Source organism: Blastococcus sp. SYSU DS1021, assembly GCF_054050995.1.
The window spans coordinates 56134-110158 of the sequence record NZ_JBJHAL010000015.1; the positions used below are offsets into that span (position 1 = coordinate 56134).

Annotated in this window: 62 protein-coding genes (1 of these 62 cut by a window edge); 25 read left to right on the plus strand and 37 right to left on the minus strand. The window is 75.0% G+C overall.

Annotation, left to right across the window (positions count from 1 at the left end; genetic code table 11):
- Positions 1 to 883, plus strand: the 3' portion of a protein-coding gene (locus ACI8AP_RS12725; RefSeq protein WP_456589712.1) for an MFS transporter. The gene continues 347 nt to the left of window position 1, outside the view; only the last 883 of its 1230 coding nucleotides appear in the window; the start codon falls outside the window, past its left edge; it ends in the stop codon at positions 881 to 883.
- A 257-nt stretch (positions 884 to 1140) separates the two neighbouring features.
- Here ACI8AP_RS12725 and ACI8AP_RS12730 read toward each other — a convergent pair whose 3' ends face one another.
- Positions 1141 to 1974: an ABC transporter permease gene (locus ACI8AP_RS12730; protein WP_456589713.1), complete on the minus strand. Its 834-nt coding sequence runs from the start codon at positions 1972 to 1974 to the stop codon at positions 1141 to 1143.
- Positions 1971 to 2960, minus strand: coding sequence for an ATP-binding cassette domain-containing protein (locus ACI8AP_RS12735; RefSeq protein ID WP_456589714.1), 990 nt, complete (start codon positions 2958 to 2960; stop codon positions 1971 to 1973). The genes ACI8AP_RS12730 and ACI8AP_RS12735 overlap by 4 nt, the downstream gene beginning before the upstream one ends.
- A gap of 235 nt (positions 2961 to 3195) precedes the next feature.
- On the opposite strand from ACI8AP_RS12735, the gene ACI8AP_RS12740 reads away from it, so the two are divergent.
- Together ACI8AP_RS12740 and ACI8AP_RS12745 are read left to right on the plus strand one after the other, a co-directional pair.
- Entirely contained in the window at positions 3196 to 4335 is a 1140-nt protein-coding gene (locus ACI8AP_RS12740) for a globin domain-containing protein (RefSeq protein ID WP_456589715.1), read from the plus strand.
- Positions 4332 to 5105 carry a DivIVA domain-containing protein gene (locus ACI8AP_RS12745; protein ID WP_456589716.1) on the plus strand — a complete coding sequence of 258 codons (774 nt, stop codon included), beginning with the start codon at positions 4332 to 4334 and terminating at the stop codon, positions 5103 to 5105. Before ACI8AP_RS12740 ends, ACI8AP_RS12745 begins: the two co-directional genes overlap by 4 nt.
- Before the next feature lie 40 nt (positions 5106 to 5145).
- Here the strand turns inward: ACI8AP_RS12745 and ACI8AP_RS12750 are convergent, their stop codons facing one another.
- Positions 5146 to 6039, minus strand: a complete 894-nt coding sequence (locus tag ACI8AP_RS12750) for an ATP-grasp fold amidoligase family protein (RefSeq protein WP_456589717.1) — start codon at positions 6037 to 6039, stop codon at positions 5146 to 5148.
- Positions 6040 to 6245: 206 nt separating this feature from the next.
- On the opposite strand from ACI8AP_RS12750, the gene ACI8AP_RS12755 reads away from it, so the two are divergent.
- On the plus strand, positions 6246 to 7331 hold the full coding sequence (locus tag ACI8AP_RS12755; protein ID WP_456589718.1) for a glycosyltransferase family protein: 1086 nt from the start codon (positions 6246 to 6248) through the stop codon (positions 7329 to 7331).
- Here the strand turns inward: ACI8AP_RS12755 and ACI8AP_RS12760 are convergent.
- Positions 7328 to 7891 carry a sugar O-acetyltransferase gene (locus ACI8AP_RS12760; protein WP_456589719.1) on the minus strand — a complete coding sequence of 188 codons (564 nt, stop codon included), beginning with the start codon at positions 7889 to 7891 and terminating at the stop codon, positions 7328 to 7330. The two genes, ACI8AP_RS12755 and ACI8AP_RS12760, sit on opposite strands and share 4 nt — an antisense overlap.
- 66 nt (positions 7892 to 7957) lie before the next feature.
- Between ACI8AP_RS12760 and ACI8AP_RS12765 the strand changes: the two genes are divergently transcribed.
- The 6 genes from ACI8AP_RS12765 to ACI8AP_RS12790 all read left to right on the plus strand — a co-directional run bounded on the left by ACI8AP_RS12765 (position 7958) and on the right by ACI8AP_RS12790 (position 13333).
- On the plus strand, positions 7958 to 8572 hold the full coding sequence (locus ACI8AP_RS12765; RefSeq protein WP_456589720.1) for a DUF4178 domain-containing protein: 615 nt from the start codon (positions 7958 to 7960) through the stop codon (positions 8570 to 8572).
- Positions 8569 to 9078: a DUF2617 family protein gene (locus ACI8AP_RS12770; RefSeq protein ID WP_456589721.1), complete on the plus strand. Its 510-nt coding sequence runs from the start codon at positions 8569 to 8571 to the stop codon at positions 9076 to 9078. Before ACI8AP_RS12765 ends, ACI8AP_RS12770 begins: the two co-directional genes overlap by 4 nt.
- A 5-nt stretch (positions 9079 to 9083) precedes the next feature.
- On the plus strand, positions 9084 to 9482 hold the full coding sequence (locus ACI8AP_RS12775) for a DUF4247 domain-containing protein (RefSeq protein ID WP_456589772.1): 399 nt from the start codon (positions 9084 to 9086) through the stop codon (positions 9480 to 9482).
- 49 nt (positions 9483 to 9531) lie between these two features.
- Positions 9532 to 9996, plus strand: coding sequence for a DUF350 domain-containing protein (locus ACI8AP_RS12780; protein WP_456589722.1), 465 nt, complete (start codon positions 9532 to 9534; stop codon positions 9994 to 9996).
- A 4-nt stretch (positions 9997 to 10000) separates the two neighbouring features.
- On the plus strand, positions 10001 to 11578 hold the full coding sequence (locus tag ACI8AP_RS12785; RefSeq protein ID WP_456589723.1) for a polyamine aminopropyltransferase: 1578 nt from the start codon (positions 10001 to 10003) through the stop codon (positions 11576 to 11578).
- Positions 11579 to 11704: 126 nt separating this feature from the next.
- A complete protein-coding gene (locus ACI8AP_RS12790) occupies positions 11705 to 13333 on the plus strand; it encodes a peptide chain release factor 3 (RefSeq protein WP_456589724.1) in 1629 nt (542 codons plus the stop codon).
- A gap of 10 nt (positions 13334 to 13343) precedes the next feature.
- Here the strand turns inward: ACI8AP_RS12790 and ACI8AP_RS12795 are convergent, their stop codons facing one another.
- Positions 13344 to 14216 (minus strand): alpha/beta fold hydrolase, encoded by an 873-nt coding sequence (locus ACI8AP_RS12795; protein WP_456589725.1) that lies wholly within the window; start codon positions 14214 to 14216, stop codon positions 13344 to 13346.
- A gap of 184 nt (positions 14217 to 14400) precedes the next feature.
- Here ACI8AP_RS12795 and ACI8AP_RS12800 point away from each other — a divergent pair, with 184 nt between their 5' ends.
- From ACI8AP_RS12800 to ACI8AP_RS12810, 3 genes are all read left to right on the plus strand, one after another.
- Entirely contained in the window at positions 14401 to 14874 is a 474-nt protein-coding gene (locus ACI8AP_RS12800) for a hypothetical protein (RefSeq protein WP_456589726.1), read from the plus strand.
- A 72-nt stretch (positions 14875 to 14946) separates the two neighbouring features.
- Entirely contained in the window at positions 14947 to 15711 is a 765-nt protein-coding gene (locus ACI8AP_RS12805; protein WP_456589727.1) for an SDR family oxidoreductase, read from the plus strand.
- Positions 15712 to 15760: 49 nt separating this feature from the next.
- The gene (locus ACI8AP_RS12810; protein WP_456589728.1) at positions 15761 to 16123 is read left to right on the plus strand and encodes a DUF1330 domain-containing protein; all 363 of its coding nucleotides are present in this window, start codon (positions 15761 to 15763) and stop codon (positions 16121 to 16123) included.
- A gap of 12 nt (positions 16124 to 16135) precedes the next feature.
- On the opposite strand, the gene ACI8AP_RS12815 is transcribed toward ACI8AP_RS12810, so the two are convergent.
- The 4 genes from ACI8AP_RS12815 to ACI8AP_RS12830 are packed head-to-tail and all read right to left on the minus strand — an operon-like array spanning position 16136 to position 19690.
- The gene (locus ACI8AP_RS12815; protein WP_456589729.1) at positions 16136 to 17791 is read right to left on the minus strand and encodes a thiamine pyrophosphate-binding protein; all 1656 of its coding nucleotides are present in this window, start codon (positions 17789 to 17791) and stop codon (positions 16136 to 16138) included.
- Positions 17788 to 18564: a cyclase family protein gene (locus ACI8AP_RS12820; protein ID WP_456589730.1), complete on the minus strand. Its 777-nt coding sequence runs from the start codon at positions 18562 to 18564 to the stop codon at positions 17788 to 17790. Before ACI8AP_RS12820 ends, ACI8AP_RS12815 begins: the two co-directional genes overlap by 4 nt.
- 59 nt (positions 18565 to 18623) lie before the next feature.
- Entirely contained in the window at positions 18624 to 18806 is a 183-nt protein-coding gene (locus tag ACI8AP_RS12825; RefSeq protein ID WP_456589731.1) for a PspC domain-containing protein, read from the minus strand.
- Between the two features lie 50 nt (positions 18807 to 18856).
- Positions 18857 to 19690 (minus strand): alpha/beta fold hydrolase, encoded by an 834-nt coding sequence (locus ACI8AP_RS12830; protein WP_456589732.1) that lies wholly within the window; start codon positions 19688 to 19690, stop codon positions 18857 to 18859.
- Positions 19691 to 19794: 104 nt separating this feature from the next.
- Between ACI8AP_RS12830 and ACI8AP_RS12835 the strand changes: the two genes are divergently transcribed.
- Positions 19795 to 19989: a hypothetical protein gene (locus tag ACI8AP_RS12835; RefSeq protein WP_456589733.1), complete on the plus strand. Its 195-nt coding sequence runs from the start codon at positions 19795 to 19797 to the stop codon at positions 19987 to 19989.
- 7 nt (positions 19990 to 19996) lie between these two features.
- Here ACI8AP_RS12835 and ACI8AP_RS12840 read toward each other — a convergent pair whose 3' ends face one another.
- Positions 19997 to 21355, minus strand: coding sequence for an alpha-amylase family protein (locus tag ACI8AP_RS12840; protein ID WP_456589734.1), 1359 nt, complete (start codon positions 21353 to 21355; stop codon positions 19997 to 19999).
- Positions 21356 to 21613: 258 nt separating this feature from the next.
- On the opposite strand from ACI8AP_RS12840, the gene ACI8AP_RS12845 reads away from it, so the two are divergent.
- Positions 21614 to 21817, plus strand: a complete 204-nt coding sequence (locus ACI8AP_RS12845) for a cold-shock protein (protein WP_236826100.1) — start codon at positions 21614 to 21616, stop codon at positions 21815 to 21817.
- 557 nt (positions 21818 to 22374) lie between these two features.
- Here ACI8AP_RS12845 and ACI8AP_RS12850 read toward each other — a convergent pair.
- Both ACI8AP_RS12850 and ACI8AP_RS12855 read right to left on the minus strand, forming a co-directional pair.
- Complete coding sequence (locus ACI8AP_RS12850; protein ID WP_456589735.1) at positions 22375 to 23169, minus strand: alpha/beta hydrolase; 795 nt, start codon at positions 23167 to 23169, stop codon at positions 22375 to 22377.
- 14 nt (positions 23170 to 23183) lie between these two features.
- Positions 23184 to 23624: an NAD(P)H-dependent oxidoreductase gene (locus ACI8AP_RS12855; protein WP_456589736.1), complete on the minus strand. Its 441-nt coding sequence runs from the start codon at positions 23622 to 23624 to the stop codon at positions 23184 to 23186.
- Positions 23625 to 23690: 66 nt separating this feature from the next.
- On the opposite strand from ACI8AP_RS12855, the gene ACI8AP_RS12860 reads away from it, so the two are divergent.
- Positions 23691 to 23960, plus strand: a complete 270-nt coding sequence (locus tag ACI8AP_RS12860) for a YciI-like protein (RefSeq protein ID WP_456589737.1) — start codon at positions 23691 to 23693, stop codon at positions 23958 to 23960.
- A 9-nt stretch (positions 23961 to 23969) separates the two neighbouring features.
- Here the strand turns inward: ACI8AP_RS12860 and mug are convergent, their stop codons facing one another.
- The 3 genes from mug to ACI8AP_RS12875 are packed head-to-tail and all read right to left on the minus strand — an operon-like array spanning position 23970 to position 26267.
- A complete protein-coding gene (mug, locus tag ACI8AP_RS12865; protein WP_456589738.1) occupies positions 23970 to 24521 on the minus strand; it encodes a G/U mismatch-specific DNA glycosylase in 552 nt (183 codons plus the stop codon).
- Positions 24522 to 24555: 34 nt separating this feature from the next.
- On the minus strand, positions 24556 to 25209 hold the full coding sequence (locus ACI8AP_RS12870) for a histidine phosphatase family protein (protein ID WP_456589739.1): 654 nt from the start codon (positions 25207 to 25209) through the stop codon (positions 24556 to 24558).
- Positions 25200 to 26267, minus strand: a complete 1068-nt coding sequence (locus tag ACI8AP_RS12875; protein WP_456589740.1) for a phosphotransferase family protein — start codon at positions 26265 to 26267, stop codon at positions 25200 to 25202. The genes ACI8AP_RS12870 and ACI8AP_RS12875 overlap by 10 nt, the downstream gene beginning before the upstream one ends.
- 184 nt (positions 26268 to 26451) lie before the next feature.
- Between ACI8AP_RS12875 and ACI8AP_RS12880 the strand changes: the two genes are divergently transcribed.
- On the plus strand, positions 26452 to 26910 hold the full coding sequence (locus tag ACI8AP_RS12880; protein ID WP_456589741.1) for an STAS domain-containing protein: 459 nt from the start codon (positions 26452 to 26454) through the stop codon (positions 26908 to 26910).
- Between the two features lie 32 nt (positions 26911 to 26942).
- Here the strand turns inward: ACI8AP_RS12880 and ACI8AP_RS12885 are convergent, their stop codons facing one another.
- From ACI8AP_RS12885 to ACI8AP_RS12900, 4 genes are all read right to left on the minus strand, one after another.
- Complete coding sequence (locus tag ACI8AP_RS12885; protein ID WP_456589742.1) at positions 26943 to 27176, minus strand: hypothetical protein; 234 nt, start codon at positions 27174 to 27176, stop codon at positions 26943 to 26945.
- Between the two features lie 25 nt (positions 27177 to 27201).
- On the minus strand, positions 27202 to 28491 hold the full coding sequence (locus ACI8AP_RS12890) for a S8 family serine peptidase (protein ID WP_456589743.1): 1290 nt from the start codon (positions 28489 to 28491) through the stop codon (positions 27202 to 27204).
- 134 nt (positions 28492 to 28625) lie between these two features.
- Positions 28626 to 29021, minus strand: coding sequence for a VOC family protein (locus tag ACI8AP_RS12895; protein WP_456589773.1), 396 nt, complete (start codon positions 29019 to 29021; stop codon positions 28626 to 28628).
- 142 nt (positions 29022 to 29163) lie between these two features.
- Complete coding sequence (locus ACI8AP_RS12900) at positions 29164 to 29628, minus strand: winged helix-turn-helix transcriptional regulator (protein WP_456589744.1); 465 nt, start codon at positions 29626 to 29628, stop codon at positions 29164 to 29166.
- 152 nt (positions 29629 to 29780) lie between these two features.
- Here ACI8AP_RS12900 and ACI8AP_RS12905 point away from each other — a divergent pair, with 152 nt between their 5' ends.
- Positions 29781 to 29924, plus strand: a complete 144-nt coding sequence (locus ACI8AP_RS12905) for a hypothetical protein (RefSeq protein ID WP_456589745.1) — start codon at positions 29781 to 29783, stop codon at positions 29922 to 29924.
- 101 nt (positions 29925 to 30025) lie between these two features.
- Here ACI8AP_RS12905 and ACI8AP_RS12910 read toward each other — a convergent pair whose 3' ends face one another.
- From ACI8AP_RS12910 to ACI8AP_RS12920, 3 genes are all read right to left on the minus strand, one after another.
- Positions 30026 to 30481, minus strand: a complete 456-nt coding sequence (locus tag ACI8AP_RS12910) for a hypothetical protein (RefSeq protein WP_456589746.1) — start codon at positions 30479 to 30481, stop codon at positions 30026 to 30028.
- Positions 30482 to 30862: 381 nt separating this feature from the next.
- Positions 30863 to 31117, minus strand: coding sequence for a hypothetical protein (locus ACI8AP_RS12915; RefSeq protein ID WP_456589747.1), 255 nt, complete (start codon positions 31115 to 31117; stop codon positions 30863 to 30865).
- Positions 31087 to 31893, minus strand: coding sequence for a potassium channel family protein (locus ACI8AP_RS12920; protein ID WP_456589748.1), 807 nt, complete (start codon positions 31891 to 31893; stop codon positions 31087 to 31089). The genes ACI8AP_RS12915 and ACI8AP_RS12920 overlap by 31 nt, the downstream gene beginning before the upstream one ends.
- 314 nt (positions 31894 to 32207) lie before the next feature.
- On the opposite strand from ACI8AP_RS12920, the gene ACI8AP_RS12925 reads away from it, so the two are divergent.
- From ACI8AP_RS12925 to ACI8AP_RS12940, 4 genes are read left to right on the plus strand one after another with little or no spacing between them, the layout of a single operon-like run.
- Positions 32208 to 32885 carry a response regulator gene (locus ACI8AP_RS12925; protein WP_456589749.1) on the plus strand — a complete coding sequence of 226 codons (678 nt, stop codon included), beginning with the start codon at positions 32208 to 32210 and terminating at the stop codon, positions 32883 to 32885.
- On the plus strand, positions 32882 to 34300 hold the full coding sequence (locus ACI8AP_RS12930) for an ATP-binding protein (protein ID WP_456589750.1): 1419 nt from the start codon (positions 32882 to 32884) through the stop codon (positions 34298 to 34300). The genes ACI8AP_RS12925 and ACI8AP_RS12930 overlap by 4 nt, the downstream gene beginning before the upstream one ends.
- Positions 34297 to 34884 carry a GerMN domain-containing protein gene (locus ACI8AP_RS12935; protein WP_456589751.1) on the plus strand — a complete coding sequence of 196 codons (588 nt, stop codon included), beginning with the start codon at positions 34297 to 34299 and terminating at the stop codon, positions 34882 to 34884. The genes ACI8AP_RS12930 and ACI8AP_RS12935 overlap by 4 nt, the downstream gene beginning before the upstream one ends.
- A gap of 4 nt (positions 34885 to 34888) precedes the next feature.
- Complete coding sequence (locus tag ACI8AP_RS12940) at positions 34889 to 36265, plus strand: DUF2254 domain-containing protein (RefSeq protein ID WP_456589752.1); 1377 nt, start codon at positions 34889 to 34891, stop codon at positions 36263 to 36265.
- 75 nt (positions 36266 to 36340) lie between these two features.
- On the opposite strand, the gene ACI8AP_RS12945 is transcribed toward ACI8AP_RS12940, so the two are convergent.
- The 12 genes from ACI8AP_RS12945 to ACI8AP_RS13000 all read right to left on the minus strand — a co-directional run bounded on the left by ACI8AP_RS12945 (position 36341) and on the right by ACI8AP_RS13000 (position 47662).
- A complete protein-coding gene (locus ACI8AP_RS12945) occupies positions 36341 to 36877 on the minus strand; it encodes a DUF421 domain-containing protein (protein WP_456589753.1) in 537 nt (178 codons plus the stop codon).
- A gap of 9 nt (positions 36878 to 36886) precedes the next feature.
- Positions 36887 to 38143, minus strand: coding sequence for a cation:proton antiporter domain-containing protein (locus ACI8AP_RS12950; RefSeq protein WP_456589754.1), 1257 nt, complete (start codon positions 38141 to 38143; stop codon positions 36887 to 36889).
- Positions 38144 to 38183: 40 nt separating this feature from the next.
- Positions 38184 to 38591: a four-helix bundle copper-binding protein gene (locus tag ACI8AP_RS12955; RefSeq protein WP_456589755.1), complete on the minus strand. Its 408-nt coding sequence runs from the start codon at positions 38589 to 38591 to the stop codon at positions 38184 to 38186.
- Between the two features lie 162 nt (positions 38592 to 38753).
- Entirely contained in the window at positions 38754 to 39596 is an 843-nt protein-coding gene (locus ACI8AP_RS12960) for a formate/nitrite transporter family protein (protein WP_456589756.1), read from the minus strand.
- Between the two features lie 116 nt (positions 39597 to 39712).
- Complete coding sequence (locus ACI8AP_RS12965) at positions 39713 to 40825, minus strand: L-dopachrome tautomerase-related protein (protein WP_456589757.1); 1113 nt, start codon at positions 40823 to 40825, stop codon at positions 39713 to 39715.
- A complete protein-coding gene (locus ACI8AP_RS12970) occupies positions 40822 to 42417 on the minus strand; it encodes an alpha/beta hydrolase fold domain-containing protein (RefSeq protein ID WP_456589758.1) in 1596 nt (531 codons plus the stop codon). The genes ACI8AP_RS12965 and ACI8AP_RS12970 overlap by 4 nt, the downstream gene beginning before the upstream one ends.
- A 47-nt stretch (positions 42418 to 42464) precedes the next feature.
- Entirely contained in the window at positions 42465 to 43454 is a 990-nt protein-coding gene (locus ACI8AP_RS12975; RefSeq protein WP_456589759.1) for a ribonuclease Z, read from the minus strand.
- Positions 43455 to 43463: 9 nt separating this feature from the next.
- Positions 43464 to 43619, minus strand: a complete 156-nt coding sequence (locus tag ACI8AP_RS12980; RefSeq protein WP_456589760.1) for a hypothetical protein — start codon at positions 43617 to 43619, stop codon at positions 43464 to 43466.
- Positions 43620 to 43705: 86 nt separating this feature from the next.
- On the minus strand, positions 43706 to 44569 hold the full coding sequence (locus tag ACI8AP_RS12985) for a dioxygenase family protein (protein WP_456589761.1): 864 nt from the start codon (positions 44567 to 44569) through the stop codon (positions 43706 to 43708).
- 80 nt (positions 44570 to 44649) lie between these two features.
- Complete coding sequence (locus ACI8AP_RS12990; protein ID WP_456589762.1) at positions 44650 to 45621, minus strand: zinc-binding dehydrogenase; 972 nt, start codon at positions 45619 to 45621, stop codon at positions 44650 to 44652.
- Positions 45622 to 45632: 11 nt separating this feature from the next.
- A complete protein-coding gene (locus ACI8AP_RS12995) occupies positions 45633 to 46469 on the minus strand; it encodes a citryl-CoA lyase (protein ID WP_456589763.1) in 837 nt (278 codons plus the stop codon).
- Positions 46466 to 47662 carry a CaiB/BaiF CoA transferase family protein gene (locus ACI8AP_RS13000; protein WP_456589764.1) on the minus strand — a complete coding sequence of 399 codons (1197 nt, stop codon included), beginning with the start codon at positions 47660 to 47662 and terminating at the stop codon, positions 46466 to 46468. Before ACI8AP_RS13000 ends, ACI8AP_RS12995 begins: the two co-directional genes overlap by 4 nt.
- Positions 47663 to 47894: 232 nt before the next feature.
- Here ACI8AP_RS13000 and ACI8AP_RS13005 point away from each other — a divergent pair, with 232 nt between their 5' ends.
- The 3 genes from ACI8AP_RS13005 (at position 47895) to pdxY (ending at position 51248) form a co-directional block, all read left to right on the plus strand.
- Positions 47895 to 49409 (plus strand): amidohydrolase family protein, encoded by a 1515-nt coding sequence (locus ACI8AP_RS13005; protein WP_456589765.1) that lies wholly within the window; start codon positions 47895 to 47897, stop codon positions 49407 to 49409.
- A 118-nt stretch (positions 49410 to 49527) separates the two neighbouring features.
- The gene (locus ACI8AP_RS13010; protein ID WP_456589766.1) at positions 49528 to 50352 is read left to right on the plus strand and encodes an IclR family transcriptional regulator domain-containing protein; all 825 of its coding nucleotides are present in this window, start codon (positions 49528 to 49530) and stop codon (positions 50350 to 50352) included.
- 44 nt (positions 50353 to 50396) lie between these two features.
- Positions 50397 to 51248 carry a pyridoxal kinase PdxY gene (pdxY, locus tag ACI8AP_RS13015; protein WP_456589767.1) on the plus strand — a complete coding sequence of 284 codons (852 nt, stop codon included), beginning with the start codon at positions 50397 to 50399 and terminating at the stop codon, positions 51246 to 51248.
- Between the two features lie 36 nt (positions 51249 to 51284).
- Here pdxY and ACI8AP_RS13020 read toward each other — a convergent pair whose 3' ends face one another.
- The 3 genes from ACI8AP_RS13020 to ACI8AP_RS13030 form a co-directional block, all read right to left on the minus strand.
- On the minus strand, positions 51285 to 51461 hold the full coding sequence (locus ACI8AP_RS13020) for a hypothetical protein (protein WP_456589768.1): 177 nt from the start codon (positions 51459 to 51461) through the stop codon (positions 51285 to 51287).
- Between the two features lie 47 nt (positions 51462 to 51508).
- The gene (locus ACI8AP_RS13025) at positions 51509 to 52330 is read right to left on the minus strand and encodes a hypothetical protein (protein ID WP_456589769.1); all 822 of its coding nucleotides are present in this window, start codon (positions 52328 to 52330) and stop codon (positions 51509 to 51511) included.
- Positions 52331 to 52422: 92 nt separating this feature from the next.
- On the minus strand, positions 52423 to 53847 hold the full coding sequence (locus ACI8AP_RS13030) for an NADP-dependent succinic semialdehyde dehydrogenase (RefSeq protein WP_456589770.1): 1425 nt from the start codon (positions 53845 to 53847) through the stop codon (positions 52423 to 52425).
- Positions 53848 to 54025: the final 178 nt, after the last annotated feature.

Genomic DNA, 54025 nt, shown 5'->3' on the forward strand with positions numbered 1-54025 from the left:
CACCGTCGCGGCGCTCTCGCTGCTGCTGCGGGTGGCCCCGCCGTCGCACCGCGGGCGGGCCGCGGCCACCTGGCAGGGCGGCTTCATCCTCGGCGGCATCGCCGGGCCGGCCGCCGGCGGGCTGCTGGCGGAGCTCTCCCCCCGGCTGCCGTTCTTCCTCTACGCCGGGTTCCTGCTGGTGGCCGGTGCGGTGGGCGTCGCGCTGCTGCGCACCGCCGAGCCCGACCCGGCCGCGCCCCCGGCGGGTGACGCCGCCGGCCCCGACCTCGACGCCGGCCCGGTCCGGCTGGGCAGCGCGCTGCGCTCGCGGGTCTACCTGGCCGCGCTGCTGGCCAACTTCGGCGTCGGCTGGGTGCTGTTCGGCGTCCGCAACTCCCTGGTGCCGCTCTACGTCACCGAGGAGCTGGGCCGGACCGTGGCCTGGGCGGGGGCCGGGCTGCTCGTCGGCTCGGTCGCGCAGGCGCTCGGCCTGCTCCGATCCGGCCGACTGGTGGACGGCTGGGGACGCCGGCCTTCGCTGATCGTGGGCGCGGCGCTGGCGACGGCGGCCATGGCGGTGCTGGTCCTGCCGCCCGTCCTCTGGGCCTTCCTGCTGTCCATGGCCGTCTTCGGGCTCGCCGCCTCGCTGCTCGCCAGCGCCCCGGCGGCCCTGGTCGGCGACCTGAGCGCCGGGCGGGGCGGCCGGGTCGTCGCGGTGTTCCAGATGTCGGCGGACCTGGGTGCCATCGCCGGGCCCCTGATCGCCGGCTGGCTCACCGACGTGGCCGGATTCCAGGTGGCGTTCGGCGTGAGCACCGCGGTGCTCGCGGCCGGGCTCCTCGGTGGGCTGGCCATCCCGAGGACCGCGCCCGCCCCGGCGCCGGCGGCGACGCCGGCCGCCTGACCCCGGATCCCGACGGCGGTGAGGACGAGCCGTTGATCCACCCCGGCCGCTTCGTCGCCGAGGTTCACCGGTTGCCGGCAGGCGCCGTCCGCTCCGCGCCTCCCGGCCCGGTGATCTCAGCATGACTCGTGCCCTGCCCACTCCTGTGGGCAGGGCACGAGTGATGCAGAGGGCACCTGCCCGAGCTCCCGGGCCGGGCTCACGAGCACCGGCGTGGACGGCGGGAACCGGGCGGGGTCGTCGGCGGGCACCGGGCGTCAGCGGCTGCGGTACAGCCGGGTGGTCAGCGGGAGGAAGACCGCGGCCAGCGCGGCGGCCACCGCCAGCGAGACGCCGATCGCGACGCCGTCCGGCGTGCCGTCCATCAGCGAGCGGCACGCCGTGGCCAGCACCGAGATCGGGTTGACGTCGACGAACGCCTGCAGCGGCCCGGGCAGGGTGGCCGGGTCGACGAACACGTTGGAGAGGAACGTCAGCGGGAAGATGCTCATGAACCCGGCGTTCATCACGGCGTTCGGGCTGCGCATCAGCAGGCCGAGCACCGAGAAGGCCCACGACAGCCCGAACGAGAAGACCACCACCAGGGCCAGCGCCGCCACGGCGCCCGCCACCCCCGCGTCCGGGCGGTAACCCAGCAGCACGCCGACGACGATGATCACCGTGCCCGCCACGACGTACCGGACGCTGTCCCCGAGCAGCGAGCCCAGCAGCGGCGCGGGCCGCCAGATCGGCAGCGACCGGAAGCGGTCGACGACGCCCTTGGTCAGGTCGGTGTTGAGCGAGACGCCGGAGTAGACCGTCGTGAAGAGCACCGACATGACCAGCAGGCCGGGCAGCGTGTAGTCCAGGTAGGCGCTGGTGGAGCCCGCGATGGCGCCGCCGAAGAGGTACGTGAACATCAGCAGGAACATCACCGGCGTCACGGTCACGTCGAGCAGCTGCTCGGGGACGTGCTTGACCTTGAGCATCCCCCGCCAGCCGAACGTGAGGGCCGCCGACAGCGGTCCGGGCCGCGGGGGCCGCTCGCGGCCGGCGATCGCCCGGCGGACGGCCGCGGCGTCGGCGTCGGTGGTCGTGGTCGCCGTGCTCATGACGTCCGCTCCTCGAGGGTCGGTGCCGCTCCGGGTGGGTCCTCGGCGCCGCGGCCGGTCAGGGCGAGGAAGACCTCGTCCAGGCTGGGCTGGTCGAGGGAGAAGTGGGCGATGCCGATGCCGGTCCGCGCCAGCTCGGCCACGCCGGCGGCGGCCCGGGCGGAGTCGGGGCAGGTGGCCGACAGCGCCGCCGGGTCCGGCTCCAGGGCGACCGAGCCGAGCGCGCTCTCGAGGACCGCGGCCGCCTCGGCGCGCCGGGCCGGGTCGAGCAGCCGCACGTGCAGCGCCCCGGTGCCGACCGACGCCTTCAGCTGGGCCGGGGTCCCCTCGGCGATCACCCGCCCCCGGTCGATCACCGCGATCCCGTCGGCGAGCTGGTCGGCCTCCTCCAGGTACTGCGTGCAGAGCAGGATCGTGGTCCCCTCGGCCACGAGCGCGCGGGCGATCTCCCACACCTGGTTGCGTGACCGCGGGTCCAGCCCGGTGGTCGGCTCGTCGAGGAACATCAGCCGCGGGGTGACCACGATGCTGGCCGCGATGTCCAGCCGGCGCCGCATCCCCCCGGAGTAGTGCTTCACCAGCTTGCCCGCGGCCGCGGCGATGCCGAAGGCGTCCAGCAGCTCGTCGGCCCGCGCCCGGGCCCCGGGGCGGGACAGCCCGAGGAGCCGGCCGAGCAGCACCAGATTCTCCCGCCCGCTCAGCTCCTCGTCGACCGACGCGAGCTGCCCGGTCAGGCTCACCTGCGCGCGCACCGCGTCGGCCTCCGCGACGACGTCGTACCCGAGCACCCGGGCGCTGCCCGAGTCGGGGCGGACGAGCGTGGCCAGCATCCGGATGGTGGTCGTCTTCCCCGCCCCGTTGGGCCCCAGGACGCCGTAGATGCTCCCGGCCGGCACGGCGAGGTCCAGCCCGCCGACCGCCTGGGTCTCCCCGTAGGTCTTGACCAGCGCCGTCGCCTCCACGGCCAGCGGTGCGTGCTGCGGCATGGGTACCTCACCCTGGGTCGGTGTCGTCGTGGTGCAGACGGACTCTCCCCGGATATCTCATCGGCGGCGAACGACTTTTCCGCGGCCCCGCCGGCCGGCGGGCAGAAACCTCGCCGGTGCCCGTGTGACGCCGCGTGCACCGGGGAAGGGGACGGCGGAGCGCGCAGGCGTCGTCGCGCACCGGAGCCGATGCCGCGCCAGGTAGCCGGCCGGACCCCGCCGCGAGGAGGCACGCATGGACATCGCCGCGATGCGGGCGAGCTTCGCCAAGGCGGCGGCGACCGGCGACGAGGCACCGCTGTACTTCTACTCGCACCTGTTCCTGAGCCACCCCGAGACGCGGGCGATGTTCCCGGTGTCCATGGCCCACCAGCGCGACCGGTTCTTCCACGCGCTTGGCGAGGTGGTGTCGCACGTCGACGACCTCGACGCGCTGGTCCCGATCCTCAAGCAGCTCGGCCACGACCACCGCAAGTTCGGCACGCTGCCGGCGCACTACCCCGCGGTGATGCCCAGCCTGCTCGCGACGCTCGAGCACTTCGACGACGAGTGGGACGAGCACCGCGCCCGCACCTGGACCGAGGCCTACGAGCTCGTCGCCTCGGTGATGATCCAGGGCGCCGAGGAGTCCGGCGACCAGCCGGCCACCTGGCGGGCCGAGGTCGTGTCCCACGAGCGCCGCGCCATCGACGTGGCGGTGCTCCAGGTGCGGCCCGAGGTGCCGGTCAACTACCTGGCCGGCCAGTCGCTGTCCCTGGAGATCGACCGCCGGCCGCGGCTGTGGCGGTACTACTCCCCCGCCAACGCCCCCCGGGACGACGGCACCCTGGAGCTGCACGTGAAGGCCCGCCCCGGCGGACCGGTCAGCACCGCGCTCGTCCGCAGCACCGAGGAGGGCGACCTGCTGCGGCTGGGCCCCCCGCTGGGCGACCTCACGCTGGCCGGCGACTCCGACCGCGACCTCCTGCTCGTCGCCGGCGGCATGGGGCTGGCGCCGCTGAAGGCCCTGGTCGACCAGGTGGCCCGGCAGGGGCCCGCCCGCCGGGTGGACCTGTTCGTCGGCGCCCGCACCGAGGACCAGCTCCACGACCGCGCCGCCCTGGACGAGCTGCGGGCGGCCCACCCGTGGCTCGGCGTGACCTACGCGGTGTCCGACGACGACCTGTCGGGCCTGGAGCAGGGGGACGTCGGTGACGTCGTCCTCCGGCACGGTCCGTGGCTCAGCCGGGAGGTGTTCGTGGCCGGCCCGGCGCCCATGGTGGAGGCGACCGTCAGCGGCCTCCTGCAGCACGGCGTGCCGCGGGAACGGGTGCGCAGCGAGGTGTTCGCCCCCAGCCGACCGGGGCCCAGTGCCGAGGGGAAGGTGACCGAATGACCACCACCGAGACGTCCGGGACCGGAGGGAACGCTCGGCGGCTCACGCCCGAGCAGATCCGGGGGGCGCGGTTCGCCGCGGGCACGATGCTGCACCCGGGGTACGACCAGGGGCAGGTCGACCGCTTCCAGGAGCTGGTGGCCGCGGAGGTGAGCACCCTGGTCGGCGAGCGGGAGCGGCTGCACAGGCAGGTGGCGGAGCTGCAGCAGCGCCTGGACGGCATCACCGTGCCCGAGCCCCCCAGCGAGCAGGCGGTCCGCATCCTCGCCAGCGCCCAGCAGACGGCGGACGAGTACGTCGCCGAGGCGGAGGACTTCAGCCGGCAGATGACCGCCGAGGCCCGCGACCAGTACGAGGAGCAGCTACGGCTGGCGCGCGAGAACGCCGGCGCGATCATGCAGGCGGCGCAGGAGGCGGCCGCCCGGCTCACCGGGGGCCCCACCGGGGACGGCGGCGGCGACGCCGCCGGGCAGCGGACCGCCGCCGAGCTCGAGGAGCAGGTGGCGTTCCTCAGGGCGTTCGCCCAGGCCTGCCGGGCGCAGCTGCGGGCCTACCTGGAGGCCCTGCTCACCGACGTCGAGACCGAGTGGGGCCGCGTCGACCCGGCGCTGGCCCCGGAGGCGCTCGCCGCCGCGGAGCCGGGCCGGCGACCGGGCCCCGCGCCGCAGCGCACCGCCTTCCACTCCAACAGCGCCGGGAGCACGGCGCGGTCGGAGGAGGACGCCGAGAGCCGGACGGCGCCCGCGGGCGCCCCCGCCTCCGGCTCCTGACCCGCCACTGCCCGGCCGGCGGGCCGCCCGCGGTGCGCGGTCACGGCGCGGGCGGCGTGCCGCGGCGGCTCCTCCGGGGCGCACGGACGGCCGCTCGCGGCGGCAGGTCCCAGCAGGCGCCCAGCGCCCGGTCCACCACGGGGTGCAGCCGGTCCAGCCCGCCGCCGGGGTACGGGGTCAGCTCGCCGAACCAGAGCTCGCCGTCGACGTCGTAGAGGTCCACGCGCACGAAGTCGAACTCCCGGCCGAGCGCCTCCGCCACCGCCCGCATCGCCGGGTAGCTCGCCGGCGGCGGGTCGGCCGGTCCCAGGGTCATCCCCGGGTCGACGAACGGCAACGGCGACCACTCCGCGGTGTAGAGCCGGCGCCGATGCCCAGCGCTGAACCGGCCGGTGTCCACCTGCACCAGCCGCACCCGGCCACCGAACACCAGCAGCTTGTGGTCGGCGGGCGGGACGCCGGGGCGCCCGAGGAACTCCTCGACGAGCAGCAGGCGCCGGGCCCGGCTGTACACCCACTCCCCGCGGGTGGGGAACAGCGGCTCGTCCAGCCAGCCCGCGGTGGCCTCCCGCAGGGCAGCGACGTCGGGCCGTCCGGAGGCCAGCCGCACCCGCATGGTCCCGTGGTTGGGCTTGAGCACCCAGTGCTCGGGCAGCGGCACCCCGGCCAGGTCGGCGACGTCCGTGCCCGCCCAGAGGACGCGCGGCACCCGCACCTCCGGGCAGACGCGGGCCGCGTACGCCTTCATCGCCAGCTTGTCGCCGAGCTGCGCGATCAGCGGGCGGCGGTCGTGGACCACCCGCCAGTTCAGCTTCTCGGTGAAGGTGCGCGGCGGGCGGCGGGGGAACCGGCCGTGCGCCTCCCGGAAGAGCAGCGCCCGCTTCGCCGGCAACGGCAGCCTGCGGAACACCTCCCGGGGCAGCCTGTCCAGCACCCGACGCACCGCCCCTCGACCCGCCGCGCTCCGCCCGGCTCCCGGCTGCCCAGTCTGCCGAGCCGCCCGCGCCCCGGCGCCCTAGGGTCGGGGGTCGTGCGCACCGCAGGAGCCCCCCGCTGAACCCCGTCCCCCCAGCCGCACCGGCCACCCGGGTCGGGTTCGTCGCGAAGGACCCCTGGCACCCTGCGATCCGCCGCGAGCAGATGATCGCCCGGGAGCTGGTCCGCCGGGGCGGCGACGTCCGCTTCGTCCAGGCCCCGGCGGACGCCCACCGGGTGCGCACCGACCCGGGGAACTGGTGGCGGCACCTGCGCGCGGCGCGGTTCGCCGAGGTCTGCGACGGCGTCACCGTGACCGAGCGCTCCACGGTCCTGCCCGGCTCCCGGGGAGCCCTGTCCGAGCGGGTGGACGCCGCGCTCCTGCGCGCCTTCCTCCGCCGCTCGGGCTGGGCCGAGGACGTCACCGTCCTCATGCTGCCGTGGGACTGGCGGGCCACCCGCGGCCTCGGTGGCCGCGTGGTCTTCGACTGCACCGACGACTGGGCCCGGCTCCTCCCGCACGCCCGCAACGTCCCGGCCCAGCTGCGCCGGATCGCCGACGAGGCCGACGAGATCGTCGTGGTGAACCCGGTCCTCGCCGGGCTGTTCCCGGGGCGGCGCCCGGTCGTCGTGCCGAACGGCACCGACGAGGCGCTGCTGACCGCACCACGCTCCGCCCCCCGCGCGGAGCGGCACGCCGTCTACGTGGGCAGCGTCGCGGAGCGCTTCGACGTCGAGCTGGTCCGGGCCGTGCTCACCGCGCTGCCCGACTGGACCCTCGCCGTGCACGGCCAGCTGGTGTTCCCCGAGCGCTCGGCCCCGGCCCGCGCCCGCTTCCTCGCGCTCGAGGGCGAGTTCCCCGGGCGCTTCACCTACCGAGGGCTGACGCCCCGCGACCGGCTGCCGGCCGTGCTGGACGCCGCCCGCGTCGCCTTGGTCCCCGACGTCGCGGCGCGGGCGCTGGGGCAGTCGTCGATGAAGACCTACGACTACTCCGCCCGGGGCCTGCCCGTGGTGGCCACCGCCGGGCACCTCGAGCACTCCGGGGAGGTGCCGCCGCACACGGCGGTCGTCTCCGGCGCCGACGAGATGGTCGAGGCGCTCCGCGCGGCCGCCACGGAACCACCGGGCCGGGCCGACGAGCGCCGGGCCTGGGCGGCGGGGCGCACCTGGGCCCGCCGGACCGACGACTGGCTGACCGCGGTGACCGGCCGGCCGGCCGGCACGGTCTCCCCGCCGGTTCCGGTCTAGGGCCGCTCCGCGCCGAGCGAGCGGACGACGCGCGCGGGGTTCCCGACGGCCACCACGTCCGGTGGCAGGTCACGGGTGACCACCGAGCCCGCTCCCACGACCGTGCGCGCGCCGACTGTGACGCCCGGCAGCACGATCACGCCACCGCCGAGCCAGACGTCGTCGCCCAGGGTGATCGGCGCCCCCTGCTGCCAGCCGGCCCGGCGGAGCCCGGCGTCCACGGGGTGGCCGGCGGTCAGCAGCTGGACCCCCGGGCCGAGCTGCACGTGGTTCCCGAGGGTGATGGGCCCGACGTCGAGGAAGACCCCGCCCCAGTTGACGAAGCAGAACGCGCCGACGGAGATGCGGTAGCCGTAGTCGCAGCGGAAGTCCGAGCGGATCGTCGTGCCGCCGCCCACCGACCCCAGCAGCTCGGTGAGCAGGGTGTGCCGGGTCACGCCGTCGGACTCGGCGTTGTAGCGGGCCAGCAGAGCCGCCGCCCGCCGGCCGTCGGTGGCGAGGTCGGGGTCGTCGGGCCGGTAGGGCCGGCCCGACAGCATCCGGTCCTTCATCCCGCCCATGCCCGCCACGCTAGCCAGCCCGCCGCGATAGGTTCGACCGGTCCGTACCGAGCCTGGAGGCCCGCGATGCCCGATGTCCTGCTCGTCCTCCTGGTCGTGGTCCTCGTGGCGCTCGCCGCGCTCGCCGTGGTGGTCCTCGTGCTGCGCCGGCGGAACCTCGCCCGGGCCGCCGCACCGCGGCCCCGCGTCGACCCCCTGGCCGACGAGCCCGACGTCTACGACCCGCACGCCATCGGCGTCGGTGACGTGATCACGTACGCGGGCGTCGACCACGTGGTCCGCGGCACGATCGTCCTCGAGGAGGGCGGGATGACCTGGCGCGAGCACCTGCTCGACGGGTCGACCGGCCGCCGCTGGCTCACCGTCGAGGACGACGAGGGCGAGCTGGAGATGACGCTGTGGATGCGGCGGGAGGGCACCAACCTCACCCCCGACGGCGACGTGATCCTCGACGACCGGGTGCACCGCCAGATCGAGCGGGGCCGGGCCGCCTACACCGCCGAGGGCACCACCGGCACCCCGCCGAGCGGCACCGTCGAGTACGCCGACTACGCCACGGCGGACAAGACCGGGCTGCTGGCCTTCGAGCGCTGGGCACCCACCCAGTCCTGGGAGGTCTCCACCGGCCGAGCCGTCAGCCGCGGGGAGCTCACCGTCTACCACCGCACCCCCGGCGCATGAGCCTGCACGTGCTGGACGTGGAGCCGCGCGACGTGTCCGCGACGGCGCTCGGCCTGGTGCTCGACGGGCCCCTGGCCGAGCCGCTCGCCCGGCTCCGGCTGGACGACGGTCGGGGTGGCTCCATCACGCTGGGGGTGCTCGGCGCCTCGCACGTGGTCACCGCCGCCGTCCCCGGCTCCCGGCTGACCGAGGAGGTCTCCTGCGACGCCGTCGGCGCCGGCGGCGACCCGCTGCCCCGGAGCACCCGGTCCGGCGGCTACGCGCTCACCTCCTCGGTCACCACCGTGAGCCGGGCCGAGCTGGACGTGAGCGCGCTGCGGCTGCGCGACCGGGCCGGCGCGGACCCGGCGTGGCTCTGCGGCGCCTTCCCCGGGGCGGCCGGCGCCCTGACCGCGCTCACCGCGCGGCCCCTGGCCGGGGGCGGGTGGGCGTGGCGGACCTGGCACCTCTACCCCGCCGGCGACACCGGCGAGGTCGTCACGACACAGACCAGGTGGACGCCGTGAGAAACATGTCCCGGATGGTGGCCCTCGCGCTGGCCGCCGTCCTGCTCCTGAGCAGCTGCGGGACCGGTACCCGCATCCGCGCCTTCCTCGACGACACCTACGAGCGGACCGAGATCGTCGGCAACGCCGCGGTCTACGCCTCGCCCGATCCGGTGGGCACCACGACCGCGGCCATCACCGAGGCCGTCCCCCCGGCGGAACGGCAGGCCGACGGCGGGAACGAGTACCTGCGCTACGACGACGACATCGTGATCGTCAGCCCCGCTGCGGACGGGAGCACCGTGCGCGTCGAGGACCTCGACGAGCGGTACCGCAGCGGCTTCTTCGCCTTCCTCGGGCCGGGCTTCCGGCCGGGCTCCCCCGTCGGCACGGGCGGCAGCGGCGGCCCCGGGGACGCCAAGTGACCCCCGCCCTGCACGTCCCCACTCCCCTCGAGACCAGGAGCGACCTCACGTGAGCACGACCTACCAGGCCGTGCAGTTCGGCCACGTCGACGCCGATCTGCTGACCCAGGGCGTCGTCGGGACGCTGCTGTTCTTCGTCATCGGGGTGGGCGTGCTCGCCCTCGGGTTCCTCGCGCTGGACCTCATCACCCCGGGCAACCTGCGCACGCAGGTCTACCTCGACCACAACCCGAACGCGGCGATCCTGCTCGGCGCCAACCACCTCGCGCTGGCGATCATCGTGGTGACGGCGATCATGACCAGCGCCGACAACCTGGGCCAGGGACTGGTGGACACGGCGGTCTACGGCCTGATCGGCGTGCTGCTGCAGGCCCTGGCGCTCCGGGTGCTGGACGCGGTCATCCCCGCCGACCTGCGCTCCCTGGTGAACCAGCCGCGGATGCGCGGATCGGCCTGGGCGGTCGCCGTCAGCCTGGTCGCGATCGGCGCGGTCAACGCCGCCGCGCTGTCCTGAGGCCGTGACGGCGTCCGCACGGGGCGTGCCGGCGGCAGGGCCGGCCGCGGCGGGCGGCGGAGTGCGCTCGCGCCCCCTGCTGCTGGCGGCCGTCGCGGTCTGCGCGGCGTGCGGGCTGATCTACGAGCTGGTGCTGCTCACGCTGTCGGCGAGCCTCACCGGCGGCGGGATCACCCAGACCTCCCTGATCGTGGCCGGGTTCGTCGCGGCGCTCGGCGCGGGCGCGCTGCTGGTGAAGCCGTTCCTCGGGCACGCCGCCGCGACGTTCGTCGCCGTGGAGATCCTGCTCGGCATCGTGGGTGGGCTGAGCGCGGTGACGCTCTACGTCTCGTTCTCCTTCTACGGGACCAGCAGCGCCGTCCTGGTGACCGGCACCGCCGTGATCGGGGTCCTCGTGGGTGCCGAGGTGCCGCTGCTCATGACGCTGCTGCAGTCCGGGCGCAGCGGCATCGACGCACGCGGTTCGGGCACGCTGCTCGCCGACCTCAACGCCGCCGACTACGCCGGCGCCCTGCTCGGCGGCCTGGCCTGGCCGTTCCTGCTGCTGCCCCTGGCCGGCCAGATCCGGGGCGCGGCCCTGACCGGGGTGCTCAACCTCCTGGCGGCCGCGGTCGTGGCCGCCTTCGTCCTCCGCGGGGAGCTCACCCCCCGTGCCCGCCGTACCGCCACGGCTGCGCTGCTCGCCGCGGCCGCCGTCCTCGGGGTGCTGCTCGTCCGGGCCGGTGACATCGAGACCACCTCCCGGCAGCGGCTCTACGCCGACCCCGTGGTGGCCGCGCAGCGCTCGGACTACCAGGAGATCGTGGTCACCGAGCGCGCCGACGACGTCCGGCTGTACCTGGACGGCGACCTGCAGTTCTCCAGCCGGGACGAGCACCGCTACACCGAGGCGCTCGTCCACCCGGTGCTCGCCCGCGACCCGGAGCGGGTGCTGATCCTCGGCGGCGGAGACGGCCTCGCCGCGCGCGAGGTGCTGCGCCACCCGACCGTCCGCGAGGTCGTGCAGGTGGAGCTCGACCCCGCGGTCGTCGACCTGGCGCGGACCCGGCTGGCCGACCTCAACGCCGGCGCGCTGGACGACCCGCGGGTCGACGTCGTGCTGGACGACGCCTTCCGCTGGCTGCGCTCCCCGGCCGCCGCGGGGTTCGACGCGGTGATCGTGGACATGCCCGACCCGGACACCCCGGTGCTCGGCCGGCTCTACTCGACCGAGTTCTACGGGCTCGTCGGCGCCGCCCTGGCGCCCGGCGGGCTGGTCTCGGTGCAGGCCGGCAGCCCCTACTCGACGCCGACCGCCTTCTGGCGCACCGTCTCGACCCTCGACGCCGCCGGGCTCGCGGCCACGCCGTACCACGTGCACGTGCCGAGCTTCGGCGATTGGGGGTTCGCCCTGGCGCAGCCCGGCGCGACCCCGCCCGGGCTCGCCCTCTCCCCCGGCGCCCCGCCGCTGCGGTTCCTCGACGACGCTGTCCTGGCGGCCTCCGGCGTCTTCCCGGCCGACCGGCGCCCGCAGCACCTGGAGCCCTCCACCCTCGACCGACCGCGGATCGTCGACGACATGCGCAGCGGCTACGTCGGCTGACGCATGTAGCGTTCTTCTCCTGGGCCGCCCTTCCGGGCCGCTCGTCCGGGTCGCCTGCCCGGACCCGCTGGACGCCGCCCGAGGGCCGGCCGCCGCGGACGCAGACCGAACGAGGAGAGTGCCACCGTGGCCGCCGTCACCGACGCAGCCGAACGACACGAGGCCGGCCGGGCCGCACAGTCGGCCCTCGCCGAGGCCACCCGCCGGCGCACGTTCGCCGTGATCAGCCACCCCGACGCCGGCAAGTCCACGCTCACCGAGGCCCTCGCCCTGCACGCCCGCGTCATCGGCCAGGCCGGTGCGGTGCACGGCAAGGCCGGCCGCCGCGGCACGGTATCGGACTGGATGGACATGGAGAAGGCGCGCGGCATCTCCATCACGTCGGCGGCCCTGCAGTTCGAGTACCGCGACGCGGTGATCAACCTGCTCGACACGCCCGGGCACGCCGACTTCTCCGAGGACACCTACCGGGTGCTCACCGCCGTCGACGCCGCGGTCATGCTCGTCGACGCCGCGAAGGGTCTCGAGACCCAGACGATGAAGCTCTTCGCCGTCTGCAAGCACCGCGGCATCCCGATCGTCACCGTGGTCAACAAGTGGGACCGCCCCGGCAAGGACGCCCTCGAGCTCATGGACGAGATCGCCGAGCGGACCGGACTCAGCCCCACGCCGCTCACCTGGCCGGTCGGCATCGCCGGTGACTTCCGCGGCGTGCTCGACCGCAGGGACGGCGCCTTCCGCCGCTTCACCCGTACCGCCGGCGGCGCGACGATCGCGCCCGAGGAGCTGCTGAGCGCCGCCGACGCCGCGGCCCAGGAGGGCGACGTCTGGCAGCAGGCGCAGGAGGAGGCCGAGCTGCTCGAGGCCACCGGCGCCGAGCACGACCAGGACTCGTTCCTCTCCGGCGTCACCACGCCGGTGCTGTTCGCCTCCGCGGTCTCCAACTTCGGCGTCGGTGCGCTGCTGGACACGCTGGTCGACCTCGCCCCCGCGCCGTCGGGTCGGCCCGACGCCGAGGGCGTGGTCCGCGGCCTGGACGAGCCGTTCAGCGCCTTCGTCTTCAAGGTGCAGTCGGGCATGGACGCCGCGCACCGCGACCGGCTCGCCTACATCCGCGTCTGCAGCGGGGTGTTCGAACGCGGCATGGTCGTCACCCACGGCCGCACCGGGCGCCCGTTCACCACCAAGTACGCCCAGCACGTGTTCGGCCGGGAGCGGGAGAGCATCGAGACCGCCTACCCCGGCGACGTCGTCGGGCTGGTCAACGCCTCGGCCCTGGGCGTCGGCGACAGCCTGTACGTGGAGCGGCCCGTCACCTTCCCGCCGCTGACCACCTTCGCCCCGGAGCACTTCGCCGTCGTCCGCAGCCAGGACACCGCCAAGCACAAGCAGTTCCGCAAGGGCATCGAGCAGCTGGACTCCGAGGGCGTCGTCCAGGTGCTGCGCTCGGACCGCCGCGGCGACGGATCCCCGGTCCTGGCCGTCGTCGGGCCGATGCAGTTCGAGGTCGCCACCCACCGCATGGAGCACGAGTTCCACGCCCCCGTCGCCCTGGACCGGCTGCCCTACAGCCTGGCCATGCGAACCGACGAGGAGTCCCTTCCGCTGATCGCCTCCTCCGGCGGCGTCGAGGTGGTGCGGCGGACCAGCGGCGAGCTGCTGGCGCTGTTCCCCGACAAGTGGGCGCTGCGGATGCTGCAGCAGCGGCACCCGCGGGTGACCCTCGAGCCGCTGGTGGCCGCCCAGCTGGCCTGAGCCCGGCCGCTCACGGCCGGAGCGCGTCGTAGACCTCCTCGGCCCGGTCGAAGACGAAGAAGTGCCCCTCCCCGGGCAGCCAGTGTGCCGAGCAGCGGGGCAGCATCGCGCTGAGCACCTGACCGAGGACGACGGGGACCTGCCAGTCCTGCGTGCCGTGCCACAGGTGCACCTGCTGGCGGACGGCCGACAGCGGGAACCCCCACGGCCGGAACAGCAGGGCCCGGTCCTCGGCCAGCACCGCGCTGCCGTTGCGCAGGCCCTCGGCGAAGGTGTCGGCGAGGATGCGCCGGACGGCCGGGCGCCCGAGCACCCGCCGGTCGGCCGCGTTGAGCCGCAGCTGCAGGTAGCGCGGGATCGTCCGCGGTCGTAGCCCGACCGGGGCGAGCACCGGGCGCAGCACGGCCGCCAGCCGGGCCGGACGGTGCACGGCCGCCCGCAGCTGCCGGGGGATCCAGCGCGGCCAGGGCCATGGCACGTCCGGCGGGGGTGCGCCGCCGAGGATTCCGACGGTCGACACGCGGTCCCCCAGCGCGTGCGCGCAGGCAAGCGCGTAGGCGGCGCCGCCGGAGAGGCTGAGCACCGCGCACCGCTCGATGCCGAGGTGGTCCAGCAGCTGGGCGACGTCGTCGGGCCAGTCGGCGACCCGGCGGCCGGGGTGCGGGTCCGAGCGCCCGAAGCCGGGACGGTCGGGGACGACGAACCGGACGCCCCACCGCCGGTAGTCCTCCGGGTCCTCGACGTGCCGCTCCAGCCGGGAGCTGGGCGACCCGTGGCAGCCCAGCACCGGCCGTCCCGCGGGGTCGCCGTACTCGGCGTACGCGAGCGTGCGGCCGTCACGGAGCCGGATGCTGCTCTCCCGGAGCTGGGGTGCGCTCTGCATGCCTGCGCCCCTACCCGGGCCGGGCGGATCCCCACCGTCCGGGCCGCCTCGCGCGCCCGCGCGCGAGGCTGGACCCGCCGCACCGCCCGGCTGTCGGTGGCGCGGCGGACCCCATGGGATGTCGGTGCGCACCCCGAACCCCGTGCGGAGGTGTGGCCGTGATCTCCGCGGGTAGCCGTCACGGATGCCAACGTCGAGGGAGCCGTCGGCCGCCAGCCTGATGGGACGGGGGGTGCTCGCCGGCATCGGCGGCACCGTCGTCATGACGGCCTTCCAGGAGTTCGTCGAGATGCCGTTGACCCGGCGGGGCGAGAGCTACGCGCCGGCCGACTTCGCCCAGAAGGTGCTGCCCGTCGACCCGGAGACCGCGCAGGGGCGTCGGCGGCTGAACTGGGTCACGCACTTCTCGCTGGGAGCGATGTGGGGTGCCGCCTACGGCGTCGCCGCGCTCCGGGGAGCCCGTGGCCAGCAAGCGGTGCACGCCGTCTTCGCGGCCGTCTACCCCGGTGACGTGCTGCTCAACTCCGCCCTGGGGCTTTACCACCCCACGCGGTGGTCGAGGCGTGACCTGGTGGTGGACGTGGTGGACAAGTACGTCCAGGCGCAGGCCACCGGGGCGGTCTTCGACCGGCTGCTCGATCCCGCCGGACGGCGCTGAGCCGAGACATTCGTGCGCCCGCGTCCCAGCCGTGCTGGTGCGCCCGGGCGCCCAGCGGATCCAGGAGGCCAGGTGGCCGGCACGGAAACGGCACGACAGCGGGTGGCGATGGTCACCGGGGCGAGCAGCGGGCTGGGGCGGGCGGTGGCGCTCCGGCTGGCGAAGGACGGGTACCGCGTGGCCCTCCTCGCGCGCGACGCCGGTGACCTCTCCGCCGTCGAGCGCGACGTGGAGCGAGCGGGTGGGACGGCTCTGAGTCGTGCGGTGGACCTCGCCGACGCGGCGGAGACCCAGACCGCCGTCGACGAGGTCGTCGCGGCCTGGGGATCGGTGGACGTCCTGGTCAACGCCGCCGGCACCGACGTCCCCGGGACCGTCGAGCAGACGACGGTCGAAGAGTGGGACCGTGTCCTCGCGGTCAACCTGCGCGCCCCCTTCGTGCTGAGCAAGGCCGTCTTCCCGCACCTGCGTGCTGCCGGCGGGGGCACGATCGTGAACATCTCGTCGGTCGCAGGGCTGCGCGGGTGGGCGAACGCGGCTGCCTACTGCTCCTCGAAGTTCGCCCTGACCGGCTTGACGCAGTCGCTGGCCGCCGAGGGGCGGGAGCACGGCATCCGGGCGTGCGTGCTCTACCCCGGCGCGATGGCGACGTCCTGGGGTGCGTGGGATCCGGCGGACCGCCGCACGACCGGCCGCGAGGGCGCGGAGAAGCCGGCCACCGAAGCTCTGCCGGCCGGTCACGTCGCCGACCTCGTCGCGTGGGTGGTCAGCGCCCCGGACCACCTGGTGCTCAACCAGGTCACGGTGACGCCGCTGCACGAGCAGGGCTGGCCGTGACCGCGGCGGCCGGCCACCGGCCACCGGCCGCGCTTGCTAGCTTGCAGGCATGGCGATCGACCCCCGCGGGACGGACCTGAAGCGCTACCTGCAGGAGGACCCCGGCGGGCCCGTCGTGATGCTCAACCTGCTCCGGTTCGCCGAGGGCGGCCGCGAGCTCTACGCGCAGTACGCCGATGCGCTGAACAGCACCTTCCTCCCCCGCTACGGCGGCGAGGTGCTCTACGCCGGCGACGGCTCGACCTCGCTGGTGGCCGAGGACGGGCAGTCCTGGGACGCGGTGCTGCTGGTCCGCTACCCCTCGCGCGAGGCGTTCAGCAAGATGGTGGCCGACCCCGAGTACCAGCGGGTGACGGAGCTGCGCACCCGCGCCCTCACCGAGGCCGTGCTGCAGGCCACCACCGCCTGGTAGCCGGATCGTGCCTCAGTGGCCGCGGAACGCCTCCTCCAGCCACCACGACGGCTGCTCGCGGGTCACCTTGGCGTCGACGAGCAGCGGCGCCGTCCGGGGGCCGGCCAGCCAGGTGGCGACCCCCTCGAGGTCGGCGGTCCGCCGCACGGTGAGCGCCGCGTAGCCGTGCCCGCGGGCGATCGCGGCGAAGTCGGTCTCCGGGAAGCGGACGGTGTCCAGCGGGTGCCCGTGCGGGCCGAAGTGGTGCACCTCGGCGCCGTAGCCGGCGTCGTCGTAGACCACCACCACCATCGGCAGGCCCAGCCGGACGACGGTCTCCAGCTCGGCGGCCCCCATGAGCGCGCCGCCGTCGCCGAGCGCCGCCACCGGCAGCCGGTCGGGCCGGGCCAGCGCCGCGCCGATCGCCGTCGCCAGGCCCAGGCCGACGGACTGGAACGCCTGCGTGAAGCAGAAGCCCTGCTCGTCGGGGACGTCGAGGAACATGCTCGGGTAACCCATGAAGTTCCCGGAGTCGACGGCGACCACGCGCTCGGCGGGCAGCAGGTCGTCCAGCGCGACGGTGAGCGTGCGCGGGTCGATCCGCCCGCCGTTCCCGCCGTCGCCGTACGGCTCGTCCCGCCAGCGGCCGCGGGCGGCCAGCGCGGCGCGCACCTCCGGCGTCCGGTAGCCGACGGCGACCGGCTCCCCCAGCCGGGCCGCGGCGGCCGCGGCGGCCTCGGCGACGGCGCGCACGTCGCCGACCACGCCGAGGGCGACCGCCCGCTGGACCCCGATCGCGTCGGCGTCGAGGTCGACCTGGACGACGGTCGCGTCGTCGGCGATGAGCCGGCCGTGCCGCATCGTCCACATGTTGAGCTGGCACCCCCAGCCGATGACCAGGTCGGCGCCGGAGATCAGCTCGGCGGCCAGCGGGGTCGCGAACCCGCCGGAGACGTCCAGGTCCCACGCGTTGCCCCGGAACAGGCCCCGGGCCACCGCAGAGGTGGCCAGCAGCGCGCCGCAGCGCTCGGCGAGGGCCTCCAGCGCCGCGCGGGCACCCCGCGCGCCCCGGCCGGCCACGAACACCGGCCGCCGCGCCGCCCGCAGCGCCTCCGCCAGGCGGACCACCTCGGCGTCGGCGGGCACCGCGGGCGGCCGGTGCGGTGCCGGCGGCGCCTCGCCCTCCTCCGCCGCGAGGGACTGGACGTCCAGCGGGAGGTTGAGCACGACCGTGCGCCGCTCCAGCCGGGCGGCGTCCACCGCGGCCGCGGCGCACGCCACCGCGTCCGCCGCCGAGGTCACCCGCATCGGCGCCGCTCCGACGGCCGTGGCCAGGGCGAACTGGTCGACGAAGAAGTTCGACCGCGGCGAGGTGGCCTCGGCGGTGAGCACCACCAGCGGGGTCCGGCTCTTCGCGGCCTCGGTGATGCCGGTGAGCGCGTTGGTGAGCCCGCAGCCCTGATGCAGGCTGAGCACCGCCGGCCGGCCGGTGGTGCGGGCGTACGCGTCGGCCATCGTCGCCGCGCCGCCCTCGTGCCGGGCGGCCACGTACCGGGCCCCGGCGGCGACCATCGCGTTGGTCGCCACGAAGTTGCCCGAGCCGACGACGCCGAAGACCGTGTCGACCCCGCGCGCGACGAGCGTCTCCCCGACGGCCGCCGCGACCGTGCGCCCGGGAACCCGGGTCATCCCCGCTCGACCAGCGCCAGCACCCGCGATGGCGAGCCGGAGCCGGAGACGATCGGCAAGGGAGCCACCACGAGCAGGGCGCCGGTGGGCGGCAGCAGCGCGAGGTTCTGCAGCTGGGTGAGCCCGTACTTCCCGCTGCCCATCAGCGCCGCGTGGCAGGGGAACGGCGGGTCGAAGGAGTGCGCGGCGCCGGCGTCGGTGCCCACGGTCTCCACACCCAGCCCCAGCACCGGCGACTCCTCGGCCAGCCAGCGCGCGCACTCCACGGACAGGCCGGGGGTGTGCGGGCCGGTGTCGTCGGCGTTGAGGAACTCCTGCTGGGAGGCCGACCGGGCGTCCCAGCCGGTGCGGTAGAGCAGCCAGCCGCCCTCGGGCAGCGGGCCGTGGGCGGCCTCCCACTCGCGCACGTGGTCGACCTCGAGGAGGAAGTCGGGGTCCTCGGCCGCCTGCGCGGAGAAGTCGAGGACCACCGCCGGGGCGATCAGCCGGCGGGCGGGCACCGAGGCGACGTCGTCGCCGTCCCGCCCGGTGACCCAGTGGTTGGGCGCGTCGAAATGCGTGCCGGTGTGCTCGCCGCTGCGGAAGTTGTTCCAGTACCAGGCCGGGCCCCGGTCGTCGTACCGGCTCAGCTCCTCCAGCTCGAACCTCGCCGTCTGGGCGAACTGCTCGGGCAGCTGGATGACCGGCGTCTCCGCCGATAGGGGCGCGGTGAGGTCGACGACCTCGACCCGCGCGCTGACCAGCGCCTCGGCGAGGCTCGGGAGGATCGGCATGGCGGTCCCTTCGCAGGCGTGCGGAACGGCCGTCAGCCAATCACAGCCGTCGCGGCGCGTCAGCGCTGCTTCGGGATCATGATCCAGAGCCCGATGTAGACGATCTCGCCGACCCCGAAGAGCCCGAAGAGCACGAAGGCGATCCGGACCAGTCCGGTGGAGACGCCGAACCGGTTGGCCAGGGCCGCGCAGACCCCGGCGATCATCTTCTGCGAACGTGGCCTGACCAGCGGTGATGTCATGACGGAAGGCCTACCCGACCCCGGGCGGCCGGACACGTCGGCGAGCACGTTCAGGCCTGCTGGACCAGGCGGAGCACCGCCTCGGCCACGACGTCCGGCCGGTCCGCGGGCACGAAGTGGCTGGCGTCGTCCACCCAGGTGAGGCGCGCGCCGGGGATGTCGTCGGCGAGCCGCTGCCCGTACCGCGACTTCATCTGGTGGTCCTGGCGGCCCCACACCACCTCGGCGGGCATCTCCAGCCGGGGCAGGAACGGGGCCACCGTCTGGGTGTACACCGAGTCCAGCGACCGCAGGTGGCGTGCGAGCTGCGCCGGGCCGCCCGGGCGGGCCCACGGCGCGACGAAGCGGTCGATGAACGGCGTGGCCCGCTGCTGGTGGACGAAGAGCGAGCGCAGCGCCGGGCGCAGGGCGCTCGCGAGCAGCGGCGGCGGGAGGAGCTGGAGGGCGGGCCAGGTGCCCTTCATCGCCCGCACCAGGGGAACCGGCCACCCGTCGTAGCAGACGCCGTTGACCACACCGAGCCCGGCGACCCGGTCGGTGGCGGTGGTCGCCAGGATCTGCGCCACGCCACCGCCCAGGTCGTGGCCGACGACCACCGCCCGGTCCACGCCGAGGGTGTCCAGCAGCCGCAGCAGCCGCGCCGCCTGGGCCGCGAGGTCGACCGGGTGGTCGCCGGAGGGGTCGGAGTCGCCGTAGCCGAGCATGTCGACGGCCAGCACCCGGGCCGAGGCGGACACCTCCGGGACGACGTCCCACCACAGCCGGGAGTTGGTGGGGATGCCGTGGATCAGCAGCACCGCCGGCCCCGAGCTCCCGGCTTCCCAGACCCCCAGCCGGTGATCGCCGACCTGCACCGTGCGCGCCGCTCCGATGGGTAGCTCCATGAACGGTCACTGCCCACCTGCCCGTGTCCCTGCACGTGGCCTCGGCCTCGTCCGGTGGTGCCGGTGGTGGCTATCCGGGCGTGCGCGGGGTAGGGATCCCTGCCATGGATGCGATCACCTTCGGCAAGGCCGGCCTCAAGGGCTGGCGGGCGCGCGTGGCCGACTCCGTAGCCGGGCCGGTGGCCCAGCGGACGTCGGTCACCGAGGACCAGGTGCGGGCAGCGGTCGGCGCGGTCTTCCTGGCCCTCGCCTCGCTGTACGTGGTGAAGGCGGTGAAGGATTTGGCGACCAGCCGCTGAGCCGGCGTCAGCCGGCCAGCACCGCCCACCCGTGCGCCGGCACCCGCACCCGGGCTCCGTCGGAGCCGGGTGCGGAGACGTCGGCCGCCCCCGACAGCACCGCGCCCGCCCGCGGCGCCGGCAGCTCGGCCGGGCCGTCGGCGACCGAGAGGGCCACGACGAGCCGCTCGCTGCCCGCCACCGCCTCGTAGACGACCGTCTCGTTGGTCAGGTGCAGCGTCCGCGTACGGGCAGCGTGCAGCCAGCGGTGCCGGCGGCGCACGCCGATGAGCTCCTGGTGCAGGTGGTAGACGGGCAGGCCGACCGGTGAGAGCTCGGCCGGCGAGCCCGGGAACGGCGGCCGGACGGCGTCGTCGCCGCCGGCCCGGTCCTCCTTGACACCGCGGAAGGCGTGCTCGTCGCCGGCGTAGACCGAGGGCGTCCCCCCGGTGGTGAGCAGCACGACCAGGGCGTGCGCGAGGTGGCGGTCGTCGCGCAGCCGGCTGGCGATGCGCGTGACGTCGTGGTTGCCGACGAAGGTGTAGGGCACGAAACCCTCGAGGAAGCCGCCGTGCCGGTCCAGCGCCGCATCCAGCTCGAAGAAGTTGCGGTCGTTCAGCGCGCTCCAGATCGCCTTCCACAGCTCGTACTGGGTCACCGAGTCGAGGGTCGACTCGTCGACGAACCGGCGGTAGTCGCCGTGGATGACCTCACCCATGAGGTAGGCCCCGGGATGCCGGGAGCGCACCCGCCCGGCCACCTCCGCCCAGAACGACGTCGGGACGGCGTACGCCGCGTCCAGCCGCCAGCCGTCGGCGCCGCGGTCCAGCCAGTGCGACATCACCTCGGTGACGTGGTCGGCAACGGCCGGCGACCCGTGGTCGAGCGCGACCAGGTGGCGGTGGCCCTCGAAGTCGTCGTGGTCGGGCTCCGTGCCCGGCGTCCACACCTCCGGGCCGCCGGGCCAGCGCAGCCGGAACCACCCCGCTGTGGCCGCGGCCGGACCCTCCGCCAGCACCCGCTGGAACGCCGGGTGCCCCCGGCCCACGTGGTTGAAGACGCCGTCCAGCAGCACTCTCAGGCCGCGGGACCGGCACTCCGCGACCAGGGCGTCGAAGTCGGCGTCGTCGCCGAGCCGGGGGTCGATGCGCAGGTGGTCGGTGGTGTCGTAGCCGTGGGTCTCCGCCGCGAACACCGGTCCCAGGACCAGGCCGGAGACGCCCAGCTGCAGTGCGTGGTCCAGCCAGGGGACCAGCCCGCGCAGCCGGTGGCGCAGCGGCTGGCCGGGTGTGGTCTCCCGCTCCGCCCCGACGAAGCCGAGGGGGTAGACGTGCCACCAGATCGCGTCGTGCACCCAGCCGGGTTCGCGGGGGCCCGGAAGAGTCATACCGACGATGCTCGCGCACCGGTCCGCGACGTCCGCCGGCCGGGTCGCCCACCGGAGGGGCACCGCCGACCCGGCTGTTCCCGGGAGAGCCGCAGGAGGAGTAGTGTTCTCCTCGGTCGCTGTTGCGCCTCTGCTTTCGTTCTCGAACGTCCGCGGTCGTCTCTGCCTGACGTTCCTCTCGGTCCTGCCGGTCGGTGCGGCGGCCCCGCACCCGGTACGTACCTGTGCGGTCACCTCCCAGCACGGAAGAAGAACGACATGGCTCAGGGCACTGTGAAGTGGTTCAACGCGGAGAAGGGCTTCGGGTTCATCGCCCAGGACGGCGGCGGCGCCGACGTCTTCTGCCACTACTCCGCCATCACCGGTAGCGGCTACAAGTCCCTCGACGAGGGCCAGCAGGTCGAGTTCGACGTGACGCAGGGCCAGAAGGGCCCGCAGGCGGAGAACGTCCGCGCTCTCTGATCGACGCGTGAGGAGGGGGCCGCGGCGCTGCGCCGTGGCCCCCTTCGCATCGGTGCCGGGCGATCCGCGCACCGGCTCCGACGAGGGGCGCCGCAGGCGCCCGTCGACCACGACATCGAGGGAAACCCCATCGCCACACGCTGCGAGGACGTCCATCTCGGTTGCTCCTGCCGGGGGGACGAGACGATCCACGAGGAGAGCTCCCGCGCGCTCCGCGAGGCACGCGCCAGCTCCGAGGGTGCGGTCGAGTGCCCCGAGTGCGGCGGGCCGACGACTCCGCTGTGCATCGTGTCCTGGGGGAACTGCCGGGCCTGCCGGACCGCGCACTCCCGGTCGACCCACCCCCTGCGCTGGTGAGCCCGCAGCCCTCGGCTCCCTGAAGCTGCTGCATCGCAGGTGTTCCGACCCCGCCGTGCAGCCTCCCCGGCCGGACGTCGCCGCCCCACCTGCAGCGGTGGCGACGGCGTCCGGCCGGGGAACCAACCCGCACCGGCCGGCTCGGGGACAGTTCACCCGCCACCGTGCCGGGCGTCGTCCCCGACGGTCACCGGCACCGGTCAGCCGGCCGCCAGCCACTCGACGGCCTCGCGGGCCACGTCGGGCGGCACGGTGTGCGGCCCGTCGAACTCCCGGTAGGTGACGTCGTAGCCGTCGTCCTCCAGCGCGGGGACGATCCGGCGGCTGGTCCGGTCGATCGGCAGCACCTCGTCCGCCACGCCGTGGGACACGAACACCGCCGGGCGCCCCGAGCGCGGCGCGGACGGCACGAAGCCCGGCGAGAAGGCGACCACGTGCGAGAACAGGCCGCCGTTGGCCAGGCCGAGCCCGAGGGCGTAGGAGGCACCGTCGGAGAAGCCGGCCACGGCGATACGCCCGGGATCGACCGGCAGGGTCGCGAACACCTCCTCCAGCGCGCGGTCGATGCGTGTGACGTCCGGGCCGAAGCCGCCGCCGACGGCGTCCCACGTCGAGGACTCCGAGGACGGTGCGAGCAGCACCAGCCCGTGCTCCTCGGCGAGCGGGCGCAACAGGTCCAGCCCCGCCGCCGCGTCGCCGCCGGCGCCGTGCAGGCTGAGGACCAGCGGCACCGGCTCCCCCGCGGGCAGGCCGGGGGGCACGTGCAGCAGCGCCCCACCGGTGCCGGCCAGCTCGCGGGTGCCGGCCCCGGGAGGCTCGTCGGGCGCCGCCGGCGGTTGTGCCGGCCGGGCGCCGAGCGAGGCGCCGTTCCCCGGCGCCGCCTCCTGCCCGCCCCGGCCCTCCGTCCCGGACCGCCGCTCGGCCCCGCAGGCCCCCAGCAGACCGCCGAGGGCCGCCGTGACGCCGGCCGCGAGCACGGTCCGCCGATCGGGCACCGGTCCGCCCCGCCTCAGAGACCGACCGCGACGGTCGCCGCGAGCTCCCGGCAGGCCTCCAGCTCCGCCGGGCCGGGCGCGCCGGTGAGGCTCAGCGGCGCGGCCACCTGCTTCCAGCGCAGGGCCCCGGTGATCCGCTCGATGCTGCGCAACGCGCCGGCGGTGTCGTCGTTGCCGTGCACGTAGACCCCGAACGGCAGGCCGGCCGTCGCCTCCAGGCAGGGGTAGTAGACGGTGTCGAAGAAGTGCTTGAGCGCCCCCGACATGTAACCGATGTTCGCCGGGGTGCCCAGCAGCACCCCGTCCGCGGCGAGCAGGTCGGCCGCCCCGGCCGAGAGCGCCGGCCGGAGGGTCAGCTCGACGTCGTCGACGAGGGCGGCGCCCTCCCGGACCGCTTCCAGCACTGCCTGCAGCGCCGGCGAGGGGGTGTGGTGGACGACGAGGAGACGGGCCATACCGGCATTCTCGATCCTGACCGACCCGAGGCACCACCGCCGCCCGCCGGGTGTGAGAGTGGTGGCGTGCATCTGGTGCTCGAGTACGTGCTCGCCGAGGACTACCTGGAACGTCGCACCGCCCTGCGGGCCGACCACCTGGCGTTGGCGCAGGCGGCGCACGAGCGCGGCGAGCTGCTGCTGGCCGGCGCGCTGCCCGACCCGTACGACCGTGCGCTGCTGGTGTGGACGGCGCCGCGCGAGGCGGTGGAGCGGTTCGTGGCGCAGGACCCCTACGTCGCGCACGGCCTCGTCTCGGCATGGTCGATCCGGCCGTGGAACGTGGTCGTGGGCTGACCCGGCAGGTCAGCCGGCCGCACCCTCCCCGTCCGGACGCAGCTGCCGGTAGACGCGGGCCAGCTCGGGCAGCTGGACGTGGGCGTTGAGCCCGCTGGGGTTCGGCACCACCCAGGTCACGACGCCGCCCACGCGCTCGGGCTGACGGCCGGCGACCGCCTGGGGCCGGCCGAAGCCCTGCCGCCACGCCGTGATGCCCAGGACCGCGAGCACCCGCGGCCGGATGCGGGCCACCAGCCGCTCCAGCGCCTCCGCGCCGGCTCGCAGCTCCTCGACCGACAGCTCCGCGGCGGTGCGGCTCGGGCGGTCGACGACGTTGGTCACCCCCAGCCCGTACCGGAGCAGCTCGCGGTCCTCCTCGGGGCGCAGCAGCCGGGGGGTGAACCCGGCGAGGTGGATCGCCGGCCAGAACCGGTTGCCCGGCCGGGCGAAGTGGTGGCCGGTCTCCGCCGACATCAGCGAGGGGTTGATCCCGCAGAAGAGCACGTCGAGGCCGGGCGCGACGACGTCGGGCACCGGTTTGGGGTACGGCTGCCCTGCGGCGGGCGGGAGGGCGGGCACGGCCCCATCCTGGTCGCTCGCGCGGCCCGCCCGGTCAGCGGTAGGTGAGCAGGTGCCGCCGGTCGCCGGTGACGTGCGCGTGGTCGTTGAACGCCAGCAGCGACAGGCCGGAACCACCCGCCACCACCGAGGTGATCCCGACGTTCACGGCGGCCCGGTTCAGCGCCACCACACCCCCGTCCCGGGCGCCCAGCAGGCCGGCCACCACAGCGGCGATCACCCCGGCGGAGCTGACGACGACCGCGTCACGCCCCCGGGGCAGGCCGGCGGCCAGCCCGCCGACGGCCGCGAGGGCCCCGCTGGAGAAGGCCGGCCAGCCGTCGGCGTCACCGGCGGCGATCCAGGACCGCAGCGCGCTGTCGAGCAGCCGCTGCACCTGCCGCGACCCCGAGTCGCCGACCGCTCCCACGTCCCCCGGGTAGCGCTTCAACAGGTCGAGGTGGTCGTACTCGTCGAGGCGGGGGTCGACCTGCTCGGGGGCTGCCCAGCCGGCCGCCGCTGCCAGCAGCGCCGCGGTGTCCCGCTGCCGGCGCAGGGTGCCGGAGACGATCACCGGGTCGCGCAGGTCGCGCCGGCGCAGCTCCTCCCCCACGCAGCCGGCCTGCTCGCGACCGAGCTCGCTGAGCACGTCGTAGTCCTCGGCGCCGAAGGAGGCCTGCCCGTGGCGGACGAGGCAGATCAGCGGCATCCGGCCAGCCGTTCCGCGCGCTGGAGCAGGACGGCGGCGGCGATGCCGAAGTGCGCGAAGCGCGGGTTGGTCGTGTGCCCGGAGCGGTACCGCGCCCAGATCTGCTGGATGATCACCGCGAGCCGGAACAGCCCGAACACCTCGTAGAAGGTCCAGTTCGCCGGCTGCAGCCCGGTCCGGGCCAGGTACCGCTCGACGAGCCGCTCACGGGTCGGCATCCCGGGCAGGGTGCTCGGCTGCGTGGCGACCAGCCCGAACTCCTCGTCGTCGTCGGCCGTCACCCAGTAGGCCAGGGAGGCACCGAGGTCCATGAGGGGGTCGCCGACGGTGGCCATCTCCCAGTCGAGGACGCCGGTGATGCGCGGCGTGCCGGAGAGGTCGAGCACCAGGTTGTCCAGCTTCCAGTCCCCGTGCAGCAGGCTGGCCCGCACGTCCTGCGGCTGGTGCGCCGCGAGCCAGGCCATCAGCTCCTCGGCCGGCGGTACGTCGTCGGTGAGCGCGTCCCGGAACCGCCGCGACCAGCCCTCGACCTGCCGGCGGACGTAGCCGGGGCCCCTTCCCAGGTCGGCCAGGCCGGCCTGGTCCACGTCGATGGAGTGCAGGTCGGCCAGGGTGTCGTAGGCGGTCTCCCCCAGCACCCGCGCCTGCTCCGGCGAGATCTCCACGCCCTCGGGGAGCTTCCGCCCCAGCACGACGCCGCGCAGCCGCTCCATCACGTAGAAGTCGCTGCCGATCACCGCCGGGTCCTGGCAGAAGGCGTGGATCTCGGCGACGACGTCCAGGTGCGGGCGCAGCCGCTGCTGCACCCGCACCTCGCGGCCCATGTCGTGCGCCGAGGCGGCCTTGTGCCCGTGCGGCGGCCGGCGCAGGACGAGCTCCAGGTCGCCGTAGTCGAGGAGGTAGGTGAGGTTGCTGGCCCCGCCGGAGAACTGCCGGACGGCGGGCGCGGAGCGCCCCTCGACCACCGGCACGCGGGGCCTCAGCCAGGCGTGCACGGCATCGACGTCGAAGGCGTCCTCGGGGCGGACATCGCGCAGACCGCTCGTGTTCTCGCTCATCGCACCCATCCCACCACGGCCGCGGCGGCGGCCGTCCGGGGCGCCGCCGCCGCGGGTCGGCCGAGCCCGGGGCTGGTAGCGTCCCGGGCGGGTCGAAGCTCCGGCCCGAGCAGCGCCGTCACGGGCGCCGCGGCGCCCCGGAGCTCCCCGTTCCAGGCACCGGGGGCCCGGGTGGGAGTTCCCCATGGGTCCGCACGACATCGCACTCCCCGCCCCCGAGGGTGGCCCGTTCCTCCTGTCGGTCGACCCGTCCGCGGCCCGGGTGACGGTCCACGGGGAGCTGGACCGGGAGCACGCGCACCACGTCCTCGATGCCCTGGCGACGCTGTCCGTCGCGGACGGCACCCGCTGGACGCTCGACGCGGGCGGAGTGACCTTCTGCGACGCCGAGGGCCTGCGCGTGCTGCTGTCCGCACACTGCCTGGCGCGCGGTCGCGGCGCCCAGCTGGAGGTGCTGCCCAGCCCGTGCGTCCACCGGCTGGTGATCCTGGTGGGGCTCGACCAGTTGCTGGAGACGCCTCCTCCGCCACCGGCCGTCAGCGCCGACGTCGCGGAGACCCGGCGCACCCGCCGCTCGCTGGCCGCGGTGCGCGACCCCAACCGCCGGCGGTCGACCCCGGACCGGACGCCGTTCGTCAGCTGACCGGTGCGCCGCGGGTGGGCACACCGGGACCGTCACTGGACCGGCGCCTCCGGTGGCGGCAGCCGGTGCACGAGCCGCTCGTCGACCGACACGACACCGGCGACGCCGGTGAGCTCCCGGACGCTGCCGGGCGGCACGGAGCCGGTGATGATCCCGAGCCCGTCGAGCACCTGGTCCACCCGCATGCCGCGCGCCCGCAGCCCACGCACCACGCCGTCGAGCGCGGACAGGTGCCCGTCGTCCACGGTCACGCTGACCTGGGTCATGGCGCGCAGAGTACGCGGCGGCGACTCAGCGGGGGGCGACGGCGAGACCGCTACCGGCATCGGCCGAGGGCTGGAGCAGCCGTTCGCTCTCCTGCAGCAGGGTGGCCCACAGCTCCAGGCCGCGCCGGCCGGTGGCCTCCGCCCACAGAGCGGCGACGCCGGCGACGTGCGGCGCGGCCATGCTGGTGCCGCTGATCGTCCGGTAGCGCTCGGGCATGGGCCAGGCCGAGTACACGTCCACACCGGGACCGGCGACGTCCACCTGCCCGCCGCGGCCGGGCAGGCTGCGCGCGGAGAAGTACGCCGTCTCCAGCGACCGGTCCACCGCTCCGACGGCCAGGATCTCGACGCTGTTGGCCGGGGCGCCGACGAAACCCGGGTCACCCGCCCGCCGGTCGGCATTGTTGCCCGCTGCCGCGATGACCAGCGAGCCCCGCTGGAGCGCGCGACGCCCCGCCGCCGAGTACGGCGGGTGGGCAGCCGCGACATCGGCCCCCAGCGACATGGAGACGACCGGGCAGCGGCTGGTCACCGCCCAGTTGATCCCGGCCAGGATGCCCGCGTCGGTGCCGCTGCCGTCGTCCCCCAGGACCTTGCCGGCGAAGACCTCGGCCGCGTGGGCGATGCCGTAGCGCGGCCCGGCGGGCGGCGTCGCCGGCCCGCAGGCGGTGCCGATGCAGTGCGTGCCGTGGCCGTGCCGGTCCTGGGCGTCCTCCCCGGCGACGAACGACCGGGCGATCACCGCCCGGCCGGCGAAGTCGGGGTGCGCGAGGTCGAAGCCGGTGTCCAGCACGGCCACCCGGATGCCGCGGCCGGAGTACGGGGAGACGTCGGCCCGCACGGCCTGCACCCCCCAGGTGGCCTGCGCGGTGTCCTCGAAGCGCGCGGCCGGCCCGGCGGGGCGCTCGTCCGCCGCGAGCAGCCGGCCCGCCAGGTCGGCCACCCCGTCCCGATAGCCCCGCGCGTAGCTGCCGGTGTCGGCGGGGAGCGCGTGGTGGACCAGCTCCGGCGACACGGAGAGGAACCGCCGGGCCGACGCGGCCTGCAGGTCGTCCAGCCGGGCGGGGCCGGCGACGACGGCGATGCCGAGCGCCGCGAAGACGGTGGCGCCCGCCTCGCGGAGGGTCTCCGGCGGCACGTCGCCGTCGGCGAAGTCCCGGGAGTCGGCGACGTCGCGCACCCCGGCCCGCGCCCAGTCGACGGGGACGTCGTCCTCCGGCGCGTCGGCGAACACGACGACCTGCCGGCCGGTGGTCCGCGGCGGCGGCAGGGCCGCCCCGGGCCGCACGCTGCCCTGGTCTCCCGGATCGGTCACTGCGCCTCCCCCGTCGGGACGTCACGGGGCGGCCGGGTGGCACAGCGCCCGCTCCTCGATCACCGGCCGTCGCGACCGGTCGACCCAGCGTGGCGGGAGGGAGCGGACCGGGCAACCCGGGGAGCGCCCGCCGGTCAGCCCTGGACGACCGCCGGGTCCATCCACATGACCTCCCAGACGTTGCCGTCGGGGTCGGCGAAGCTGGCGCCGTACATCGCGCCGTGGTCCTGGGCGGGCAGCCAGGGCTTGCCACCGGCCGCGATCGCGTCGGCGACCAGCCGGTCGACCTCCTCGCGGCTGCCGGCGGACAGGCAGGTCAGCACGGAGGTCGCCTGCGCCGGGTCGCCGACCTCGCCGGTGACGAAGTCGGCGAACCGCTCGCGGGTCAGCAGCATGACGTGGATGTTCTCCTCGATCGCGTAGGAGACGCAGCGGTCGTCGGAGAACTGGTCGTTGCGCCGGAAACCGAGCGCTCCGTAGAAGGCGTCGGCGCGGTCGCGGTCGGCCACGGGCAGGTTCACGAAGATCATGCGCACGGTGAGCTCCTCCGGTTCGGGGCGGCCCGCCGTCGTCCGCGGCGGGCTCGTCAGCTAGGACGGGGCCGCCGCCGGGAACTCATCGGTGCGGATGCCGGCGCCCCACCCCGGACCGCGCCCCACCCCGGACCGCGCCTCACCCCGGGGCGGCGGCCGCCCCGGCCGGCCGGGGCCGGACCTCGCGCGGCCCCCCGATCTCGTGACCGTCCCCGCAGACCACCGCGACCCGCACCGGCGCGCCGCACTCGCGGTGCTCCAGCGCCAGCGGGGCCGGCCCGTCGGCGAGGTAGCGGTCGCCCCACTCCATGAGGGCCACCAGGGTCGGGTACAGGTCGCGCCCCTTGTCGGTGAGCCGGTACTCGTGCCGCTGGCGCTCACCCTCGGCCCGGTACGGCTCCCGGCTGAGCACCCCCTCGCGCACCAGGGTGGCCAGCCGGTCGGTCAGGACCGCCTTGGGCGCCCCCAGGGCCTGCTGGAGGTCGGCGAACCGGCGGACACCCAGGAACGCCTCCCGCAGGACGAGCAGGCTCCACTTCTCCCCCACCACGGCGAGCGTGCCGGCGACGGAGCAGCGGGACCGGTCGAACGAGGCGTCGCTCACAGTGTGAGCATAACCATGCTGGGTTCACTTGCCGAACTTCGCGTCGTGGAGCAGAGTTCGTGGTGCGAACCCAGGAGGCGGACGGTCTCCGGCCGGCCCGCCCGGCCCCCTGCAGCGCTCGCACCACCACCGCTGCTCCGGAAGGACCCGCCATGACCCGCCTCCGCACCGTCCTCGCCCGCCGGCACGCCGTCCGCGCGCACCTGCGCGACGAGCGGGCGCTGGCCCGGGCGCTCGCCACGGCCCCGACGCTCGAGTCCGCCCACGAGATCGCCGCGCTGGGCGCCCGCCGCTGATCACACCGGCGCTCCCGCCGTCGCGGGGGCGCCGCCGGTGCACGGCCCGGTGAGGTGCCGGTCGCGCGACCTCACCGGGCCGCCTGCCGTGCGCCACGGGATCAGCCGCGTACCTCCACCCGGCTCGCGTCGAGGTACGGCTCCCCCTCCCACCCGGCGTAGGCGTCATCGGGCAGATCGGTCCCCAGCTCTTCCTCCAACGCCACCAGCTCGAACTCCGCCGCCGGCTCGGCGGCCAGCGCCACGCGCTCGCCGGGCCGGAGGTCGGGCAGCTCCTCGTCCGCGATGACCAGGATCGGCTCGACGTCGTCGCCGGTCAGGGTGAAGGCCACCGGCGAGACGATCCGCTCCACCTCGCCGAGGAGCGTGACCTCCAGGCCGTCGTAGGCCTCGAGGTCCTCGCGGAAGGCGGCGGTGTACTCGCCGTCGTACGGGTCCTCGAGGTCGTCGGAGGCCCGGACGTCGACGTCGGCCGCCGTCGTGTCGTCCACGTCGTCCTCACCGCAGCCGCCCAGGACGCCCCCGGCGAGGGCGGCGGCCAGCAGGACGGTGGTCACGCGACGGCGGGACCCCAGGCCCCGGCGCCGGGATCCCCCGTGCCGCGGGGCGGGATCGGCGGCGGGCGCCACGGAACTGGGCCAGCTGGTCGTCATGGCGGGTGTCCTCTCCGGCTCCGGTGCCGCCGCGGGGTTCCGCGGCGGAGCCTCCGGTTGCTGCCCCGCGCGGCACGCGCCCTCCCCCGTGCGGGCCGTTCGTCACCGCATCGCAAAACGCTGCGGGCGCAGCGCCGTGCCGGTGTTGCAGGGACGTCACACGGACCTCCCGCGGCCGGGGGGTGCGGAGGTCGTGGCGACGGGCTCCGGATCGGGCGGTCCAGAAATCGGAGCCCGGGCCGCGCCGTCGGGGTGCCCCGAGGCGGACACTGCATGGTCGGAGGGTCAGGCCGGCCCCGGGACGTCCCACTCCCACCCGGCGTCCTCGACCAACCGGCGCAGGCGGGCGCGACGCCCGGCGGCCCGATCGACGGCCCCCTGCCACGCGTGCGCGTCGACGAGGGGCACGCCCGCCGCGGCCAGCCGGTCGGTGCACGGTGGTGGCGGCGGTCCCCCGTCGTCCGGGACCACGGGGTGGTCGCTGCCCGCCGTGGACAGGTACCGGTCGATCACCCGGCGCACCGGGGCGACCGCCGCCACGGGTGGGCGCACCGGCGCGGCGACCGCGGACTCGAGCAGGAGCAGCGCGTCGTCGAGCCGGGCGATCGCGAGCGGAGCGGCGGCCTCGGGCGGCGGCTCCGGAAGAAGTGCAGCACCGGGTAGGCCAGGTGCTGCTCCGCGAGCGACGCCAGCTGCGCGGGCAGCTGGAGGAGCTGCTGGGTCAGCACGGGGCTGAACCGGTCGCCGTCCCAGCACCCGAGCACCATCTCCTCGGCGGTCCCGCCCTGCGCGTGCAGCTGGGTGGCCAGGGCGCGGCGGGAGACCACCGCCGACATCACCGAGAACAGGTAGGTGATGGCCAGGGTCATCAGCGCCAGCCCGCTGAATGCGGCGACGGCGGCGGCCACGCGCCAGGTCGGCGTGGTCGCGACGAAGTCACCGACCCCGAGCGTCGAGATCTCGGTGCCGGCGAAGTAGATGGTGTCCAGCACCGACGCCGGCCGGCGGGGATCGGCGTCCCCCACCGCCTCGGCGCCGAGGAACACCAGCGACCAGCCGGCCCAGAACAGCGTGACCCAGAGGACCACGGTGGTGACCATGAGCAGCGGCCCGGCTGCCGTGAGCTGCCTCGCCCGGCGCCCGTCGCTGCGCCGGTGCCGGCGCAGCAGCCGCCGCCACCCGCCGGTGAGCACCCGCCGGGTCAGCGGGCCGGCGCCCTCACCGATGGTGAGGGTCGTGGAGACCACGTCCCACGTCACCAGGGCGCTGACCAGCAGACCCGTGCCGACCGCGACGACGTTCGCGCCGACGTTCACCGGCGACCGGCCGTCACGCCGAGGACCGGCCGGCTCCAGCCGGCCGGGCCGGAAACGGGCAGAGGGCGCTCCGTCCGCGGTGGCCGGGCGGACGGGGCCAGGGGAATCGGGAGCACGCTTCCTTCCTCACCGGCAGCACGGACGACCGGTTGTCCCGGTCGGGGTGACCAGCGGCGGGCCGGCCGACCCGGACGTCACGGAGTTGTCACCTTCGCGGCGCGGCAGCCGTGCTCCCCGCGAGCAGCACGGCCGGCTCCGTCACCCGGACGGGGCGGGGCGACTAGTTGCCCACCGCGCTGGGCAGACTGACCGGCATGTCCCGGTCGGTGCTGATCATCGAGGACGACCCCCGGATCCGGCGGATGCTGCAGATGACGCTGCAGCGCGAGGGCCTCGAGGTCACCGAGGCCGAGAGCGGCGAGGACGGGCTCGCACGGCTGGGCGAGCGGTCGTTCGACGTCATCCTGCTGGACCTGATGCTGCCCGGGAAGGACGGCTTCGAGGTGTGCCGCGAGATCCGGCGCTCCTCCAACACGCCCGTCATCATGGTCACGGCCCGGTCGGACAGCCACGACGTGGTCGCCGGCCTGGAGGCCGGTGCCGACGACTACGTCTCCAAGCCGTTCGTCGTCAAGGAGCTCTCCGCGCGCATCCGGGCCCTGGCCCGTCGTACCCGCGCCCCGGAACCGCGGGCACGGCTGACCGTCGGCGACGTGGAGATCTCGCCGGCGGAGGGCACGGTGGCACGGAACGGGCAGCTGCTGAACCTCACCCGCACGGAGTTCCGGCTCCTCTGCGAGCTCGCCGCCGAGCCCGGTCGGGTGCTCAGCCGCGAGGAGCTGCTCGAGCGCGTCTGGGGGTACGACTACTTCGGCGACTCCCGGCTGGTCGACGTCCACATCCGCCGGCTCCGGAAGAAGATCGAGCCCGACCCGGGGAACCCGACGCTGGTGACGACCGTCCGGGGCATGGGCTACCGGGTTCCCGGGTGACCGCCCTCGCCCCTCCTGAGCCCCCCGGGCGCACCCCGTGGGGCCCGCGCACCCTCCGGGCCCGGGCGACGGCGGCCTTCACCGCGGTGACCCTCGTGCTCTCCTCGGTCGTGGCGGTCGCGGTCTGGGTGGCGGTCTCGCAGTTCCTGCTCCTGCAGCGCGAGCGGGTCACGCTCGTGCAGACCGCCGACAACGCGGCCCAGGTCCAGCGCTCCCTGGCCACCGAGGGCCTGAGCGTCGCCCAGGTGCTCGCCCAGCTCCCGCGGGAGACGGGGTCGACGTCCCTGCTGGTCGACGCCGGTGCCTGGACCACCACGTCGTTGCTGGTGGGCCGCGACGACCTGCCGGAGGAGCTGCGCGCAGCGGCCGAGGCGGGTACGCCGGTCCGGCAGCGGATCGAGGTGCACGGCGAGACGGTGATGGCCGTCGCGGTGCCGCTCGCCGAGCTCGGATCCGCCTACATCGAGGTCTTCCCGCTGGTCGAGCTGGACAAGACCTACCGGGTGCTGGCCACCGTGCTGGCCGTGTCGGTGCTCGGCTCGGTGCCGCTCGCCCTGGTGGTCGGCTGGTGGGTCACCGGGCCGGCGCTGCGCCCGCTTGACCGCATCTCCGCCGCCGCGGCGGCCGTCGCCGCCGGGGCGCTCGACACCCGCATCGATCCGCAGGGCGACCCGTCGCTGGCGCCCATCGCCACCTCGTTCAACCAGACCGCCGAGGCGCTCGAGCAGCGGGTGCGCAGTGACGCCCGGTTCGCCGCCGACGTCAGCCACGAGCTCCGGAGCCCGCTGACCACGATGCTGGGGGCGCTGCACCTCGTCGAGGCCACCGCCGACCCCGCGGACGAGGAGCAGGCCGAGGCCCTGGGCCTCCTGCGCTCGGAGGTGGAGCGGTTCGAGCGCCTGGTCGCCGACCTGCTGGAGATCTCGCGCGCCGACGCCGGGAGCACCGACATCGCCGTCGAGCCCGTGCAGCTGTCCGCACTGGTCCGGGAGGTGGTCGGACGCCACCGGCTGGACGGCACGGTCACGGCGCTGCTGACCGTCGACCCCGACGCCGAGGAGGCGCTGGTGCACGCGGACAAGCGCCGGCTGGAACGCGTGCTGGGGAATCTCCTGGACAACGCCGACAAGCACGCCGGGGGCGTCACCGGGGTCGCGGTGACCCGCGCCGGCGACGTCCTCCGGGTGGCCGTCGACGACGCCGGTCCCGGCGTTCCCGAGGCCGAGCGCGACCGCATCTTCGAGCGGTTCGCCCGGGGGGCGGGCAGCGTCCGCACCCGCACGGAGGGAGCGGGCCTCGGCCTCGCCCTGGTCGCCCGGCACACACGGATGATGGGCGGCGCGGTGCACGTGGAGGGTCGTCCCGGCGGTGGGGCCCGGTTCGTCGTGGAGCTGCCCGTGGGAGCCGCCTCGTGAGAGCGCTCGCCGTCCTGCTCAGCGTGCTCGTGGCGCTGCTCACCGGTTGCGGCGTCGGGTCCCAGCCGCGGCCCGAACGCGTCGCCGTGCCCGCCGCGACGGCGGACAGCCCGGCGCTGCCGACCGACGACGCCGGGCCGGAGGTCGTCGTCTACTTCGTGCACGGCGCCGAGCTGGCCCCGGTCCCGCGCGCGGCGCAGGCCGCGACCCCGGGGAGCATCCTGGCCCTGCTGGCGGCCGGCCCCACCCGGGCGGAGGTCATCGGCGGGCTGCGCACCGCACTGGCGCCGCAGTCCATCGCGGTGGACGAGGGCCTGCCCGGTGGCATGACGTCGGTGAGCGTGACCGAGGAGTTCGCCAGGATCACCGGCGGCAACCAGCTGCTCGCCGTCGCCCAGGTGGTCTGGACGCTGACCGAGCTGCCGGGCACCGGCCAGGTGCGTTTCCTGCTGGACGGCAGGCCGGTGGAGGTGCCCACCGACGGCGGGCTGTCCGACGGGCCGGTCGGCCGCGATCAGTACCGCTCGGTCGCCCCGTCCGGCAGCCCCGGTCCCTCCACCCCTGCGACCCCCGGCGAGGACTGACCCCGTGAGCGACCTCCACCCCGTCCAGCGCCAGTGGCGGTGGATGCGCCGCGCCCTGTGGCCGATCCCGCTGCTGGCGGTCGTGCTCGCCGTCGGGCTCGGTATCGCGATGCCGTTCCTCGACGGTTTCCTCGGCACGGGCGGCCCGGCGTCACCCCTGGGCTTCGTGTTCGGCGGTGGCCCGGCGGCCGCCCGCGACCTGCTGGCCGCGATCGCCGGCTCGCTCATCTCGGTGACCGGTGTGATCTTCTCCCTCACCGTCGTGGCGCTGCAGCTGGGCAGCAGCCAGTATTCGCCGCGGCTGCTGCAGACCTTCGCCACCGACCGCGTCGTCCAGTTCACCCTCGCTCAGCTCACCGGCACCTTCGTCTACGCGCTCACCGTGCTGCGCACCGTCCGGACGGCGGAGGCCGCGGCCGGTGATAACTCGTTCGTCCCCCGGGTGTCGATCACGCTGGCGTTCCTGTTCGCCTTGGGCAGCGTCGTGGCCCTGGTCGTCTTCCTCGGGCACCTGGCGCGCACGCTGCGGGTCGAGACCATGCTGCGCGACGTGCACGACGAGGCGACCCGGGCGATCCGGGGCGTGGACGACGACCGGCTCGAGCACGACACCGGCATCCCCGACGGGCCGGGCTCGGTGATCGAGGCAACCGGGAGCGGCTTCGTCGTCGACCTGGACGTCGATCAGCTCGTGCGGGCGGCCCGGGACGCCGACGCCGTCATCGGCCTCTCCCCCCGCATGGGCGACGCCGTCGTCGCCGGCACACCGCTGGCCGAGGTGTGGTCACCGGCCGGAGATCCGGCCGGCGACCTGGACCCCCTGCGCGACGCGGTCAACCGCGGCGTGCGGCTGTCCTACGAGCGCACCCCCGACCAGGACGCGGCCTACAGCCTCCGCAAGATCGTCGACATCGCGGGCCGGGCCCTCTCCCCGGGCATCAACGACCCGACGACCGCCGTCCACGCCCTGTCCCACGTCTCCGCGCTGCTCGCCGACCTCCTCCCCTGCCGCAGCACCGTGCGGTCGTGGCGCGACGACGACGGCACGGTGCGGCTGCTCGTGCCGCGGTGGACCGCCCAGGAACTGCTCACCGTCGGCCTGGAGGAGCCCCTGCAGTACGCGTCGGGGCAGCCGGCCGTCCTGCGCCGGATCGCCGGCCTGCTGCAGGAGGTCGCGTGGCGGGTGCGCGGGGAGGACCTCGACGACGCCCTGCGCGCACTGCTCGACCGGTGCGTGGACTCGGCGCTGGAGAGCACCGCGATCGACAGCCGGGAGACGAACGCCTGGCGGTCGGCCGTCGAGGACGCGCTGGAGGGGCGCTGGTCGCCGGCCCGGCGGCTCAGCCCCCGACCGGGGCCGCCGGGTGGGCCGACCGGGTGACCGCCGGGTCGAGCGGCGTCTCCCACGCCGTGGCCGCCCGCCCGGCGCTGCGGCGCACGACGCCGCGGTGTCCCGTCAGGCCTGGGCAGCGCGGGATATCTCGTCGGCCCCCGCGATCCCCCCGAGGGCGGAGCCGCTGCCGTACTTCTTCGCCGGGATGACGCTCATCGAGCCGTCGCTCTCCAGCACGACCGCGGCCACGTCGGACAGGTCACCGGACCCCGAGGAGCGGACGGCCTGCCGGATCTCGTCGATGCCGACCCGTGACTCCCGCATCTGGTCCGGCAGCGGCTGCCCGTTGCGCAGCACCAGCGTCGGCCGGGAGGTGACCACGCCTCGGAGGGCCGGCCAGCGCACCGTCAGCCAGGCGACCACGAGCTGCAGCAGGGCGAGCAGCCCGAGCGCGACCGCACCCTCGGTCCAGGCGACGTCGCTGCTGAGCAGGATGGTGGCCAGCGTGGAGCCTAGCGCCACGGTGACCACCAGGTCGAAGGCGTTGAGCTTGGTCAGCGTCCGTTTCCCGCTGAACCGCAGGACCACCACCACGGTGACGTACGCCGCTGATCCCACCAGCAGCACTCGGAGGACACCGGACCATTCGTCGAACCACATGGGGTCCCCCTACCCCGCAGACCCCTGCGACGACTCAGCGCTCTGCGCACCGGCGTCCCGCTGCCCGCCGGTGGCGCCGCGGTACAGCCGCCGGCCGAGCGTGGCGGTCAGCCCGTGGGCGAGCGTGCTGGCCGCGACCACCAGCGAACCGGCCGCCAGCACGACCGGGTCGATCGCGAGCCGCTCCGACTCCAGCGTCAGGTAGAACAGGGCGGAGATCCCGATGGGACCGAACCAGCCCAGGTAGGCGGCGTCCGGCGGCGCCAGGCCCAGCGCACGGCGCAGCAGGTAGATCACCGGTGGCCGGCGCAGCAGCAGGATCAGCGCCGCGAAGAGCACCCCGGACCAGCCCAGTTCCCGCCACTGCGCCCACGGCAGCAGCGCACCGAACGCCACGAAGAGCGGGAGGACGACGAACCGGTTCACCGCCTCGTCGATCCGGACGTCCGCCACCCGCTCCCGTCCCGTGCTCACCGCGTTGAAGGCGAGACCACAGACGAAGACGGCCAGGATCCCGTCGATGTGGATCAGGCCCCCGATGCCCAGGACGGCGAGGGCCAGCACCACCGTGAACACCAGTTCGGGGCCGGGGTCGGTGGCCCCGTGGTCGGCCCCCGCGCGCAGCGCCCGGCCGCCCAGCCAGCCGAGCAGGGCGCCGAGCAGGACGGCGCCGGCGACCTGCCAGAGCGACTCGAGCAGCGCCTCTCCCAACGAGAGGGGGCCGGCGAGCGCGACCGCCACCAGGACCAGCGGCAGGGCCAGGCCGTCGTTGGCACCGGACTCCAGGGAGAGCACCTGCCGGTCGCGCCCGGGCAGGTCCTCCTCCGCGGGCTTGCCGGTCACCACGTTGGAGGCCAGCACCGGGTCGGTCGGCGCCAGCGCGGCACCCAGCAGCGCGGCGACCCCGAGCCCGAGGCCCAAGGTGGCCGCGGCCAGCCCGGTGCTGACCAGGGCCATCACCGGCATCACCACGGCCAGCAGCAGCAGGACCGGCCGCCAGCGGGCCCGTGCCTCACGGGCCGGGTAGCGGAGCGCCACCGACATGACCGAGACGGCGAGCAGCATCCGGGTAGCGGTGTGCAGCCAGCCGTGGTCCTCGAGCAGGTCCGGCAGCGGCAGGAGGCCGAGCACGGCGGGGCCGAGGACGACGCCGATCGCGAGCGCCAGGAGCGGTTCGCTGATCGGCAGCCGGCGGATGCGGTCCGACCAGGCGGCGGCGACGAGCGCGAGTGCGCCCGCCGCCGCCAGCAGGACGTCGACGGTCACCGGGAACCCCCGGGAGAGGTGCGCGTCGCCCGCATGGTGGTCAGCCCAGGCTGGCGATGAGCTCCCGGCACGCCGTCTCGCAGCGGCGGCACGCCTCGGCGCAGACCCGGCAGTGCTCGTGCATCTCGGCGTGACTCGCGCACTCGTCACCGCAGGCCTTGCACGCGGCAGCGCAGGCCTCGAGCACGGCCCGGGTCAGGTTGGCGTCGTAGCCGGTGTGCCGGGAGAGCACCCGGCCGGTGGTGTCGCAGATGTCGGCGCAGTCGGTGTTGCTGCGGATGCACTTCGTGAGCTCGGCGACGGAGTCCTCGCTCAGGCAGGCGTCGGCGCACGCGGTGCAGGCCTGGGCGCACTCGAAGCAGGCCTCGATGCACTCCAGGAGCTTCTGCTTGTCCACCCCGCCGAGGTCCTTGGGGTACGTGTCGAGCATCTGGGCGGCGACGGTCACGTCGGCCTCCTTCGCTGGGTCGTCGGCCCGGGCCGCGGTCGCGCCCCGGGGGCTCTCGCCGGCGGGAGCCCTACCCGCGCCCCGACGCCGGGCACACGTGCCGCCCGTGACGATCCCGTGACGGACCCGCTGGTGGGACCCGCGAACCCCCCGGCCGGCCGGTCAGCCGCGTTCGGCGGGCTCGCCCTCCGGCGCCGTCTCCGAGGTGTCGCGCAGGAAGAGGTACCAGTAGGACGTCGCCACGAAGATGACCGCACCGACCAGGTTGCCCGCCCCGGCCAGCAGCCAGTTCAGCGCCGTGTCGTCCCAGCCGACGTCGGGGACGCCGGCGAAGATCGCCGCGGGCAGGAAGAACATGTTCGCCACGACGTGGTCGAACCCCATCGCCACGAAGGCCATGATCGGGAAGAAGATCGCCAGGATCTTGCCCGACACCGACGTTGCCGCCAGCGACATCCACACCGCGAGGCAGACCAGCCAGTTGCAGCCCACCGCGCGCAGGAAGGTCTGCCACGGCGACTCCCCCAGCGCCTTCCCCTCGGCGATGGAGGCGAGGCGTTCGTAGGTCAGCCCGGCGGTCCCGACGGCGTCGGCGTCCCCGATCACGCCGGTCTCGACGGCGAGGAAGAAGGCGACGAACAACGCGCCCAGCAGGTTGCCGAACAGGACGAGCGTGAGGTTGCGGACCACGTCGGTCACGGCGAGCTTGCCGTGCATGGCGCCCATCGGCACCAGCAGCATGTTCCCGGTGGCCAGGTCGGAGCCGGCGATCAGCACCAGCACGAGGCCGAGGGTGAAGGTGGCGCCGGTGAACAGGGTCGGCAGCGTGCCCCACGTCTCCGGGTCCAGGCCCGCGGAGACGGTGATCGCCACCAGGCCGCCGAAGGCGATGTAGGCCCCGGCGAGGAAGGCGCTGACCAGCACCCGGTCCCAGGTGCGGCCCACCTTCTTGGCGCCCATCGCGGTGGCGACCTGGGCCATCTCCTTCGGTTCACGTGCCGCCATCGTCACCCTCCGGTCGGTGGTCGCCGCTGAGGGCAGCCTCCCGCCCGGCAGGAGCCGCGGCAACCCGGGTCGCCGGGCCGCGGCAGGTCGGAGCAGCCGCTGCCGACCCGGATCGTTCAGCGCAGCCGTACGGGCCCGGCGTCGATCGGGGTGCGGAACAGGACGTAGGGCCTGCGTCGCTGGTCCTCACCACCGCGGTACGTGGACTGCCGGTGGAGCTGGTTGGCCGTCACGTAGAGGTGGCCGTCGGCGGCCACGCTCAGGGTGTCGGGCCACAGCAGCCGCGGGTCGTGCACCACGGTCTCCCACGACCCGTCGGGCAGCCGGCGGTGGATCGCGTCGTGCTCCCCGTCGGTGACGTAGAGCCGCCCCGCGTCGTCGGTCTCCAGGCCGTCGCTCACGCAGCCCTTGTCCCCCTCGTCCCGCACCGTGGCGGCCACCGCGTCGTCGTCCCGGCCACGGTCGACCAGGGCGTCCACCGCGACGCTGTACCAGCTGCGGCCGGCGAGCGGGCAGTAGTACAGCCGGCTGCCGTCGGCGGCGAGGGCGATGCCGTCGGCGCCCATCGTGACCGGTGAGACCTCGCCGTCGGGCGAGCGCTCGGCGAACTCGACGCCCTCGACCACCATCCGCAGCTGCGGCGGGGTGCCGGCCTTCGTCGTCGGGTGCTCGTGCAGCCGCCGCCAGCTCTCCCCGGACGCCAGGTCGACGACGACGATGCCGTTCGGGCCCTGGTCCGAGGAGTCGGTGATGAACGCGTACCCCGCCTCGCCCCGGTGCAGGTCGAACCGCACGTCGTTGAGGTACGTCGTCGGCAGCGCCACGTCGGTCGGGAAGAGGATCACCCGCTCGACGGTGTCGCTGGTCAGGTCGACGCAGACCAGTTTCGGCCCCCCGTGCTCGGTGGGCCGGAACATCGGGCTGCCGGTGTCCAGCAGCCACAGCCGGTCGGCCGGGTCGACGACGACGCTCTGCACCGAGACCAGGCGCTCGGGGTCGGCGTCGGAGCGGTTGTCGTTGAGCTCCTGCGACGGGTAGGCGACCGCCTGCCCGTCCCGGAGCTCGCCCACGGTGAACCCGACGTCGTCACCCCACTTCGGGTAGCAGACGAAGATCCGCCCGCCGTGCGAGACGGTGACGCCGGTGGGCATGGCGTCGTGGAAGAGGTGCACGACCTCCAGCTCGCCGACCGGCTCGTCGACCGCCAGCCGCAGCGCCGCCGTCGTCACGCCGTCCCGCCGCTGGTGGGTACCGCCCCCACCGCCGGCCGGGCCGCCCCGAGGGCGCGGACGAAGTGCCGCGCGGCCTCCTGCTGGGCCTGCTCGGCCTTCTCCAGCACCGCGGCGGCGCCGAAGAACTCGTGCATGACGCCCTGGTAGTGGCGGTGCGTGGTCGGCACGCCGGCGGCCTCCAGGTTCTGCGCGAACTGCTGTCCCTGGCTGCGCAGCACGTCCCGCTCGGCGGTGATCACCAGCGTCGGCGGCATCAGCGCGAGCTCGTCGCGGCCCCACCCCAGCAGGTCGACCCGCGGGTCCTTCGCCCCGTCGGGCTTCCCCTCGAACGCGTGCATCGCCATCCAGGAGAGCAGCGGCCGGTCCAGCGGCCGCGCGTCGGCGGCGTCCGCCATCGACTCACCGACCTGCTCGCCGGTGGTCAGCGGGTAGACGCAGACCGCCGCCGACGGCACCGGCTCGCCTGCCCGGGCGAGCTGGAGGACCGTGGCAGCGGCCATCGTGCCGCCGACCGACTCCCCGCCGATGCCGATCCGGGTCGCATCGCCGCCGAGTTCGGCGGCGTGCTGCACCACCCACCGGTAGGCAGCCAGGACGTCGTCGTGCGACGCGGGGAAGACGGCCTCGGGCGCCCGCCGGTAGTCCGGGCTGACCACCATCGCGCGGGCCTTGTTGGCGAGACCTCGGCAGGAGGCGTCGTAGGTGTCGATGTCGAACAGCACCCAGCCGCCGCCGTGGATCCACATGATCACGGGCAGGGGCTCGCTGCCGGAGTCGACGGGCTTGTAGATCCGCATGCGCTGCTGCCCACCGGCGGCGTCCGGGATCACGATGTCCTCCACCGACCCGACCGGCTCCGGGCCCTCGAGGCCGTTGTCGGCCATGACCTTCGCGACCGCGTCGTCGGGGCCGGGCTGGGAGCGGGCCTGGTCGGGTTCGAGGATCTCGAACGGCAGCGGGCCGAGGGAGGAGTGCGCGTCGACGATCGCCTGGGCCTGCGGGTCGAGCAGGCCCGAGGCATCGGTGGCCATCTCCTTCTGCTTCCCCGAGAGCAGGTCCCGGACGTGGTCCAGCGGCTTGGCGAGCATGCCGGCGATGCGCTCGGCGATGCCCTCGTCGGGGGCGTGCGGGTGCGGCCGGGTGGGCGCCATCCGCTTGGCGGCCAGGAACTCCTCGCCCAGCTGCGCCATGCGCTCCGGGCCGGCCTTGCGGCGGAACTCCGGAAGCTCCTCGTCCTCCTCGTCGTGCACGTGGTGGCGGACGACGCCCATCAGCTTCGCCAGCGCCTGCTCGAACTCGTCCTCGCCGGGCTCGGTGCGGCCGAGGACGACGAGCAGCTCCTTGATCTCCTGGTGCTCGTGCTCGGCGTCGTCGTGCTCGTCGGTCATGCCCAGCTCGGGCCAGATCGGGTAGAGCACGGTCTCCTCGGCGAAGGCGTGCAGCGCCAGCTCGAAGGAGATCTGGTCGACCAGCACCCGGCGGTTGCCGCGGCCGGCCTCCAGGTGCTGGAACTGCCGCTCGACCACCGCGTGGTCGTCGGCGATGAGGTGGTCGATGTTGCCGGGCAGGGTCGGGTAGTCCAGGGCCACGGGGGCCTCCCACGTCTCTCCGTCATGTGCAACCGGTCGTCCGGCTCCTACCCGTGGCCGGTTGCGGGCACGCGTGCCGACGGGTCTTCCTGACCGCCGGCGCCGGGCCCGCCCGTGGCGGTCCCGGCCCGGGGCGGCACCGGCACGGTCTGCAGATCGGCCGCGACGACGACGTCCCCGCCGAACACCGCCCCGGCCTCGTCGGCGAAGCGGCGCGGGTCGTCGTACCGCTGGGAGAAGTGGGTCAGCACGAGCGTCCGCACCCCGCAGTCGGCGGCCACGGTGGCGGCCTGGCGGGCGGTGAGGTGGCCGTACTCGCGGGCCAGCCGCGCGTCGGCGTCGAGGAAGGTGGACTCGATGACCAGGAGGTCGGCGCCCTCGGCCAGCCCCCAGACGGCGTCGCACAGCCGGGTGTCCATCACGAACGCGAACCGCTGCCCCGGCCGCGGCGCGCTGACCTCCTCGAGGTGCACCACCCGGCCGTTCCGCGCCAGCGAGCCGAGCCGCTGCAGCCGGCCCACGTCGGGGCCGGCGATGCCGTGCCGGGCGAGCCGGTCGGGCAGCATCCGGCGCCCGTCGGGCTCCACCAGGCGGTAGCCGTAGGTCTCGACCGGGTGGTCCAGCCGCCGGGCGACGAGCGTCCCGAAGCCGCCGGCCGCGACCGTCCCGTCGCCGGCCACGGGCAGCTCGGGGACGTCGAGCACGTCATGGAACACCGAGGCACGGCGCAGCCGGTCGAACCACGGCCGGCCGCCGGCCGGGAAGTGCACCGGGACCGGGTGCGCCACCCGGTCCAGGTTCATGCGCTGCAGCACACCGGGGAGCCCCAGGCAGTGGTCACCGTGGAAGTGCGAGACGCAGATGCGGGTGATCGCGCTGCTGGGCACCCCGGCGAGGAGCAGTTGCCGCTGCGTGCCCTCGCCGGGGTCGAACAGGAGACCCTCGCCGTCCCAGCGCAGCAGGTAGCCGTTGTGGTTGCGGTCGCGGGTCGGCGCCTGGCTCGAGGTGCCGAGGACGACGAGTTCACGCGCCGACACCGCGACTCCTCAGGACGGGTCGGCCGGCTCCTGGCCCATCGCCTCGTCGACGGAGGTCTCCCCGCCGGTGCGGCCGCCGCCGGGGCGGGCCGGGTCGTCACCCACGCTGGCGTGCGAACCCTCGTCGGTCGGCTCGGCCTGTCCCTGGGTCTTCGGGTCGGTCATCCCACGCTCCTTCCGTCGGTCCGGCGTCCGTGCTCCCATCGTGGCGGCGAACCGGCCCCGCCGCGATCCGGGACCGGCGGCGGCCCTCAGGACTGCCGCTGCAGCACGAAGTCGTAGCGCGACTCCAGCCACGGCACGTCGATCGAGCCGCCGTCGGGGGTGGCGCCCGGTTCCCGCTCCTCGAACGCCGTCACCAGCTCCTGCTTGGTCCCGAAGACGACGTCGCTGTCCAGGTACGGCGCACCCTCCTGGAACAGGTGGGTGATCAGCGGCTCGAAGCCCGGCACGTTGATCAGGAAGTGGATGTGCGCCGGCCGGAAGTGGCTGATGTCGGTCCGGGCGACCAGGTCGCCGACCGGGCCGTCCATCGGGATCGTGTAGCCCAGCGGCGCGATGGTGCGCACGCAGTACTCGCCGTTCTCCCCGGTCGTGTACTTCGCGCGCAGCCGGGCCTCGTCGACGTCGGGGAGCTGCGACTCGTAGGCGCCCTCGGTGTCGGCCTGCCACACGTCCAGGACCGCGCCGGCCACCGGCGCGCCGTCGAGGTCGGTCACCCGGCCGTGCAGGAACAGCGGCGTCCCGGGCAGGCCCTCGGACATGTCCTCGGCGTACCCGAGCTCGGGCGAGCCCTCGATGTGGAAGGGCCCCAGGACCGTGGCCGGGGTCGCGCGCGGGTCGAGGCGGTGGTTCATCTGGACGACCAGCATCGACAGCCCCACGACGTCGGAGGCGAGGATGAACTCCTCGCGCTTCTCGGTGCTGATCTTGCCGGTGGCGGTCAGCCACTGCACGGCGGCCATCCACTCGTCCTCGGTGAGCCGCACCTCGCGGGCGAAGTCGTGCAGGTGGCGCACGAGCGCCGTCATGACCTCGGCCAGCCGCGGGTCGCGGGCGGTGGCCCAGCGCTCGACGGCGAGGTCGGTGATGTTCTCCTCGGTGACCAGCTGCACGGTGTCCTCCTGCCGTCCGCGCGGCCGGGGCACCGGCCGCGCAACCTCGACCCCCGCGGCTCCCGCGGGGGCATGTTCGTTCAGGGCGTCAGCACCAACCGGACGCCGGGGTCGCCGGTCGCCTGCCGCTGCCACGCGGCGGCGACGTCCGCGAGCGGCACCTGCTCGTGGGCGACGGACAGCCGGCCCGCCGCCGCCTCCCGGGCGATGGCGGTGACCGCCTCCGCACGCTCGGCCGGGGTCAGCGCGTTGTTCGTGTAGCCGAGCACGGACGCCGACTTCCCCCGCAGCACCGCCGAAGAGAACTCCGCGGTGTCCCCGGAGGCGCCACCCAGGTTCACCAGCCGACCGCCGGCGGAGAGCGCCCGGGAGGCCGCGGTGGCCGCCGGACCGAAGACGGGGTCGACGACGAGGTCCAGCCGCCCACCGGCCGCGTCGGCGAACCGGGCGGCGAGCGTGTCGACGTCGGCATCGAGGGCCACCACCGCGTCGGCGCCGGCGGCGAGCGCCCGCTCGCGGGCCGCCGCGGACCGGGCCGCCGCCACCACCCGCCCGGCACCGAGCAGCCGGGCCACGCCGACCGCCGCCTGCCCGACGGCCCCGCCGGCGCCGAGCACGAGCACGTGCTCGCCCGGGCGCAGGCCCCCGCGCCAGGTCAGCGACATCCAGGCGGCCACGGCGGAGAGCCCCAGCGCGGCCAGCGCGGCGTCCGGGACGTCGGCGTCCACCGGAACCAGGTCGCCGGCCGCCACGGCGCAGCGCTCCGCGAGGCTGCCGTCGCCGGGCGCCATGCCCGCGGCGGTGCTGAACCAGACCCGGGTGCCGGGGACGGCGCCGGGCCCGTCCTCGACCACGCCCATGCCCTGCACCCCGGGCACGTAGGGCACCGCGGGCCGCCCGAAGTAGGAGGTGCCCGACGCGCAGAGCAGGTCGAGCGGGACCAGGGGCGCCGCGGTCACGCGGACCACGGTGCTGTCGGCCCCGGGCACCGGGTCGGGGTGCTCGCGCAGCTGCGGGGCCTCCCCCGGGGCGTGCAGGACGGCGGCGCGCACGGCCGGCCCCCTCAGGCCCGCGGCCCGGCGCCGGGCAGCGGCGCGGGGACGAACGGGTCGGGGTCGACCGGCCGGTTGTTGAGGTCGACCGAGAGGAAGACGTCGTTGGCCACCGGGTGCCGGAGCTCCTCGGCGAGCTGCCCGATCAGCCCGGCGGTGCGGGCCAGGAGCGCGAACCCGCGCAGCAGCTCCATCGGCAGCCCCAGGTCGGCCAGGGCCGCGCCGCAGACGCCGGCGCCGTTGAGCGGGAGCCGCTTGCCGAGCACCTGCTCGTGGGTGCGGCCGATGGCGGCGAACAGGGAGAGGTGCGGGCCGACGAGACCTTCCTCGGCCGCGATCTCGAACAGCCGCGGGGTGCGCGGATCGCCCTGCTTGTGCACGTGGTGCCCCAGCCCGGGGACGAACCGGCCGGCCGCGCGCTGCGCGGTCACGGTCTCCAGGGCGAGCGCGTCCCAGCCGGCGTCGTCGGTGGGCAGGTCGCCGTCCACGGCGGTGAGGACGCCGTGCAGGAAGCGTCCGCAGTCCTCGGTGACGCCGAGGAACCGGGACCCGCCGCCGAGCAGCCCGGCGGCCAGGGCGCCCTGGATCGAGTCCGGTGCCGAGAGGTAGGTGAGCCGGGTGACGATCGCGGTGGGCGTGAACCCGTGATCGGCCAGCGCGGCGAGCACGGACTCGAACACGCGGGTCTCCCCCGGTGTGGGACGCCGCTGGGTGGCCAGCCAGAAGGCCAGCTCCCCGAAGCCCACGGTGCCCATGACGTCACGGGCCAGGTCGGTGCCCAGGAGGGTGATCGACTCGAGGCTGGAGGCGCCCAGCGCGGTCGGGTACGTGGGGCGCTCGTCGGTCACCGGGACTCCTCGGGCGCGGCCAGCCAGCGCCGGATCTCCGTGCCGTGCTCGTCCAGGCCCGGCGGGGGCAGCCGGTAGGCCGGCGGCGTCGCGGAGAAGGTGATCGGGTTGCGCACCGAGGGCACGGCGGCCGCGCCCTCGCCCACCCGGACGACCGGGTCGAGGCCGACCTCCTGGGCGAACGCCACCCCCTGGTCGATCGTGTTGATGGGTCCGCAGGGCACGCCCGCGCCGATGATGTCGCGGAACCACTCCTGCTTGCTCCGGGTGCGCAGCCGCTCGACCAGCAGCGGGCGCAGCTCGTCGCGGTTGGCGGTGCGGTCCTCGTTGCGGCTGAACCGGGGGTCGTCGGCGAGCTCCGGCACGCCGAGGACCTCCACCAGCCGGCGGAACTGGCCGTTGTTGCCGGCCGTGATGATCAGGTCGCCGTCGGCGCACGGCAGGGGCTCGTACGGGAACAGGCTCGGGTGGCTGTTGCCCATCCGGAAGGGCACCACGTTCCCGGCCACGTAGGCGCTCGTCTGGTTGACCAGGCCCGACAGCGCCGAGGAGAGCAGGTTGACCTCGATGTGCTGTCCCTCGCCGGTGGCGTGCCGGTGGTTGAGCGCCGACAGGACGCCGATCGTGGCGTGCAGGCCGGCCATGACGTCGAAGAGCGCGACCCCGGCCCGGTACGGCGAGCCGTCCGGGTCGCCGGTGAGGCTCATGAAGCCCGAGATCGCCTGGACGATGAGGTCGTAGCCCGGCAGCGACGCTCCCTCCGGGGCGCTGCCGAAGCCGCTGATCGAGGCGTAGAGCACGCCCGGGTTGGTCGCGGAGACCGTGTCGTAGTCCAGTCCGAAGCGCGCCAGGCCACCGGGCTTGAAGTTCTCCACCAGCACGTCGGCCCGGCGCGCGAGCTCCCGCGCGGCCTCGGCGTCCGCGGGGTCCTTGAGGTCGAGGGCGACCGAGCGCTTGTTGCGGTTCGCGCCCATGTAGTACGTCGACACGCCGTCCCGGACCGGCGGCTGCCAGGTGCGGGTGTCGTCGCCGTGCGGGCCCTCCACCTTGACCACCTCCGCGCCCAGGTCGGCCAGCAGCATGGTGGAGTACGGGCCGGCCAGGATGCGGGAGAAGTCCGCCACCAGCAGCCCGGCCAGGGGCCCCGCAGCCGGCGCCCCGGGGACCTCCGCGGCCGCAGTGTCAGCGCTCATCCGGGATGCACTCTCCTCGTCGCAGGCCTTGCCGGACACTCGTCCGCGTTCGACGCTCGCAGTCTCCGACGGCTCGCTGCGGGCTGTCAACCGGGGTCCAGCCGCTGCCCGCCGAACTGCGCAGCCCGGTTGACAGCATCCGACGAGCGGGAGATGGTGACCCACGTCGCACAGGCCGTCCGTCTAGCGGACGCCGGTCCGGCGACGCGACGACGACGTCCAGGAGGAGACGATGACCCACTCCGAGCCCGCTCCGGCGGCCGGCCGGCCGGTGGTCCTGCGCGGCGGGACCGTCCTGACGATGGACGAGACCTGCACCGTCCTGCCCGAGGCGGACGTGCTGGTCGTGGACGACCGCATCGCCGCGGTCGGGCCGGCGCTCGAGGTACCCGAGGGGACGCAGGAGATCGACGCCCGGGGCGGCATCGTGATGCCGGGCATGATCGACACCCACCGGCACATGTGGCAGACCGCGATGCGCGGCTACGGCGCCGACTGGACGCTGACCCAGTACTTCGTCTGGTACTACCTCGAGCACGGGAAGAAGTTCCGCCCCCAGGACGTCGCGGCGGGCAACCGGCTCTCGGCGCTGGAGGCGCTCGAGGCCGGCGTCACCACGACCGTGGACTGGTCGCACGGCCTGCAGTCGGTCGACCACGCCGAGGCCGCCGTCGACGCGCTGCGCTCGGTGCCGGGCCGGTTCGTCCTGGCCTACGGCAACATCCAGGCCGCGCCGTGGGAGTGGACCGCCGACCCCGCCGTCCGGTCGTTCCTCACCCGGCAGCGCGACGCCGCCGACGACATGCTCGGCCTGCAGCTGGCCTTCGACGTGACCGGCGACCCCGCCTTTCCGGAGAAGGCCGCGTTCGAGGTGGCCCGGGAGCTCGGCCTCCCGGTGACGACGCACGCCGGCGTCTGGGGCGCCACCAACGACGACGGCATCCGGCTGATGCACGAGCACGGCTTCATGACGCCGGAGACGGTGTACGTGCACGCAGCCACCCTGACGCCGGACTCCTACCACCGCATCGCGGCCACCGGCGGTTCCATCTCGGTGTCCACGGAGTCGGAGCAGAGCGCCGGACAGGGCTACCCGCCCACCTGGCAGGTGCGCTCGCACGGCATCCCGGTGTCGCTGTCGATGGACACCAGCGTCTGGTGGAGCGGTGACCTGTTCTCGGCCATGCGCACCACGCTCGGCGCCGACCGCTCCCGCGAGCACTTCGAGGCCCACCTGAAGGGCGACACCGTCACCCACCTCCAGCTGCGCGCCCAGGACGTCGTCCAGTGGGCCACCCGGGGCGGCGCGCTGGCGCTGGGCCGCGACGACCTGGGCACCCTGGCGCCCGGGAAGAAGGCCGACGTCGTCCTGATCAAGAACGACGACTCCCCGGTCTCCTTCCCCCTGCTCAACCCGTTCGGCCACGTCGCCTTCCAGGCCCAGCGCGGTGACGTGCACACCGTGCTGGTCGACGGCCGGGTCGTGAAGCACGCCCACCGGCTGGTCGACGTCGACCTGGCCGCGGCGCGCAGGGAGATCGACGCGACCGTGGAGCACCTGCGCGGCGCCATGGGCGAGGAGGCGTGGGCCGGCGGCATGTACCCCGACCTGCCCGACACGCAGATGCTGGACAACCCGTACCAGTACACCGAGTACAAGTCCCACGGGACGCACGCCGCCCGGGAGCAGGCCTTCGAGGAGCACCTGGCCACCGAGCGTCCGGCCGGGGCGGTCACCGAGCACTGAGGAAGCGTGCCCGCGGGCACACCATCGCGCGCCGAGGTCGCGCGATCTCGCACACTGCTCCCATCCGGGAGCGAGGGGATCGCGCGATCTCGGCACGGCGGACGACGGAGGGAACGGGATGGCAGGGCGAGGCAGCGGGCCCGACTTCGTCGAGGCGCTCGCACGGGGTCTGGACGTGCTCGCCTGCTTCGACCGCGAGCACCCGACGATGACGCTGTCGGAGGTGGCAGCAGCCGCCGGGCTGGCCCGCCCCACCGCCCGGCGGCTGCTGCTGACGCTCGAGGAGCTGGGCTTCGTCCGGTCGTCGGCCGGCGGGTTCGCCCTCACCCCCAAGGTGCTGACCCTGGGGATGGCCTACGTCGGCGCCCTCGGCCTGTGGGACATCGCCCGCCCGCACCTGGAGGCGCTGGTCGCCCGCACCGGCGAGTCCTCGTCGATGGCCCAGCTCGACGGCTCCGACATCGTCTACGTCGCGCGGGTCGCGGTGCCCAAGCTGATCGCGCTGCGGGTCGACATCGGCACGCGCTTCCCGGCCACCCAGACGTCGCAGGGCAAGGTGCTGCTCGCCGCCCTGCCGCCCGACCAGCTGGTCGACACCCTCGCCCAGCCCAGCCGGGCCGGGCTGCCGCCGATGATCGGCCGCTCGCCCGAGCAGCTGCGGGCGGAGCTCACCGAGGTGCGCGCCCGCGGCTGGGCGCTCGCCGACGAGGAGCTCGCCCCGGGGGTCCGCTCGGTGGCCGTGCCCGTCCGCGACGGCGACGGCGTCGTCCGTGCGGCCATGAACGTGACCGTGCACGCCGCCGAGACCTCCACCGAGCGGCTGGTCGGCGAGCACCTGCCGCAGTTGCTCCGCACCGCCGGGGACATCAGCGCCGAGTGGGCGCTGTGGCAGTCCCGCCCGCACGTGCAGCTGCCCCCGGGTCGGGCGGCCGGCGCCGGCTGAACGCCCGTGAAGATCAGCGGGTCCGATGTGCCAGGGTCTGTCCCGTGACCGCCGTCCTCTCCATCCAGTCGCACGTCACCTACGGCCACGTCGGGAACAGCTCCGCGGTCTTCCCGCTGCAGCGCCTGGGCATCGAGGTCTGGCCGGTGCACACCGTCCAGTTCTCCAACCACACCGGCTACGGCCAGTGGACGGGCCGGGTCTACGACGGCCAGTCGATCGAGGAGCTGGTGCAGGGGGTCGCCGACCGCGGCGTGCTCGGCAGCTGCGACGCGGTGTTGTCGGGCTACCTCGGCTCCGCGGACATCGGGCACGCCGTCGTCGGCACGGTGGCGCGGGTGCGCGCGGCCAACCCGGCCGCCGTGTACTGCTGCGATCCGGTGATCGGTGACGTCGGTCGCGGTGTTTTCGTGCGCCCGGGCATCGAGGAGTTCATGCGCGAGGTCGCCGTCCCGGCCGCGGACCTGGTGACGCCGAACCACTACGAGCTGGACCTGCTCTCCGGCACCCCGACCCGCTCGCTGACCTCGGTCAAGGACGCGGTCGCGGCGGTGCACGCGCTCGGGCCGCGGGTCGTGCTCACCACGTCGCTCGTCGCCGAGGACACCCCCGAGGACGCCGTCGACCTGCTCGCCTCCGAGGGCGGCCGGCACTTCCGCGTGCGCACCCCGCGGCTGGGGGTGTCGGTGAACGGCGCCGGCGACGCGATCGCCGCCCTCTTCCTGGCCCACTGGCTCGACACCCGCTCGGCGGGTGAGGCGCTGGGGCGGGCGGCGGCGTCGGTGTTCGGTCTGCTCCAGCGCACCGAGGACGCCGGTTCACGGGAGATCCTGCTGGTCGCCGCGCAGGACGAGTTCGTGACGCCGTCGCGCAGCTTCGCCGTCGAAGAGGTCTGACCGGCGCCCCCCGGACGAACCCGGGGGCGTCGCGGGTCAGGTCTTGCTCTTCCCCTGGGCGCTGGAGTGCTCGTGCCGGTCGTCCTTGTGGGTGTGGTGCTCGATCTGCTTGCTGGCCCCGGTGGTGACACCGGCCGCGCTGGGCGCCACACCCTGCTTCTTGGCCTCGCGGACGGCGGCGCGCTGGGCGTCCTGGTCGTTGTTCTTAGCCATGGATCGATGGCTACCCCGGCAGCGATCCCGGACACATGGAGCAGGGATCAGTGGCCGGCGAGCGTGGCCGCGATCCGGGTGATCGTGCCCTCCTCCACGGGCAGGTGCACCAGCACCGACGGCACCTCCCCGGCCTCCAGCCCGGTGTCGCCGAGCGCGGCCAGCAGGAGGTCGGCCTCCTCCGGCGGTACGGGCACCGTGCAGCCGGAAGCCTCGAGCGCCGCCCGGGCGAGGAACAGCGCACCGGCCAGGCTCTCGTCGGGTACCGGCACGGGCTCGGGGACGGCGGCCGACCGGGTGGCGGCCTCGGCCGCGCGGACCAGCGACAGCGGCAACCCCTCGGCCTCGACCTCGATCAGCGGGACGTCACGGAGCGCGGCGAGCACCAGGTGCTCGGCGTCGATGCGCAGCGGCGCGTCCCAGCCACCGGCCCGCACCACGTCGGCGACGTCGGCCGGGTCCTCCCCCAGGTCCTCGGCGAGCTCCGCCCACTCGGCCTGGCGGGTGGCGCGGGCCCGCTCCCCCGCCACCCGGCAGGTCTCCGCCACGAAGGGCAGCAGCACCTCGTCGTCGAACCGCTCGGCCACCAGCCGCCCGTCGGCGCCGATCATGTTGAGCGCGTCCTGGAAGCTGCCCGGCGCGGCGTCACCGAGGTCGACCCGGCCGTCCTCGTCATCCCCCAGCGGCTGCCCGGTGGCGGCCCGCTCGCCCACCGTCAGGCCGCTCGGGGCGACGCGGCCCGCGCGCCGCCGGTAGTGCGGGCGGTCGGAGAGGCCGACGGCCCAGGCGCAGGTCTCGGCGATGAGCGCGGCGCCGCGCTCGCGCAGCACCTCCCGGGTCAGCAGACCCATCCAGTCGACGTCGAACACGCCTCCACTGTGCCCCGGCACCTCCGTCGTCCGCCGTAGGACGAGGATCACCCGGTCGGTGGGGTCGCCGGCCGCGACGCCCACCGCGGGGCTCACTCGGCGGCGGCCCCGGCGGTGCTGCCCTTCGCCTGCTCGCTGCTCGGGCCACCGATCCACACCGTCTTGGCGTTCATGAACTCGTACATGCCCAGCTCGGTCAGCTCCCGGCCGTAGCCGCTCTGCTTGATCCCGCCGAAGGGCAGGTCGGGGTAGCTGGCGGTCATCCCGTTGATGAACGCCATGCCGGCGGCGATGTCGCGCACGAAGCGCGCCCGCTCGCCCTCGTCCTCGCTCCACAGGTTGGACCCGAGGCCGTAGACGTGGTCGTTGGCCAGCTCGATGGCCTCCTCCAGCGAGTCGACGGTGTACAGCGCGGCGACCGGCCCGAAGACCTCCTCGCTGTGCACCTTCATCTCGGGGGTGACGCCGGTGAGCAGCGTCGGCTCGTAGAACCACCCGGGGCGGTCCACCCGCTTGCCACCGACCACGACGGTGGCGCCCTTGCTGCGGGCGTCCTCGACGTACTCCTCGACGTCCTGCAGACCCGACTCGGTGGCCAGCGGGCCGATCTGGGTGTCGGCGTCCATCGGGTCCCCGACGGTGAGGGCGCCGATCTTCTCGGCGAACAGGCGGGTGAACTCCTCGGCGACGTCGCGGTGCACGAAGAACCGCTTCGCGGCAATGCAGCTCTGCCCGTTGTTCTGGTTGCGCGCGGTGGTGGCCACCTCGGCCGCGGTGTCCAGGTGGGCCGAGGGCATGACGATGAACGGGTCGGAACCGCCGAGCTCCAGCACCGTCTTCTTCAGGGCGTCGCCGGCGACGGCGGCGACGGACTGCCCGGCCGGTCCACTGCCGGTCAGCGTCGCGGCCACGACGCGGTCGTCGCGCAGCACGCGCTCGACCGACCCCGAGCCGATGAGCAGGGTCTGGAAGACGTCGTCGGGGAAGCCCGCCTTGCGGAACAGCTCCTCCATGTACAGGGCGGTCTGCGGCACGTTGCTGGCGTGCTTGAGCAGTCCGACGTTGCCGGCCATGAGCGCGGGGGCGGCGAACCGCATCGCCTGCCACAACGGGAAGTTCCAGGGCATGACCGCCAGCACCACGCCCAGCGGCTGGTGGACCACGTACGCCTGCTGCGCCCCCACGGCGCCGGCGTCCTTTGGTTCGGGCTCGAGCAGCGCGGGGCCCCGCTCGGCGTACCAGCGCAGCGCCGACGCGCACTTGGCGACCTCGGCCTTCGCCGACGCCAGCGTCTTGCCCATCTCGGTGGTCATGAGCTCCGCGACGCCGTCGGCATCGGCGTCCAGCACGTCGGCGGCGGCCGACAACCAGCCGGCCCGTTCCTGCGGCGTGGTCAGCCGGTAGCGCGCGAAGGCCCGAGCCGCCCGGCCGATGGCGCCCTCGAGCGCCTCGTCCGACAACGCCTCGAACGTCTTCAGTGTCTCGCCGGTGGCCGGGTTGATCGTGGCGATGGCCATGGTGTTCTCCCTCCGGGGTGCGCCCGTCACCTGCCCGGGCGCACACGGACGAAACGGACCCCGGGTGATCCGGCGCCGGGGGGGGGGGGGGGGGGGGGGGGGGGGGGGGGGGGGGGGGGGGGGGGGGGGGGGGGGGGGGGGGGGGGGGGGGGGGGGGGGGGGGGGGGGGGGCGGCGGG

Coding starts and splice junctions, on each gene's coding strand:
- ACI8AP_RS12885 (WP_456589742.1), bottom strand. CDS start 27,176: ATGACCCAGGTCAGCGTGACCGTGGACGACGGGCACCTGTCCGCGCTC.
- ACI8AP_RS13000 (WP_456589764.1), bottom strand. CDS start 47,662: ATGAGCGCTGACACTGCGGCCGCGGAGGTCCCCGGGGCGCCGGCTGCG.
- ACI8AP_RS12755 (WP_456589718.1), top strand. CDS start 6,246: ATGATCGCCCGGGAGCTGGTCCGCCGGGGCGGCGACGTCCGCTTCGTC.
- ACI8AP_RS12870 (WP_456589739.1), bottom strand. CDS start 25,209: ATGCCGCTGATCTGCCTCGTCCGCCACGGGCAGGCCTCCTTCGGCGCC.
- ACI8AP_RS12810 (WP_456589728.1), top strand. CDS start 15,761: ATGGCGATCGACCCCCGCGGGACGGACCTGAAGCGCTACCTGCAGGAG.
- ACI8AP_RS12905 (WP_456589745.1), top strand. CDS start 29,781: ATGACCCGCCTCCGCACCGTCCTCGCCCGCCGGCACGCCGTCCGCGCG.
- ACI8AP_RS13005 (WP_456589765.1), top strand. CDS start 47,895: ATGACCCACTCCGAGCCCGCTCCGGCGGCCGGCCGGCCGGTGGTCCTG.
- ACI8AP_RS12820 (WP_456589730.1), bottom strand. CDS start 18,564: ATGCCGATCCTCCCGAGCCTCGCCGAGGCGCTGGTCAGCGCGCGGGTC.
- ACI8AP_RS12945 (WP_456589753.1), bottom strand. CDS start 36,877: ATGTGGTTCGACGAATGGTCCGGTGTCCTCCGAGTGCTGCTGGTGGGA.
- ACI8AP_RS13020 (WP_456589768.1), bottom strand. CDS start 51,461: ATGGCTAAGAACAACGACCAGGACGCCCAGCGCGCCGCCGTCCGCGAG.
- ACI8AP_RS12840 (WP_456589734.1), bottom strand. CDS start 21,355: ATGACTCTTCCGGGCCCCCGCGAACCCGGCTGGGTGCACGACGCGATC.
- ACI8AP_RS12815 (WP_456589729.1), bottom strand. CDS start 17,791: ATGACCCGGGTTCCCGGGCGCACGGTCGCGGCGGCCGTCGGGGAGACG.
- ACI8AP_RS12745 (WP_456589716.1), top strand. CDS start 4,332: ATGACCACCACCGAGACGTCCGGGACCGGAGGGAACGCTCGGCGGCTC.
- ACI8AP_RS12875 (WP_456589740.1), bottom strand. CDS start 26,267: ATGAGCGAGAACACGAGCGGTCTGCGCGATGTCCGCCCCGAGGACGCC.
- ACI8AP_RS12800 (WP_456589726.1), top strand. CDS start 14,401: ATGCCAACGTCGAGGGAGCCGTCGGCCGCCAGCCTGATGGGACGGGGG.
- ACI8AP_RS13010 (WP_456589766.1), top strand. CDS start 49,528: ATGGCAGGGCGAGGCAGCGGGCCCGACTTCGTCGAGGCGCTCGCACGG.
- ACI8AP_RS12830 (WP_456589732.1), bottom strand. CDS start 19,690: ATGGAGCTACCCATCGGAGCGGCGCGCACGGTGCAGGTCGGCGATCAC.
- ACI8AP_RS12880 (WP_456589741.1), top strand. CDS start 26,452: ATGGGTCCGCACGACATCGCACTCCCCGCCCCCGAGGGTGGCCCGTTC.
- ACI8AP_RS12795 (WP_456589725.1), bottom strand. CDS start 14,216: ATGCAGAGCGCACCCCAGCTCCGGGAGAGCAGCATCCGGCTCCGTGAC.
- ACI8AP_RS12960 (WP_456589756.1), bottom strand. CDS start 39,596: ATGGCGGCACGTGAACCGAAGGAGATGGCCCAGGTCGCCACCGCGATG.
- ACI8AP_RS12895 (WP_456589773.1), bottom strand. CDS start 29,021: ATGATCTTCGTGAACCTGCCCGTGGCCGACCGCGACCGCGCCGACGCC.
- ACI8AP_RS12835 (WP_456589733.1), top strand. CDS start 19,795: ATGGATGCGATCACCTTCGGCAAGGCCGGCCTCAAGGGCTGGCGGGCG.
- ACI8AP_RS12925 (WP_456589749.1), top strand. CDS start 32,208: ATGTCCCGGTCGGTGCTGATCATCGAGGACGACCCCCGGATCCGGCGG.
- ACI8AP_RS12775 (WP_456589772.1), top strand. CDS start 9,084: ATGTCCCGGATGGTGGCCCTCGCGCTGGCCGCCGTCCTGCTCCTGAGC.
- ACI8AP_RS12760 (WP_456589719.1), bottom strand. CDS start 7,891: ATGGGCGGGATGAAGGACCGGATGCTGTCGGGCCGGCCCTACCGGCCC.
- ACI8AP_RS12740 (WP_456589715.1), top strand. CDS start 3,196: ATGGACATCGCCGCGATGCGGGCGAGCTTCGCCAAGGCGGCGGCGACC.
- ACI8AP_RS12730 (WP_456589713.1), bottom strand. CDS start 1,974: ATGAGCACGGCGACCACGACCACCGACGCCGACGCCGCGGCCGTCCGC.
- ACI8AP_RS12825 (WP_456589731.1), bottom strand. CDS start 18,806: ATGACATCACCGCTGGTCAGGCCACGTTCGCAGAAGATGATCGCCGGG.
- ACI8AP_RS12770 (WP_456589721.1), top strand. CDS start 8,569: ATGAGCCTGCACGTGCTGGACGTGGAGCCGCGCGACGTGTCCGCGACG.
- ACI8AP_RS12765 (WP_456589720.1), top strand. CDS start 7,958: ATGCCCGATGTCCTGCTCGTCCTCCTGGTCGTGGTCCTCGTGGCGCTC.
- ACI8AP_RS12735 (WP_456589714.1), bottom strand. CDS start 2,960: ATGCCGCAGCACGCACCGCTGGCCGTGGAGGCGACGGCGCTGGTCAAG.
- ACI8AP_RS12855 (WP_456589736.1), bottom strand. CDS start 23,624: ATGGCCCGTCTCCTCGTCGTCCACCACACCCCCTCGCCGGCGCTGCAG.
- ACI8AP_RS12845 (WP_236826100.1), top strand. CDS start 21,614: ATGGCTCAGGGCACTGTGAAGTGGTTCAACGCGGAGAAGGGCTTCGGG.
- ACI8AP_RS12980 (WP_456589760.1), bottom strand. CDS start 43,619: ATGACCGACCCGAAGACCCAGGGACAGGCCGAGCCGACCGACGAGGGT.
- ACI8AP_RS13030 (WP_456589770.1), bottom strand. CDS start 53,847: ATGGCCATCGCCACGATCAACCCGGCCACCGGCGAGACACTGAAGACG.